Below are 56,486 nucleotides of genomic sequence, written 5' to 3'. Positions count from 1 at the left end.
AACTGTCGGGCAAATTGGCGGCGATTATAAGCCGATAATGCCGGGCCGCGGGCGCCGGGCGCAGCACCTGCCCCGGGGGAACCGCGTAAGCGCCGCCTGACAGGCGTGCTTGCCGCCGGTACAATCCGCGCCTCACGCCCCCCTCTCGTTGCTTCCTCTGCCGGAGTCACCGGCCAGGATTACTGCCATGATTCGCATCACCGAACTGTCCCTGCCCCTCGATCATCCCGCCGATGCGCTGCGCGAGGCCATCGTCAAGCGTCTGAACATCAGTGACGCCGACCTGCTGAACTTCAGCGTGTTCAAGCGCAGCTACGATGCGCGCAAGAAGAACAGCGTCATCCTGTTCATCTACATCCTCGACGTCGAGGTTCGTGACGAGGCGGCAGTCCTGGCGCGCTTTGCCGACGACAACCACGTGCGCCCGGCGCCGGATACCCGCTACTACCCGGTCGGTCAGGCTCCGGCCAATCTGACCGAGCGGCCGCTGGTGGTAGGCTTCGGCCCCTGTGGGCTGTTCGCCGCGCTGCTGCTCGCACAGATGGGCTTCAAGCCCATCGTGCTGGAGCGCGGCAAGGATGTGCGCCGCCGCACCAAGGACACCTGGGCGCTGTGGCGCAAGAAGACCCTGACGCCGGAATCCAACGTGCAATTCGGCGAAGGCGGTGCCGGTCTGTTCTCCGACGGCAAGCTCTACAGCCAGATCAAGGATCCGAAGTTCTACGCCCGCAAGGTGATGCACGAATTCGTCCGCGCCGGCGCGCCGGAAGAGATCATGTACGTCAGCAAGCCGCATATCGGCACCTTCCGCCTTACCGGCGTGGTTGCCGCGATGCGCGAGGAAATCATCGCCCTCGGCGGCGAGGTACGCTTCGAGACCAGGGTCACCGATCTCGTGATCGAGGATGGCCAGCTCGAAGGCGTGGTGCTGGCCAATGGCGAGACACTTCGCAGCCGCCATGTAGTGCTGGCCCTGGGTCACAGCTCCCGCGACACCTTCCGTATGCTGCATCGCCAGGGCGTGCATATCGAAGCCAAGCCGTTTGCCATCGGTTTCCGCATCGAGCATCCGCAGGGCATGATCGACCAGGCCCGTCTGGGCAAGTACGCCGGCCATCCGGAGCTGGGCGCCGCGGACTACAAACTGGTGTACCACGCCAAGAACGGCCGCGCGGTCTACAGCTTCTGCATGTGCCCGGGCGGCACCGTGGTGGCCGCCACGTCGGAGCCGGGACGCGTGGTGACCAACGGCATGAGCCAGTACTCGCGCAACGAGCGCAATGCCAACGCCGGCATCGTCGTCGGCATCAACCCAGAGCAGGATTTCCCCGGCGATGCGCTGGCCGGCGTGGAGCTGCAGGAGCGTCTGGAATCGCGCGCCTACGAGCTGGGCGGCAGCGACTACTGCGCGCCCGGGCAACTGGTGGGCGACTTCATTCGCGGCGTGCCGTCGACCGAGTTCGGCGAGGTCGAGCCGTCCTACAAGCCGGGCGTGCGCCTGGGCGATCTGGCGCCCTCGCTGCCGGAATATGCCATCGAGGCGATCCGCGAAGCGCTGCCGGCCTTTGGCAAGCAGATCCGCGGGTTCGATCGCGCTGACGCGGTGCTCACCGGCATCGAGACCCGCACCTCCTCGCCGGTACGCATCACCCGCGACAGCGAAACACTGCAGAGCCTCAACCTGCGCGGTCTGTATCCGGCCGGCGAAGGCGCGGGTTACGCCGGCGGCATCCTCTCGGCGGGCGTGGACGGCATCAAGGTCGCCGAGGCGCTGGCCAAGGCGATGCTGGCGGATGCGGGACAGACTGACGTGCAGAGCCACTGAGCGCCGCCTTGATGAAATTCGACGACATCAAAAAGCTGCACCAGAAAAAGTACCGGGCCGAGTTCGGTCATTTTCTGGTGGAGGGCGAACATCTGGCGCTGGAGCTGCAGAAAGCCACCCTGCACAACCCGCAGCTTGCACGCAGCGAACTGTATGTGACCAATGCCTACGAGCACTGGCAAAGCCCGTTCAAGACCCATGTGATCAGCGACCGCCAGATGGCGCAGATCGCCGACACCAAGACCCCGCAAGGCATCGTGGCAGTGGTGCCGATGCCAGCGACAGGCGCGTCGATCGCTGCACCCGTCGCGGGCGAACGCGCCATCTACCTGCATGAAATCCAGGACCCGGGCAACCTCGGCACCATCCTGCGCACGCTGGCCTGGTTCGGCAATTTCCGCTGCCTGCTCAGCCCCGGCAGCGTCGACCCGTACAACCCCAAGGTCGTGCGCTCGAGCATGGGCGCCATCTTCCATGCGCCGATGGAACTGGATGTGACGCTGGATTCGTTGCGCACGCGCTTTGCCCGCATCGCCTGTCTGGATATGCAGGGTGAGCCTGTGCAATCGACGGCTTTCACAACCTTCGAATGCTACCTGTTCGGCAATGAAGCCCGCGGCGTGCCCCGCGATCAGCTGAATGCACTCGACGCCCGGCCATTCACCATCCCCGGTTGCGGCGCCATCGAGTCGCTGAATCTGGCCGCCACGGTCAACATGTGTGCGTACGAACTCAGCCGATAGCTCATCGAAGGTTGAATGCCTGTGCCACCGAAGCGCCTTCACGCCTCTCGCACCGAAACGGCGGTGTCGTTCGAGCCCGCGAGTCATCACGGATGGAGTCCGGGCAGCGGAATAATTCCGCCCGTTTGCACGAGTTAACAGTTTTGCGCTTGCTCCGGCGCCAATCGATGACAGTCGCACACGCCCAACGCATCATGCCCGCTCGACGCCGTGCCGCAGGGCCCACGCATGCAACCGACCCTTTCTGACTCATTGCTGGACTACGCCGGGCAGAGCTCGCCCGGGCGCAGGCGCAACCATAATGAAGATGCGCTGCTCTGTGCGCCGGAGCTGGGGCTTTGGGCGATCGCCGACGGCATGGGCGGGCACCAATGCGGAGAGATCGCGAGCAGCCTGGCATTGTCGGCATTGCACAAAGCGGTTGAAGACGGCGAGCCGCTGCAGGCTGCGGTCCAGCAGGCCAACCAGGCGGTACTGGAAGAAGCCGTAGACGATGGCATGGGTACCACGCTGGTGGCTGCGCAGTTCAATGGCGCGGATTTCGAGCTCACCTGGGTCGGTGACAGCCGAGCCTATCTGGTCAGCGCAAACGGTATCGACCAGCTGACCCGCGACCACAGTTGGGTGCAGATGATGATCGACGCGGGCGAGCTGAAACCCGCCGAAGCCGAGGGCCACGCCTGGCGCAACATCATCCTGCGCTGCCTGGGCCGCGAGGCGCCGCTGGAGCTGGGCATCGCCGCAGGCAGCCTGAAGCCCGATGAGCTGCTTCTGCTGTGCAGCGATGGCCTGACCAACGAGTTGACCGACGCGCAGATCCACGCCACCTGCACCTTCGCAGACACGCTGGAAAACCTGGTCGAACAGCTGATCGACCAGGCGAACGCCCATGGTGGCCGCGACAACATCAGCTGCATCGTGATCGGCCGAAACAGCCCGCCGCCCGCTGCCGAGTCCCGCGGGCGCCGCTTCATCAACATGCTGCTCAAACCCCTCAAGTCGTAAGTACGCGCGAGTTTCTATGACGCATCGGATGCTGGAAATACCGGGCTATCGCCTGCACAAGCGACTCGGAAAAGGCGGGATGGCCGAAGTCTACCTGGCCACGCAGCTGTCCCTGGATCGCGAGGTAGCCGTCAAGGTACTGCTGCGCACCGAGGACGCCGCGTTTACCGAACGCTTCATCCAGGAAGGCCATATTGTCGCCTCGCTGCGTCATCCGGCCATCATCACCATCCACGACATCGGCCAGATCGCCGATGGCCGGCATTACCTGGCCATGGAGTACATCGGTGGTGGCGATCTGGCGCAGCACCGCGGCATCGTTTTCTCACCGTCCCGGGCGCTGGACATCATCCGCCAGCTGGCCGGTGGCCTGGCAGTGGTGCACGACGGCGGACTGGTTCATCGCGACGTGAAGCCGGCCAATATCCTCTTCCGCGACGATGGCAGCGTCGTGCTCACCGATTTCGGCGTGGCCAAGTCGGTCGAACTGGACAACGAACTCACGCATTTCGGCATTGCCGTCGGCAGCCCGGCTTACAGCAGCCCGGAACAGGCCCAGTGCCAACCGCTGGACGCACGCAGCGACATCTACAGCCTCGGGGTGATCCTCGCCGAGATGCTCACCGGGACCAATCCGTTCCGCGCCAGCAGCTATCCGCAAACCGTGCTCAACCACCTGCAGATGCCCATACCGTTGCTGCCGCCAGCGCTGGCACCCTATCAGCCGCTGCTCGACCGCATGCTGGCCAAGCAGCCGGCCGAGCGCTTCGCCAGCTGTCGCGAACTGCTGGCCGCCATCGACACCCTCACCGAGCCGGACATGGACCAGACGCGCATCGCGCCGGCACTGCTCATGGAACCCCAAGCACAGCCCCGACGCCGGCGACAGCGTCGTGCTGTTGGCCGCTGGGCGACGGTGGCTGCGGTGCTTGCGTTGGCAATAGGCGCACTGGGCGTGGGCGGCTATCAATGGTTTCAGTACAGCCAGATCAGTGGGTTCCTCACCCGCGCCGAGTCGCGCCTGGGCGAAGGACAGCTGACCGCACCGGCGTACGACAATGCCGACTACTACTTCCGCCAGGCCCTGCGCCTGGACGCGGACAATGCAGATGCCCTCGATGGCTTGCGCCGTGTCCTCGATGCCCGCATCGCCCAGGCCCTGAAACTGGCGGCGCAGCGACTGGCCGATGATCAACTGCTGGAACCGGCCGAGGACAGCGCCGTGCATTACTACCAGCAGGTGCTTGGCTGGCTGCCGGAGCATCAGGTGGCGCGCGACGGATTGGCCCGGGTCAGCGAACGCTATGTCGAGCTCGCCGAAGCGGCATATGGCAGACGCGAATACGCATTGGCTCTGGAATACATTGAGCAGGGACTGGAAGCCTCACCGGCGTACGCACCGCTGCTGGCGCTGCACGACGCGCATGCCCAGCGTGTCGCCAAGGCAAGAGCACCGCGACCGGTGCCGCGTACCGCTGCCAGTAGCTCGCGCACCCCACCCGCCACCACGCAGACCTCGCAGGCGCCGGCCAATCCGGTCAAGCGCCTGTGGAATCGGATATTCAACTGATGATCACGCCCGATCGCCTGGCTCATGCCTGCGATCGCTCCCGCTCAAGGTAACGCAGACATGCTCAGGATCCACTTCGCAGACAATCGTCAGAGCCCCGTCTGGCTTGCCGACGAACGCTTCACCCTCGGTTCGGACCGCGCCAACAGGCTGGTGATAAGCGATGCCGGCGTGGCGCCCTTTCACGCCGAGCTGATACTGGAAAACCGCTTCTACTACCTGACCGACCTCGGCACGCCAGGCGGCACCTACGTCAATGACGAAAAGATCGGCGAGCGCTATCAGATCCGCTCCGGGGACCGTGTGCGACTCGGGGCGCTGGAGCTGGAGATCGTCGATCCGGCCAAGGTCGGCGCCAAGGTGGCGGCAGCGCCCCGCTGGTTGCTGCAGGTGGTCAAGGGCGAAAACCAGGGCCACAAGTACCACATCACCGGCTCGATGACCTTTGGCCGCTCGGTGAAATGCGAGCTCTGCTTCAGCGATGCGGAGCTGTCCCGCCGCCACGCGGAGTTCTATCTCAAGGGCGATGTGCTGGAAGTGAAGGACCTGGCCTCAGCCAACGGTTTGCTGGTCAACCGTGAAAAGGTCACCACGGCCGTTCTGCAGCCGGGCGATCAGATTCAGCTGGGCAACACCACGCTATTGGTTATCGGCCCCAAGGTGAGTGCGCCGGAAATCGTCGACGAAGACGCCACCGTGTTCGTCCGCGCGGCGGACCTGCCCGTCCCCTCCCAGCCGAAGCCGGCACGACCACGTCCGGCGACGCCCAATCCGCTGCACGCCGCGGCAATGGCTCCGGCAGAAGCGGCAGCGCGCACGGAGAATCCCGGCAGATCCGGCTCGCGCCTGGGCTGGCTGCTCGGCGCGCTGGCGCTGGCAGTTGTCGCCGGAATTGTCGCGCAGCGGTTGGTCTAGCGGCTGCCAGCCTGTTTACACGGGAGGGGCTTTCGCCTCATTTCAGGACTCGACGGGAGCGTTTTTGCGGCACTCCCGCTCGGGCAGCCCGCAAGGCTTTCGCTCCTTCCACAATCAGCAGCGCTATCGCCGTCCAGATCGCCACATAGGTCAGCCATTGATTCGAAGCGATGCTCTCGCCGAGCAGCAGCGCCACGACGACCAGCAGCACCGGTTCGACATAGCTGAGCAGGCCGAACAGTGCGAGATCCAGATGTTTGCTGGCGACGATCATCAGCGCCAGGGCCAGGGCACTGAGCGCACCCAGGCCGATGATCAGAAGCAGCAGCGCCGGGCTCGCCGCGAGCTGTTGCAGGGTCTCTCGGTCGGAGAAGGCAAACAGCGCGGCGACCGGCAGGCTGATGATCAGGTCGACCCAGAGCCCGCCGAGACTGGCGGTGCCAATCCAGCGGCGCAGGACGAAGTAGCAGGGATAACCGAGGGCAACGGCGAGTACCGGCCATGACAGTGACGAAGCCAGCAGCAGCTGGTTGCCGACACCCACAGCCGCCAGCAAACAGGCCAGGCGTTGCAATCGACTGATCGCCTCGCCGAAGACCAGGCGGCCGGTGAGTACCAGCGTCAGCGGCAGCAGGAAGTAGCCGAGCGAGACGTCCAGGCCGTGACCGTTGATCGGCGCCCACATGAACAGCCACAGCTGCAGACCGACCAGCGCCGAGGACAGCGGCAGCGCGAGCCACAGTCGCGCCTCTGCCGGTACGCGCACGAGGATCTCGCGGACCTCACCCCAGCGGCCGATGGCGAGCAGCAGCAACGCCAGGCAAGGCGCAGTCAGCAGAATGCGCCAGCCGTATATCTGCTGACCGCTCAACGGTTCGAGCAGTGAGGTGTAGTAGTACAGCGTGGCGAAGAGCGTCGATGCGGCGAGCGAGCCGGCGACGCCCGCCAGCCTGTTGCGAGTTTCCATGGGCTTCCTGCGATTGACGATTCGTGCCAGCCCCGACCTCAGGGCTCGACCTGGCTCCACTGCTTGATCAGGCGCTTGTCCGATACCGCCATCCTGGTGCCGAGCTGCTGCGCCCAGAGCGAGACGCGATACTCCTCGAGCATCCAGCGATACAGCGCCAGCTCGGCATCGCGCTTGCCTTCCTGCAGGTGCTTGTTCAGGCGCGTCTGGTACTGCTCCCAGTAGCCGGCCAGCTCGCCGGACCAGACCCGATCACGCTGCAGCTGCGCGCCGATCTTTTCGAAGCGTTGCTCGATGGCCTTGAGGTAGCGCGGATATTCCTTCAGCCACTCGGCAGGTGTTTCGCGAACAAAGCCCGGATAGACCAGATTGCCCAGCTGCGCCTTGATATCGTTGAGCGCCACCGCCTGGGCCAGATCGATCTTGCCCTTGAAGCGCTTCTGCAGGCCGTGCCAGTGCTTGAGGATTTCCAGTGTCAGACGTGCCAGGCGCTCGGCATGCGCAGTCCAGTCGCCGCGCTTGCGCTCGGCGAGTGACGCCAGCGCGGCGCCATCACGCGGCAGCTGGGCTTCGCCGTCGAGGATGCAGCTGTCGAGGCTGGCCAGCAGGATGTCCTCGACCAGCCCATCGATCTTGCCCATGTCGCGGTAGAGCAGGCCCAGCTCGGTAAGGCCCGGCAGCTTGTTGCGCAGGTACTTGGCCGGCTCCGCCAGCTGTTGCAGCAACAGGCGCTGCAGCGCGCGGCGGTGTTGCCACTCGGCCTCGGCCTGGGTCGGGAAACGTCCTTCCTTGACCACTCCTGCCTCTTCCACCAGCGCCGGGTAGACGGTCATCGACAGCCCGGCCATCTTCGCCTGGGCCTTTTCTGCGACCTGGGCAAAACCCTTGGCTTCGACCGGCTTCTGTTCGGCCTTCTGCTGCGGCGGCGCCAGGGCGGCCTGGCTGGCCTCGGCGAAGCGTGCGGTCAGCTCGGCCAGGTCGCGGCCTTCACCAAGAAACTTGCCGCGGGCATCGACCACCTCGATGTTCATCTTCAGGTGGCTCTCCAGCCCGGCTGCCGCTTCGGCCCACGCATCATCCGATACGCGCGCGCCGGTCATGCGCAGCAGCTCGCGGCCCAGCGCCTCGGGCAGCGAGCCTTCACCAAAAGCGATCCTGGCCAGCGCAGCGCCAACGAAATCCGGCACCGGCACGAAGTTCTTGCGCAGCGCCTTGGGCAGGTTGCGCACCAGGGCCACCGCCTTGGTTTCCAGCAAGCCGGGCACCAGCCAGTCGAGCCGCTCGCTGCGCAATTGCGGCAACAGCGGCGCCGGTACGCGCAGGGTCACGCCGTCGCGCGGATGGTTGGGTTCGAAATGGTATTCCAGCGGCAGCTGCAGCTCGCCGATGCGCAGGTAATCCGGGTACTGCGCGGCGGTGACCTCGCTGGCCTCGCGGGCGAGCACGTCTTCCTCGCGCATGATCAGCAGCTGCGGGTTCTTCGCACTTTCGCGCTTGTACCAGTTCTCGAAGCTGGCGGTCTGGTAGATGTCCGCCGGTAGCCGCGCATCGTAGTAGTCGAACAGGGTTTCCTCGTCGGCGAGGATGTCGCGGCGCCGCGCCTTGGCTTCCAGTTCGTCGAGACGTTCGAGCAGCTCGCGATTGGCGCTGAGCGCGCGGGCGCGGCTGTTGATCTCGCCGCGCACCAGCCCTTCGCGGATGAACAGCTCGCGGGCAGCGGGCGGGTCGATGGGGCCGTAATGCACCGGCCGGCGGCCGACGACGATCATGCCGTACAGCGTTACCTGCTCGTAGGCCACAACCTGGCCGCGCTTCTTCTCCCAGTGCGGCTCGAAGTGGTTCTTCTTGATCAGATGCCCGGCCAGCGGCTCGATCCAGTCCGGCTCGATCTTGGCGACCATGCGCGCGAACAGCTTGGTGGTTTCCACCAGTTCCGCGGCCATCAGCCAGTTGGGCTTCTTGCGGCCGATGCTGCTTCCGGGATGCACCCAGAAGCGCCGCTGGCGGGCGCCGAGGAAGTCGCCCTCCTCGGTCTTGTTGCCGATCTGGCTGAGCAGGCCGGCGAGGATGGCCTTGTGCACCGAGGCGTAGCTCTTGGCCTTCTGCGCGGCCTCGCTGGCTTCGGCCTGCTGGCGGAGGATGACGTTGACCTTGGTGTCCTTGGTCGGTGCGGGTTGGGTGCTGGCCCCCGCCGAAAGCGCGGAAGAGGCTTCGCCGCCTTCCACCCTACGTGCCTTATCGGCGTGCGGTGGTTGGCCGGAGCCATCCGCCGACCTGCCCGAACCAAGCTTGAGCTCCCGGGCGATGAGCGTCAGCTGGCGATGGGCGTCGCGCCACTCACGCAGACGCAGGTAGTTGAGGAAGTTCTTCCGGCACCAGCTGCGCAGAGGGTTGGAGCCCAGCTCCTGGCGCTTCTCCTCGAAACCGCGCCAGAGATTGATCAGCGCGGCAAAGTCCGAATCCGGATCTTTCCACTGCGCATGGGCCTGGTCGGCTGCCTGCTGGCGGTCGGCCGGACGCTCGCGCACATCCTGCACCGAGAGTGCGCTGGCCACGATCAGGACTTCGGCGAGGCTGCCCTGCTGTGCAGCTTCGAGGAGCATGCGACCAAGCCGAGGGTCGATCGGCAGGCGCGCCAACTGGCGCCCCATTGGGGTCAGCTGGTTTTCGCGGTTGACCGCCGAGAGCTCCTGCAACAGGTTGAAGCCGTCGCTGATGGCCTTGCCATCCGGCGGCTCGATAAAGGGGAAATCCTGGATGTCGCCCAGGCGCAGATGCAGCATCTGCAGGATCACCGCGGCCAGGTTGGTGCGCAGGATTTCCGGATCGGTGAATTCGGGCCGGCCGAGGAAGTCTTCCTCGCTGTACAGCCGAATGCAGATACCCGGTTCGACCCGTCCGCAACGGCCCTTGCGCTGGTTGGCGCTGGCCTGGGACACCGCCTCGATCGGCAGGCGCTGAACCTTGGCGCGGTAGCTGTAGCGGCTGATGCGCGCGGTGCCGGAATCGATCACGTAGCGGATGCCGGGCACGGTCAGCGACGTCTCGGCGACGTTGGTGGCCAGCACGATCTTGCGCCCTGGTCGCGGCTGGAAGATTTTCTGTTGCTCGGCCGGCGTCAGCCGCGCATACAGCGGCAGCACCTCGGTGAACTTCAGATTGGCCTTGCGCAGCACCTCGGCGGCGTCGCGAATCTCGCGCTCGCCGGGCAGGAACACCAGCACGTCGCCGGGGCGCTTGCCCACGCTCTGCTCGTGGGCCGTAATTTCGTCCAGCGCGGCGAGGATGCCCTGGTCGACGGTCAGATCATCCTCGACCCGATTGCCATCCTCGTCGATCTCGGCCGCCAGTGGCCGATACCAGGTCTCCACCGGGTACGTACGCCCGGACACCTCGACGATGGGCGCACCGTCGAAGTGCTCGGAAAATCGCTGCAGGTCGATGGTCGCCGAAGTGATGATGACCTTCAGGTCCGGCCGGCGCGGCAGCAGAGTCTTGAGGAAGCCGAGCAGGAAATCGATGTTCAGCGAACGCTCGTGGGCCTCGTCGACGATGATGGTGTCGTAACGCTCGAGGAAGCGATCGTGCTGCGTCTCGGCCAGCAGGATGCCGTCGGTCATCAGCTTGATCAGCGAGCTGTCCTTGCTCTGATCCTCGAAGCGCACCTGATAACCCACCAGTTCGCCCAGGGGCGTGCCGATTTCTTCGGCCACCCGAGTCGCGACGCTGCGTGCCGCCAGCCGGCGCGGCTGGGTATGGCCGATCAGCCCGTGTACGCCACGGCCGATTTCCAGGCAGATCTTCGGCAGCTGGGTGGTCTTGCCCGAGCCGGTCTCACCGGCGATCACCAGCACCTGATGCTTTTCCAGCGCGGCCTTGATCTCGTCGCGCTTGGCCGCGATCGGCAGGCTGTCGTCGTAGCGAATGCTCGGCACGCTCTGCCGGCGCGCCTCGACCTTGGCTACGGACGCCTGAAAACGCTCCAGCCATTGGGTCAGCTTGGCCTCGTCCGGTTGCTTTCTCAGCTCATGCAGCTGCCGGCGCAGGCGATGGCGATCAGCGAACAGGGCCTGGTCGAGATTCTTCAGCAGGGTATCGATAGCGGGCGTTGCGTCGGTCATGGACAGCCGTGGGGCAATTCGAGAAGGGCGCGATTGTCGCAGATTTGCCCGGCCGGCCGAAGGGAAAGGGATGTTTGGAGGGACCGCGCCGGCTGGCCGGCGCGGTATTCAGGCGATCAACGGATCCAATGACCCCAGCGCGACTTCTCCTGCACTTGCTGGATGCGCATGGTGCCGATGCTCTGCTCGGCCGCTGCGGCGATCTCGTCATCGATCATCTTGGTCGACAGCGAAAGCCAGCTGGTCGCGAACGCCAGCGCATCGCCATGCAGCTCCAGGGCTTCGGTGGAGATGTTGCCCAGGTTGTCGCACGGCGTGTGATAGCACTGATCGAACGACTCCCCGGCGATGCCGCCATAACGCTGCGCCTGCTCCTCGGTCTTGATGTCCTCGGCCCCGGTGAACAGTCCGCCGAAGGCGATGCCGTCTTCGAAGAACTGCGCGTAGTCGGAGCGGAAGTCGATCTCGGTGCCTTCCGACGGCGCATTGCGCAGCTGGAAGTAGGTGCGCAACAGGCGTTCAATGGCGGCCGAGCCGGGTGGACCCTGCAGGCCGAAGTCGGAGCCGTCGCCGTCATAGATGAAGTTGGCGTAGTTCGGCGAACCGATCATGTCGACGTTCAGGTAGGCCTTGATGCGCCGCTTCTGCTCATCCGGCAATTGCGTGACGTAGTAGGTCGAGCCGACCAGCCCGGACTCCTCGGCGCCCCACCAGGCAAAGCGCACCTTGTTTTCCGGCCGCGCCTTGCTCATCAGCAGTGCCATTTCCAGCAGCGCGGCGCTGCCCGAGCCGTTGTCGTTGATGCCGGCACCCTCGAATACCGAATCCAGGTGCGCGCCGACCATGATCACGTTGCTCGGATCGCCGCGGCGGGTTTCGGCCAGCAGGTTGTAGGTCTCGGTCTGCTCGCGCACCACATCGACGTTCATGCTCAGCTGCAGGCCCGCGGTCTGCGACCAGGCCACGCCGTTGTCGTAGGTCGAGAACATCACCGGGATGCCGCCGCTATAGTCCTCGCCCAAGGTCGCGACCAGCAGCCCCTTGCGGTCCTCGGTGTCGCCCTGATTGAAGATGATTGCCCCCGCCGCACCGGCCGCCGCGGCATTGGTCGCCTTCTGCCCGAACGGGCAGGTGCCACGCTGCATCAGCGCGATGGCCCCGGCCGGGAACCCGGCGAAGTCCTCCGGTTCGCAACCGCTGGTAGATGTGTTGCCGGCACCGAGCGCCAGGTCAACCGGCACCACCGGTGCGGTGACGTTGCCAGGGTCGGTCTGATCGGCATAGGAGAAATCCTCTTCCCAAACGTACTGCACCGGCTGTGGCGCCACGGCGCTCAGCGTGCCGGGGCTGACCGGATAGAAGGCGAGGAAGGGAAAGGCCTGCACCTCGACCCGATAGCCAGCCCGCTGCAGGCGGCTGCGGACATAGTCGATCGAGGCCTGATAGCCAGGCTGGCCGGACGCACGATTGCCGTCATTCATCGTGGCGATATCCTGCAGCGCCTCCAGATGCTTCATGACGTTGCTCGCCTGCATGCAGCGCGGCAGACCGACCGGCGTGCCGACCAGCAGCGGCGAACGGCAAAGCGCGGCGTTCGGCTTGTCCGGCGACCAGAAGTCATTGAATTGAGCGGTGTCTACCTGCGGCGCCGCGAAAGCGACACTACCGGTAAGTAATGCGAGAGAAGCAACTACCCGAACAGCATTGTTTTTCTTGTGCATGGGTAACTCATCCTTGCAACGGATTGATGGGCAGGCCGCCTGTGGCTTGCGCCATCGTCCCCTACAGCATTAAGCGGACGCGGCCATAGGGAGCTAGACCGAGCGGTTGCCGCCTCGGTTCTTAGACAACCGCCCGCCGGTAGCACCGTTGATCGGGAGAAGGGAACTTCATGCGAGGCGCTTCATTGGTGCGCCGCGGAACGGCGCTGCGAATGGGCCGTTCGGCAACGGCGGCAGGCATTGCACCTGCCGCCCGGCTGGATCAGATCCGGAACTGACCCACCAGCTTCTGCAGGCGCTCAGTCAAGCCATTGAGCTCGCGCGACGTCTGCGCGCCCTGCGCGGCATCGCTCGCCACACCATCCACGGCATCGGCGATGTGATGCACGCTGCGGTTGATCTCCTCGGCCACGGCGGTCTGCTCTTCGGCTGCGNGCGAAACCCTGCCAGGCAGGGTTTCGCCAAGCCGCAGGCTAGAGCGGTTGATCAGATGCGGAACTGACCGACCAGACGCTGCAGCTGCTCGGCCAGGCCGTTCAGCTCCCGGGCCGTCTGCGCACCCTGGGCGGCATCGCTGGCCACACCATCCACCGCATCGGCGATGTGATGCACGCTGCGGTTGATCTCCTCGGCCACCGCGGTCTGCTCTTCGGCGGCGGCGGCGATCTGCGCGTTCATCGAGTTGATGGTGCCGATCAGCGCGGAGATGGCATCCAGCGATTCGCCAGCCTGGTTGGCGTGATTCCGCGTGCTCTCGCCCTTCTCGCCGGCGCGCAGCATGGTACCGACCGTGTGCGAAGTCGCATTCTGCAGCCGATCGATCATGCCCTGGATTTCCCCGGTGCTCTGCTGCGTGCGACTGGCCAGGGCTCGAACTTCATCGGCAACCACGGCGAAACCACGGCCGGCCTCACCGGCACGCGCCGCCTCGATGGCCGCGTTGAGCGCCAGCAGGTTGGTCTGTTCGGCAATCGCGCGGATCACGTCGAGCACGCCGACGATGCCTTTCACGTCCTGCTGCAGGCCTTCCAGCGATTCACCGCTACCACGCAGCTCGCCCACCAGTTCATGGATCTGACGGATGCTCTGGTCCACCACCTGCTTGGCGGCAACGCCCTGCTGGTCGGTCTCCCGCGCCGCCTCGGCCGCGCGCTGGGCGCTCATCGCCACTTCATGCGCCGCAGCGGACATCTCGTTGATGGCCGTGGCGACCTGATCGGTCTCGCTGCGCTGATCGGCCATGGCCTGCTCGGAACGCTGCGCCTGGCTGGCTACCGCGCTGACCAGTCCGCTGAGCTGGGTCGTCGTGCCAGCTACCTGACGCACGAGAGCGTGAATCTTCTCGACGAAGCGGTTGAAGGAGGTCGACAGTTCGCCTAGCTCATCGCGGCTGGTGATCGGCAGCCGATGCGTCAGGTCACCGTCGCCCTGGGCCATGTCGTCAAGGTTCTGCTTGATCTGCAGCAGCGGACGCAGGATGGCGTTGCTCATCAGGACCGCGAGGCCAGCCATCAGAATCAGCAGCAGCAATGCCGAGCCAAGCATGATCAGCGTGAGGCTGTCGATGCGCGCCTGGAAGACCGCGCGGGCCTCGACAACGTCGCGCTCGACGTCATCCAGATTCAGCGACGTGCCGAACACCAGGTTCCACTTCGGCAGGTATTCCGCGTAGCCGACCTTGGGCACCAGCGCATTGCTGCCGGGAACGGCAAAGCTGTAGTCGACATAGTGGCTCGAATCCTGACCGGCCTTGACCAGCTCGCGAATGGCAAAGACGCCATTGGGGTCACGGTAATCCGCGAAGCTCTCGCCGATGCGCTCACGCGTAGCGCCCTGGAACACGCGCCGCGACTGGCCATCGTAGCCCCAGAAATAGCCTTCGCTGCCATAGCTCAGGCGCTCGAAGATGGCTACCGCCTGGCTTCGCGCCTGCATGTCACCTTCGGCGGAGCGTTCATAGATCGGCCCGATGGCGTTCTTCGCCAGTTCGACGTAGTGCTTGAGTTCGGCACGGCGATCGCGGATCAGGCTCGCCCGGGTCTGTGCCTCCTGCTGGTCAGCCAGATCCTGCAGCTGCACTACCGAAACGCCACTGAGCACTACCGCCAGCAACAGAATCGGGCCAAGCGCAAGCAAAAGCAGCTTCGCCCGCAGGCGTAAGGACGACAACATCAGGTAATTCCCCATAAAAAACACGGTTAAGTAGTGCCATTGTGCCACCGACTACAGAACCAGGAGAACGCGACCAAATGCCAATTAAGGGAATTGCCAACGCTGCCGATCAATGCCGTTCGCATAAATGAAAAACCCCGCCGAGGCGGGGTTCTTTTTGCGCAGCGGGGCTTACTTCTTATGCCCCAGCTTGCGCAGTTCCTCGTCACGCAGCTCACGGCGCAGGATCTTGCCGACATTGGTGGTCGGCAGGCTGTCGCGGAACTCCACGGCTTTCGGCCGCTTGTAACCGGTCAGGTTGTCATGCATGTGCTGCATGACCTGCTCCCTGGTCAGGCTCTCCCCCGGCTTGACCACCACGAACAGCTTGATCGCCTCACCCGACTTCTCGTCCGGCACGCCGATGGCAGCGCACTGCAGCACACCCGGCAGACTGGCGAGCACGTCTTCCAGCTCGTTGGGATACACGTTGAAGCCGGACACCAGGATCATGTCCTTCTTGCGGTCGACGATGCGGATATAGCCGTCTTCCTGGATCACGCCGATGTCGCCGGTCTTGAACCAGCCCTGCGCATCGATCACTTCGTCCGTGGCCTCCGGGCGCTGCCAGTAGCCCTTCATGACCTGCGGGCCCTTGATGCACAGCTCGCCGATCTCGCCCTGCGCCAGGTCCTGGCCGTCATCGTTGATGACCTTGAACTGTGTAGAGGGAACCGGGATGCCGATGGAGCCGAGCTGGATATGCTCGATCGGGTTGACCGATGCCACCGGACTGGTTTCGGTCAGGCCGTAGCCTTCGCAGATCGGGCAACCAGTGACCTGTTTCCAGCGTTCGGCCGTGGCCAGCTGCAGCGCCATGCCGCCCGACAGGGTGACCTTGAGCGCGGAGAAATCGAGCTTGCGGAAGTCTTCGCTGTTGCACAGCGCCACGAACAGCGTGTTGAGGCCGACGAAGCCGCTGAAGCGGTACTTGCCGAGGTCCTTGATCATCGCCGGCAGATCGCGCGGGTTGGAGATCAGGATGTTGTGGTTGCCGCTGAGCATCATCGCCATGCAGTGAAAGGTGAAGGCGTAGATGTGATAGAGCGGCAATGGCGCGATCAGCACTTCGCTGCCGTCATTGAGGTTCGAGCCCATCAGCGCCTTGCACTGCAGCATGTTGGCGACGATGTTGCGGTGCGTCAGCATGGCGCCCTTGGCGACGCCGGTGGTGCCGCCGGTGTACTGCAGCACGGCCACGTCTTCGCTCTTCGGCGACGCTTCGCGCACCGCCTTGCCGCGGCCGAGCGCCAGCGCATCGTTGAGCTTGACGGCTTTCGGCAGGCTGTAGGCCGGCACCATCTTCTTCACGTGCTTGACCACTGCGTTGACCAGCATGCGCTTGAGCGGCGGCAGCATGTCGGCGACTTCGGTGATGACCACGTGCTTGATGCCGGTCTTGGGCAACACTTCCTCGGCCAGATGCGCCATGTTGGCCAGGCACACCAGCGCCTTGGCGCCGGCGTCGTTGAACTGGTGCTCCATCTCCCGCGCGGTGTACAGCGGGTTGGTGTTGACCACGACGAGGCCGGCACGCATGGCGCCGAACACGACGATGGGATACTGGATCAGGTTGGGTAGCTGCACGGCGATGCGGTCGCCGGGCTGAAGATCGGTGTTCTGCTGCAGGTAGGCGGCGAAGTCGCCGGACAGCTTGTACAGCTCACCATAGGTCAGGGTCTTGCCGAGATTGCTGAACGCCGGCTTGTCCGCGAAGCGCTCGCATGACTGTTTGAGCACAGCCTGGATGTTCTGGTATTCGTCAGGGTTGATCTCGCTGGAGACCCCAACAGGATATTTATCCTTCCAGAAGTTATCGGTCATGAACCCCACTCCTAAGCAACAGCTTTATCACTGCGCGATGGCAGCTGTTTTGTTGTGATTTGTTAACTTTTGTACCGCGTATCGGGCAAAAAGCGTTCCCGAGGTTAGCAGCTTTGCATTGGAGCGAATAGAGCCCGAGACGGGCCCATTCGACATAAAGTGACCGGAACAAATATCCCGGTCACTTTGATGGGACTGCCTGAAGCCATTCCAGGCGAGCCCTCAGGCCATATCGCGCAGCTCACGCCGCAATATCTTGCCCACCGGGGTCATCGGCAATGAGTCGCGGAACACGTAGTGCCGCGGCATCTTGTAGCCGGTGAAATTCTCCCGGCAGTAAGCCTGCAGTTCGTCCTGGTTGAGGGACGGATCGCTGGGCACGACGAACAGCTTGACCGCCTCGCCGGATTTCTCGTCCGCCACGCCGATCGCGGCGCAGGCGGCGACCTTTGGATGGGCCATCACCACGTCCTCGATCTCGTTGGGGTAGACGTTGAAACCGGAGACGATGATCAGGTCCTTCTTGCGGTCGACGATACTGACGAACCCGTCCTCGTCAACGACTGCGATGTCGCCGGTCTTAAGCCAGCCCTCCTCGTCCAGCACCTCGGCCGTCGCGTCGGGCCGCTGCCAGTAGCCCTTCATCACTTGCGGGCCCTTGACGCACAGCTCGCCGCGCTCGCCGAGCGGCAAGGCGTTGCCCTCGTCATCGATAACCTTGACTGTGGTACCGGGCACCGGCAGCCCCACCGTGCCGAGGCGCGAATGTTCGCCATGGGGATTGGCGCAAACCACCGGCGACGTCTCGGTCAAGCCATAGCCCTCGACAACCGTGCAGCCGGTCAGACTCTTCCAGCGCTCGGCGACCGCCGAAACCAGAGCAGTACCGCCCGAGTTGGTGCCCTTGAGCCGGGAGAAGTCGATCTTCTTGAACTGCGGGTGAGCCATCAGCGCGACAAACAGCGTGTTGAGGCCGAGGAACGCGGAGAACTGCCAACGCTGCAGTTCCTTGACGAAACCGTTGATGTCCCGCGGGTTGGTGATCAGCACGTTGTGGTTGCCGGTCACCGTCATGCACATGCAGTTAACCGTGAAGGCATAGATGTGATACAGCGGCAGCGGCGCGATCATCACTTCCTGACCTTCACGGATGACCGGGTGGCCCTGGTCGTCCAGCTGCTGCATGTTGGCCCGCACCTGCTGCATGTTCGCCACCAGGTTGCCGTGGGTCAGCATCGCGCCCTTGGCCACGCCGGTCGTGCCGCCGGTGTACTGCAGCACGGCGACGTGGTCGAGCTCCAGCGCCGCAGGCTTGTGGCTGTGGCGCCCCCCGTCACGCAGCACGTCCTTGAAGGAAACGGCCTGCGGCAGGCTGTAATCCGGCACCATCTTCTTCAGGTGCTTGACCGCCGCGTTGACCAGCACACCTTTGAGCGGCGGCAACATGTCGCCGATTCGCACTTCGATCAGGTGCTCGATAGCGGTATCGGGCAGCACCTCCTGCACGTGATGGCCGAAGGTATTGAGATACACCAGCGCCCGAGCGCCGGAATCCTGGAACTGGTGGCGCATCTCCCGCGCGGTGTACAGCGGGTTGGTATTGACCACGATGAGACCGGCGCGCAATGCACCGAAGACCGCGATGGGATACTGCAGCAGGTTGGGCATCTGAATGGCGATACGGTCGCCGGGTTGCAGATCGGTATGGTGCTGCAGCCAGGCGGTAAAAGCGGCGGAGTGGCGCTCCAGATCGGAGTAGCTGAGGGTGACACCCATGTTGCTGAATGCAGGGCGGTCCGCGTGGGTCTTGCAGGCACGCTCGAACACTTCGACGACCGAGCGATAAGCACCTAGATCAATGTCGTTGGGCACGCCAGCGGGGCGTTTGTCATTCCAGAATTCAGGCTGCATTGTTATTGGCCTCGTTACCTGAGAGTGTCTGGCCCGCGCGCAGCGGGCTCTGGCGAACTTAGCAGGTCGACGTCGCGACGCAACAGCCCGAGCTGCACAAATCACTGATGTGAATCTTTCGTCACGGCGCCGACCGCGACCGGGCTCGGGACAACGCTGAAACATGCCTCTAGAATGCTGCCCCAGCGCGCGGACACCGGCTGTAGCGATCGCGCGACACGCTTCGATCCATCGGGCGCAGCATCTGGCGCGCCGACCAGTCTGAGGACACTGCATGAGCACTATCAGCAACACGCCCTACGCCGAACTTGAAGTTGGCCAGCAGGCGAGCTTCGAAAAACACGTAGAGGAAAGGGACATCCAGCTGTTCGCGGCCATGTCGGGCGACCGCAACCCCGTGCACCTGGATGCCGAGTTCGCCGCCGGCACGCTGTTCAAGGAGCGCATCGCCCACGGCATGTTCAGCGGCGCACTGATCAGCGCGGCCGTGGCTTGCACCATGCCGGGCCCGGGCACCATCTATCTCGGCCAGACCATGAAATTCACCCGCCCGGTGAAGATCGGCGACACCCTGACCGTGCGCCTGGAAATTCTCGAGAAGCTGCCGAAGAACCGCGTGCGCATCGCCACCCGCGTGTTCAACCAGAACGATGAACAGGTGGTCGATGGCGAAGCGGAAGTGCTCGCGCCACGCAAGCAGGAAACCGTCGAGCTGAAGGAACTGCCGCCGATCACCATCGGCTGAGCATTCCTCCCCCGCCCCGCGAGGGAGGCAACCGAGGGCGCCTGATTGGCGCCCTCCGCATTTCCAGCCATCCCTCTGCCCGGCAAGGGGGACAAGCAGAACGCCATTACGGCCTTGGCCTACGCCCCGAGCAGCCCCCAGCGGAAGGATGCGTATCGGATACACCGCGCCGACCATCGAGCGAGCAGTACAAGAACAACAACAACGGGACCCTCACCCATGCTCACTCGCTCGATCGCTTATCGGCGCCTGGCGGCGCTTGCCCTTGCCGGCTTCTCGCTGGCCATGCAATCCGCTTCGGCTACCCCGCTCGACCCTGGCCCCGATGAGGCCCTGCTTTACTACCAGCGCGCCGATGGCGACTACAACGGCTGGGGACCACATCTGTGGAACACCGCCGGCTGCAACGGCAGTGCGACCGAAACCAGCTGGACGCAACCGCTCGCGGCGGCGGAGACCGACCCGGAGCATGGCGCGCTCTACCGCATCCCACTCAGCGCCGACGCCAGCTGCCTGAACCTGATCATGCACAAGGGCGACGAGAAGGATCTGGGCGGTGGCGATCTGACCTGGCGCTTCGACGAACTGGGCCGTCGTGTCTTCTCGATCAGCGGCAACCCACAGCTTTCCAGCACGCCGCTAAGCGGCAGCGCGGTGGCGATCAAGGGCGCGCGGGCGCATTGGCTCGATCCGTTTACGCTCGCGCTGGTGGGCGGCGCACCGGGAGCCAGCCGTGTCGAGCTGCGCCATGCCCGCGATGCCAGCGTCCGCATCGACAGCGAGGCGCGTACCGTCAGCGGTGGGCAGGCCCTGGCGATGCAGCCGGCCAGCCTGCGCAATGGCCTCAGGCGACAGCACCCGCATCTGGCCGATGCCCCGGCGTACCGGATCAAGGCCGGCGCACAGGTCCTGCGCCACGCCGTGATGAGCCAGCTGGTGGTGGTCGCCTATGATGCGGACGACCGGGTTATCGATGCCACCGAAGTGCAGACCGCCGGCATCCTCGACACGCTGTTCGCCTACAACGGTGAGCTGGGTGCAACGCTCGATGGCAGAGGTGTGTCCTTCAAGCTCTGGGCACCGACCGCACAGCGGGTCCGCCTGCATGTGTTCGATGCGTCCAAACGGCTGCTACCCGGCTATCCCAAGCCTATGCGGGAGCGGCTCGGCGTCTGGAGCCTGGAAGGCCCGCGCTCGCTGGATCGGCAGTATTACCAGTACGAAGTCACCGCCTACCGACCCAGCACCGGCAGGATCGAGACGACGCTGGTCAGCGATCCCTACGCGCTGAGCCTGTCACGCAACAGCCAGTACGCCCAGGTGGTCGACCTGAATGCCGATGATCTCAAGCCCGCTGGCTGGGATGGGGTGCGTCCGCCACGCCCGGAGCGCCCTGAAGCGAACGTGATCTACGAAACCCATCTGCGCGATTTCAGCGCCAGCGACGCCAGCCTGCCGGCCGCGCTGCGCGGCACCTACACAGCGTTTACCCGACCTGACAGCAATGGCATGCGGCACCTGCGCGACCTGCAGAAGGCCGGGCTCACCCACGTGCAGCTGCTGCCGGTGTTCGACATCGCGACCATCGACGAAGACCCCGCCCGGCGAATCAACCTCGACGATCCCTTCGCCAAGCTGTGCGACCTGTCAAACCAGGCCCGTCAGCGCTGGGCGCAGTTCTGCAGCGCAGCGAGCATCCGTCAGGTGCTGGAGGGCTTCGACCCGGCCAGCGGCCAGGCGCAATCGCTATACAACGACCTGCGCGGGCTGGATGATTTCAACTGGGGTTACGACCCCTTCCACTTCACCGCGCCCGAGGGCAGCTACGCCAGCGATGCCGAAGGCGTGCAGCGCATCATCGAGTTCCGGCAGATGGTTCAGGCGCTCGCCGACAACGGCCTGGCCACGGTGATGGACGTGGTCTACAACCACACCAACGCCTCGGGCCTGGCCGACAAATCGGTTCTGGACAAGGTCGTGCCCGGTTACTACCACCGCCGCAACCCCACCACCGGCGCGGTCGAAACCTCGACCTGCTGCGAGAACACCGCCAGCGAGCACCGCATGATGGCCAAGCTGATGATCGACTCGCTGAAGGTCTGGGCCCGCGACTACAAGATCGCCGGCTTTCGCTTCGATCTCATGGGTCACCACATGCGCGAGCAGATCCTCGATGCGTATCGCGCGGTCCGCCGCATCGATCGCGAGACCTATTTCTACGGTGAAGGCTGGGAATTCGGCGAGGTCGCCGGCAATGCGCGCGGCATCAATGCCAACCAGCTGAACATGGCCGGTACCGGTGTCGGCACGTTCAACGACCGGCAGCGTGATGCGGTACGCGGCGGCAGCCCCTTCGATGGCGGCGACAGCATTCGTCGCAACCAGGGCTTCGCCAACGGCCTCTATCTGCGGCCCAATGAGCTGAGCGCCGCCGGGGCTCAGGAAAAAGCGCAACTGCTGCACGCCGCCGACCTGATCCGCGTCGGCATCGCCGGCGGGCTGCGCGATTTCCAGTTCGTCACCGCCGACGGCAGCACGCGCAAGGGCAGCGAGATCGACTACAACGGCCAGCCCGCCGGCTATACGCTGGACCCGCAGGAAACCGTCAACTACGTCTCCAAGCACGACAACCAGACGCTGTGGGACAACAACCAGTACAAGTTCGCCAGCAGCCTGTCGGTTGCCGACCGGGTCCGCCTGCACCTGGTGGCGCTGTCGGTGCCGCTGTTCAGCCAGGGCGTGCCGTTCATCCATCTCGGCTCCGACTTCCTGCGTTCAAAGTCCATGCAGCGCGACAGCTACGACTCGGGGGACTGGTTCAACGCGGTGGATTTCAGCTACCAGGACAACAACTGGAACAAGGGCTTGCCACGCGCGGACAAGGACGGCGACAACTGGCCGCTGATTCGCAGGATCATCGTCGACCCACAGGCCAAACCCGGCACCACCGACATCGTCGCGGCGAAACGACGTTTTCTCGAGCTGCTGAAGATTCGCAGCGATAGCCAGCTGTTCCAGCTCGACAGCGCCCGCGAGGTCCAGCAGCGCCTGCGGTTCCACAACACCGGGCCTGAGCAGCTGCCTGGGGTGATCGCCTTCAGCCTGGCGGATAACCCGCGCGAGGGACGCGACCTGGACCGCCGCTACAGCGCTTTGATGGTGGTGATCAATGCATCGGACAAGCGGGTTCGCCTGCCGGGCGCCGACGGTTATCGGTTGCATCCCGTGCTCAGAGACTCGGTCGATCCGATCAACCGCCAGGCAACGGTAAGCAAGGGGGCGTTCGAGGTCCCGGCATTCACGACGACGGTGTTCGTCCAGCCCCAGGCCCACCGGTAAATCGCGCGCAAAAAAAAGGCGACCATAGGGTCGCCTAAATGCCTTGCGTGCTCTTTGAATCTGGAGAACTCAGCGCTTCTTGTGCGCGTCCTTCCAGATGAAATATCCGAAGCCTCCGAGGAAGGCGACCATCAGGCCGACCGTGACCACCCCTGCGAGCACCACATTATCGACAAACATGAGACCTACCTCCGAAACCTGATTCGCTATTCGATGGGTTCAAGTTAAACCCGCTGCCTCGCAGAAAAATTGACCCGGATCAATGGCCGCAAAATGGCGACCACAGCCGCGCGGAACGACTGATCCAGGTCAAGAAAACAGGGGCTTTCGAGGCGAAAAGCGGCGGGACAGGCACAAAAGAACGGTTAGAGCCGAGCGGCTAATAGCGAATCGATCTGTGCAATATTGAAGGGGGAACGCGATCAACGCTTCTTCGGAGAGCGTTTGCCCTTTTTCTTCGCCCTTCCCAGCGGCAGGACTTGCTCAAAGGTCTTGCGCATCTCCTCGAGGCGCTTGTCATTGAGGTCGTGAATGCGCTTGGCACGCTCTGCACTGAAGTCGATCAACTTCTCGTCGCTGCTCATTTGCTCGGCCTCGTCTCGATCAGGCGAAAGGTCAGGTTGAGGCGCGGCTGCAGCACCTTGCTGGTCCGCGCGATCTGGTGCTGCCAGTGATGCTGCGTCGCGCCCCCCATGACCAGCAGCGAGCCATGGGCCAGTACGAGTGAATGCTGGATCCGCCCGCTGCCCTTGCGTCGCAGGTCGAAGCGCCGCTCGGCGCCCAGACTCAGCGATGCCACGACAGGATTGCGGCCCAGCTCGACTTCGTCGTCACTGTGCCAGCCCATGGCATCGCCGCCGTCGCGATACAGGTTGAGCAACACGCCGTTAAAGCGCTGGCCGGTCTTCTTCTGCAGACGCTGACGGATGTCGTGCAACAGCGGCGTCCAGGCCAGCGGCTCATGCCGCAGGCCGGAATAGCGGTACCCTGCGTCTGCGTCGCCGTACCAGGCGACCATGCGTGGTACTGCAACCTGGCGGCCGTAGATTCGAATTTCCGGCTGCGACCAGGGCGTGGCGCTGATGAGTTCCTGCAGCCAGGCATCGGCAGTTTCGCTGTCGACCCACCCCGGATGGTAGTCCAGTGCGGCGTCGGGCAAGTCGATCGATGAAGCGTGGCCCGGGTCGTTCTTGAACACCTCAGACCTCGACATCGACCCAGAGCCCTTGGCGCGGCAGGTCTTCCAGCTCGGCCTGATCCTGCTCATCGGTCTCGCCGGTGGCCAGCTCCTCCGGCGTGTAACCCCGACGCTGACGCCGCCGCTGCTCGTCGCGCAGCATCTGCTCGCTCTCCTGCGGGTGGCGGCGATCGAGGTTGATAGCACTTTCGCTGGAGCTCGGCTGCACGGGCGCCACCGGTGCAATCTCCGGGCGCGGCTTGACCACGTCCTGCTGGGCGTTGACCGGAAATACGCCTGATGGGATGGGTGGCAGCATGCTCGTTACCCCTCTTTACCGATGAATCGGCGTGGCACCGGCCAACTTTAACAGGACCGCTACACTTCATGCGTCACGCAGTCGCCATCGGCCGTCGCTCTGATGGCGACGTTCCGTTACCATAGCCGGCTTTTTCACAGCGGGAGGCAGCATGGCGCAGCAGTATCTACCGGGGCAACGCTGGATCAGCGACAGCGAGGCAGAACTCGGCCTCGGAACCATCCTGACCCAGGATGGACGGATGCTCACCGTGCTCTACCCGGCGACCGGCGAAACGCGCCAGTACGCGACACGCAGCGCCCCACTGACGCGGGTGCGCTTCGTGCCCGGTGACGAGATCACCCATTTCGAAGGCTGGAAGATGACCGTGCGCGAGGTCGACGACGTCGACGGCCTGCTGGTCTACCACGGCCTGACCGCACAGAACGAAGCCCGCACCCTGCCGGAAACCCAGCTGTCGAACTTCATCCAGTTCCGCCTGGCCAGCGACCGTCTCTTCGCCGGCCAGATCGACCCGCTGGCCTGGTTCAGCCTGCGCTACCACACCCTGCAGCACCAGAGTGCCCAGCTGCAGTCCTCGCTGTGGGGCCTCGGCGGCGTGCGTGCGCAGCCCATCGCGCACCAGCTGCACATCGCCAAGGAAGTCGCCGACCGCATCGCCCCGCGCGTGCTGCTGGCCGACGAGGTCGGTCTGGGCAAGACCATCGAAGCCGGCCTGATCATCCATCGCCAGCTGCTCTCCGGCCGCGCCAGCCGGGTGCTGATCCTGGTTCCGGAAAACCTCCAGCACCAGTGGCTGGTGGAAATGCGTCGCCGCTTCAATCTGGAAGTCGCCCTGTTCGATGCCGAGCGTTTCATCGAGAGCGATGCGAGCAACCCGTTCGAAGACACGCAGCTGGCACTGGTATCGCTGGAGTGGCTGAAGGAAGACGAGCGCGCCCAGGATGCCGCCTTCGCCGCCGGCTGGGACCTGCTGGTAGTGGACGAAGCACACCACCTGGTCTGGCACCCCGAAGGCGCCAGCGCCGAATACAGACTGGTCGAACAGCTGGCCGAGGTGATTCCCGGCGTGCTGCTGCTGACCGCCACCCCGGAACAGCTGGGCCTGGACAGCCACTTCGCCCGTCTGCGCCTGCTCGACCCGAATCGCTTTCACGACCTCGACGCCTTCCGCGCCGAAAGCTCCAGCTACCAGCCGGTGGCCGAAGCCGTGCAGGAACTGCTCGACGAGGGTCGTCTCTCGCAGCAGGCTCATCAGACCATCCATGACTTCCTCGGCGCCGAAGGCGAGGCCCTGCTCGCCGCCGCCACCGATGGCGACATCGAGGCCAGCAGCCGCCTGATTCGCGAGCTGCTCGACCGCCACGGCACCGGCCGCCTGCTGTTCCGCAATACGCGCGCCGCCGTGCAGGGCTTTCCCGAGCGCCAGCTGCACCCCTATCCGCTGCCCTGCCCGGCCGAATACCTCGAGCTGCCGCTGGGCGAGCATGCCGAGCTGTACCCGGAAGTGGCCTTTCAGAGCCAGCAGGACGACGGCGAGGCGAGCAGCCGCTGGTGGCAGTTCGATCCGCGCGTGGAATGGCTGATCGACACGCTGAAAATGCTGAAGAAGTACAAGGTGCTGGTGATCTGCGCCCATGCCGAGACCGCCCTGGACCTGGAAGACGCGCTGCGCGTGCGTTCCGGCATTCCGGCCACGGTGTTCCACGAGGGCATGAGCATCCTCGAGCGCGACCGCGCCGCAGCCTACTTCGCCGACGAGGAATTCGGCGCGCAGGTACTGATCTGCTCCGAGATCGGCAGTGAAGGCCGCAACTTCCAGTTCAGCCACCATCTGGTGCTGTTCGATCTGCCGGCGCACCCGGACCTTCTCGAGCAGCGCATCGGCCGCCTCGACCGAATCGGCCAGCAGCACACCATCCAGCTGCACGTGCCGTACCTGGAAACCAGTCCGCAGGAACGCCTGTTCCAGTGGTATCACCAGGCCCTGAACGCCTTCCTCAACACCTGTCCGACCGGCAACGCACTGCAGCATCGCTTCGGTCCGCGGCTGCTGGCGCAGCTGGAAGAAGGCGACGACGAGGCCTATCAACTGCTGATCGACGAAGCCCGCACGGAGCGCGAGCGCCTGGAAGCAGAGTTGCACAGCGGCCGTGACCGTCTGCTGGAGCTCAATTCCGGCGGCGGTGAGCAGGGCAAGGCGCTGGTCGACGCCATCGAGGAGCAGGACGACCAGTTCGCGCTGCCGATCTATATGGAGCAGTTGTTCGATGCGTTCGGCATCGACAGTGAAGACCACTCGGAAAACGCCCTGGTGCTGCGCCCCAGCGAAAAGATGCTGGATGCCAGCTTCCCGCTGGGCGACGACGAAGCCGTGACCATCACCTACGACCGCGAACAGGCGCTGGCCCGCGAGGACATGCAGTTTCTCACCTGGGAACACCCCATGGTGCAGGGCGGCATGGACCTGGTGCTGTCCGGTTCCATGGGCAACACCGCGGTCGCGCTGATCAAGAACAAGGCGCTCAAGCCAGGCACCGTCCTGCTCGAGCTGCTGTTCGTCAGTGAGGTGGTCGCGCCGCGTGCCCTGCAGCTGAGCCGCTTCCTGCCGCCGCTGGCGCTGCGCTGCCTGCTCGACGGCAATGGCAACGACCTGGCCTCGAAGGTGGCGTTCGATACGCTCAACGATCAGCTGGAAAGCGTGCCGCGCGCCAGCGCCAACAAGTTCGTCCAGGCCCAGCGCGACGTGCTGGCCACGCAGATCGCCGCCGCCGAGGCCAAGATCAAGCCGCGCCATGTCGAACGTGTTGCCGAAGCTCAGCGCAAGCTCAAGGCTGGTCTGGACGAAGAGCTCGCCCGACTGGTGGCACTGCAGGCAGTCAACCCGAGCGTGCGTGACAGCGAGATCGAAGCGCTGCGCCAGCAACGCGAGGACGGTCTGGCGGCACTGGACAAGGCTGCACTGCGCCTGGAAGCGATTCGGGTGCTAGTGGCCGGTTGAATTGGCAGCCTGACTGAGGATGGGCCGAGCCCATCCTGCGGGGTTTGGCTGGAGCGCCAGCGGGCAGACCGCGGCGCTTGCGGCCGGAGCGAATCGAACTGCCGCTTCAGCCACGGCGCCCATGACGAAACAAAGGCCGCCTACCCCTGCTCTTTTCGCGCGATACCCCAGTAGGCGCCAATTCGGCCAACCAGCGCCTTCGGCGGCTCGGCGTACAATCTGCGACCCAGGCGCAATGCACGCTGCTGCAATTGCGCGCGCCGCTGCTCGATGCAGCGCTGCAGCACGTCGCGGGTTTCTGGCAGACCGAACAGCTCCGGCTCGTCCTGCATCAGCTGCATCATCACCGCCAGATCGTGATCGTCACCCAGTGCATCGGCTACCTGCTTGAGCTGCTCGGCGCGGCTTTCCAACGCCTCCGGCCAGCACGGCGACAGCAGCTGGCAGTGGTACCAGTGGTCCTTCACCCGCTTGCGCCATTCATGCAGTAGCTCGTCGGAGCCATCCTTCTGCGCCCGCGCCAGATCCCGCACGCCGTCGGCGTAGGTTCGACGGATGCCGTCGGCCAGCAGCCCGAAGCCCTTGCCAGGGAGCTTCCAATGCTGCACGTCCTGGGTCAGCGCGCGCAGCTCGCCCAGCACTTGCGCCACGTCCGACTCGAAACCGGTATGCACCTCCCCCTCCGGCGCGGCGCGCTGCTGCAATTGCAGGCGGATCTGGCGGAACGCATCGCCAACGAACAGCGACTGGTCGGTGCGTGCCAGGGCATCCCAGCTTTCCAGCATGGCCGCCGCATCACGCGACTCCGCCAGGCTGCGCCCCATGTCGCGCAGCCGGCGATTGTCGAGCTTGAATCGCGCACCGAGAGGCTCGCGCACCAAGCGCAACAGCGCACGCAACTCCTTGAAGCGCTTGCGCGCCTGGTGCACCCCTTCCGCACGCTCGGCTGGCTCGACGCAAAGCGCCTGGCTCGCCTTCTCGATGCGTTGCAGGGCGACCTTGCGCACCTCCTTGGCGACGTTGCGTGCAGGGCGTATGCGATAGGCCATCGGATTCTCCTCGATAAAGACGCTCCGGTTGAGCACCAGTACTGGGACCCGTACGCCAAGCCCGGCGTTGACACGCGAGTGTGAAGTTTATGTGTCAGCGCGTGACGTCGGTTCCCGACTCAACCGTAGCGCTTGCGCGCCTCGATGGCCAATCCGCTGCCGATACTGCCGAAGCGATTGCCTTCGACATGCCGTGCACGGGGCAACAGCCCGGCAACGCTGTCGCGCAGTGCTGGAATGGCGCTGGAGCCACCGGTGAAGAACACCGTGTCGACCTCATCGTGGCGCACGCCGGCATCGGCCAGCAGCTGATTGATGCTGCCACCGATACGGTCAAGCAGCGCGGCGATGGCGCTTTCGAAACCCTGACGGGTCAGCTCGGCCTGCAAGTGCGGTTCAATGCGCTGAAAATCGATGGCGAAGCGCTCGGCCTCGGTCAGCTCGATCTTGCCCTGCTCCACCTGCATGGCCAGCCAGTGACCGGCACGCTGTTCGATCAGACGAAACAAACGATCGATGCCGGTGGGGTCGACGATGTCATAGCGCATGCTCTGCAGCGCCCGTAGCGAGGCCGGCGCATAGACCGCATTGATGGTGTGCCAGGTGGCCAGGTTGAGGTGCGTGCTGGTGGGCATCGGCGCATCGCTCTTCATCCGGCTGCCATAGCCGAACAGCGGCATCACCCCGCTCAGGCTGAGCTGCTTGTCGAAATCGGTTCCGCCGATATGCAGGCCGCCAGTAGCCAGAATGTCCGCCTGGCGATCATCGACGTGCCTGCGCTCGGGCGACAGGCGCACCAGCGAGAAGTCGGAGGTACCGCCGCCGATATCGACGATCAGCACGCGCTCTTCGCGTTCGATACGCGACTCGTAGTCGAAGGCTGCGGCGATCGGCTCGTACTGGAAGGACACGTCCTTGAAGCCGATCTTGCGTGCGGCGGCGGCCAGGGTGTCCGATGCCTCGCGGTCGGCCTGCGGGTCGTCATCGACAAAGAATACCGGCCGTCCCAGCACGACCTCCTCGAATGGCCGACCCGCAGCGGTTTCGGCGCGCTGTTTGAGGGTGCCGAGGAACAGACCGAGGATTTCCTTGAACGGCATCGCGCTGCCAAGCACCGTGGTTTCGCTTTTCAGCAGCTTGGAGCCGAGCAGGCTCTTGAGCGAGCGCATCAGGCGCCCCTCGTAGCCTTCGAGGTATTCGCTCAACGCCTGTCGACCATAGACCGGCCGGCGCTCCTCGAGGTTGAAGAACACCACCGATGGCAAGGTCGGCTGCTCGCCCTCGAGCGCGATCAGCGGGTCCATGTCCGGCCGCCACCAACCAACCGTGGAGTTGGAAGTACCGAAGTCGATGCCGCAAGCGCGGGCAGGTAGGACGTTGGGCATGGGCTTTTTCCGCGGGTACTGAAAAACGGCCGCGCAGTGTAAAGGAGGTGGCCTTCGGTTGCAGGCCTATCGTCGGCCGCGTCACGCCAGGCAAAAAAATGCCCGGCCATCGCTGGTCCGGGCACAAACCCCATAACGCAACGTATCAGGCGGGCACTGCCTCCGCGCCAGGCGCATCCGCCGCCATTCCGGCAGTCATGCGCTTGGCATCGGCGCAGAAGGTCCGCGACGCCTGGAAGAGGAACAGCATGGTCAGCAGCAGCGACGCCGGTATCAGGTACATCGCCCCATGCAGCCCCTCGGCACGGAAGGCCTCGGCCATTTCGCTGGCACCGGCGGCGAGCATTGCCGCCTCGGCGAAATGATCCGAGAGCAGCCCCACTACCACCGTGCCCATGCCGCCACCGAGCAGGTAGAGCCCGGCGAAGAACAGCGCCATGGCCGTAGCCCGCAGACGCGGCTCGACCACGTCCTGAATCGCCGTGTAGACGCAGGTGTAGAAGTTGTAGGAAAACAGCCAGCCGACGCTGAACACCGCGACGAACATGCCGACCTCGATGCGCCCGGCCAGCAGCGCATAGCCAGTCGCAACGGTGGCGATCAGCATGCTTACCGCCGCGAAGATCAGGCGCCCGCGGGCGAAACGCTGGTGGATACGGTCGGCGACCCAGCCGCCCAGGGTCAGCCCGAACAGGCCGGTCAAGCCGACGATCACGCCGGTGGCAACCGATGCCTGTACCAGCGAGACACCGTGATAGCGCATCAGCAGTGGCACCATGAAGGCGTTGCAGGCATAGGTCGCGAAGTTGAATGCCAACCCGGCCAGCACCAGCCACCAGAAGGTGCGAATCGACAGCACCTTGCGCATCGGCTGCTTCACGGGCTCCTGGGAAACCTTGACGGTTTCGGCGGCGCCGCGCTTGGGCTCCTTGATCAGGAAGATGAACAGTGCCAGCACCAGTCCGGGCACCGCAGCGATGAAGAACGGAGCACGCCAGCTGTCGAACGCCTCGACCATGGAGCCGATGGTGAAGAACGCCAGCAACAGGCCCAACGGCAGGCCAAGCATGAAGATGCCCATGGCCCGGGAACGCTTGTGCGCCGGAAACAGGTCGCCGATCAGCGAGTTGGCGGCGGGTGCATAACTGGCCTCGCCGATGCCTATCCCCATGCGCACCAGCAGGAAACTCCAGAAGTTCCAGGCCAACCCGTTGACCGCCGTCAGGCCGCTCCAGGCAGTCAGCCCCCACCCCATGATCTTGCGTCGTGAACCGAGATCGGCCATGCGCCCCAGGGGCAGACCGGCAATGGCATAGACGATGGTGAAGGCGGTGCCGATCAGGCCGAGCTGGAAGTCGTTGAGGCTCCACTCCAGGCGGATCGGCTCGGCGATGATGGCCGGTATGGTGCGGTCGAAGAAGTTGAACAGGTTCGCCAGAAACAGCAGAAACAGCACGCGCCAGGCGTTGGATGCTTGGGTGGAAGGCTGCATGACGTCGGTCTCGATTGTTCTTATATTTCCGGCCGCAGACCAGCCGGGACTCGACGATGACTCTAGAGTCTGTGTCTGCTCCTGTCTCCGAACATCACCTTCGCTTATGCCGCGCGATGGCTCAGCGCCCGCGCCATTCGGCCAGCCAGCCCAGGCTGGCATCGGTGCCCCGCTCGTCCGGCTTGTACTCGGCACTCAGCCAGCCCTGGTAGCCGCTGTCCTGCAAGGCCTGCAACGCTGCGCCGAAGTTCAGCTCACCGCTGCCAGGCGCGCCGCGGCCCGGGCAGTCGGCGAACTGCACGTGACCGATGCGCTCACCCAGCTGGGCGATGCAGCCGGGCAGGTCCAGCTGCTGGCGAGCCATATGGTAGAAATCCAGCTGCGCCATGCAGTTGGGGTGATCGACCCGCTCCAGCAGCGCCCCCAGATCCGCCGCGCTGTTGATCAGAAAGCCCGGCATGTCGAGCGGATTGATCGCTTCGCAGAGCACGCGAATGCCGAGCATGTCGAAGGCGTCGGCGGTCTTCCACAGGTTGTGCTCGAGCGTCTCCAGCGCCAGCTCTCGATCGACGCCCTCGGCGAGGCGCCCCGGCAGCACATTGACGCTCGCCGGGCGAACCATCAGCGCGTAGGTCAGCGCCTCCTGCAGTGCAGCGTCGAAGGCCTCCTGCCGATCCGGCACTGCCGCCAGACCAGGACCGCCCTGCAGCAGATCGCCGGCGGGCAGATTGATCAGCACCAGCGGCATGCCGGCACGCTCGAGCTGCTCCTTCAGGCGAATGGCTGGGACTTCATAAGGAAACTGGATCTCCACGCCATCGAAACCGGCAGTGCGGGCGGCAAGAATGCGTTCGGTGAGCGGCAGCTCGGTGAACAGCAGCGACAGGTTGGCGGCGATCTTCATTGGTCGCCCTCCCGGTACATCTGCACCAGCGTGGCGGGATCACGCTCCAGATTGCCCTGGCTGCCATGCAGGCGCATCAGCTGCGCCGCCAACCCGCTCAAGGGCGTTGCCGAACCCTGCTCGCGGGACAGTTTCACCGCAGTGTCCAGATCCTTGAGCAAGGTGCGCACATGCCATTTCACCGGTTCGAACTCGCTCGCAGCCATCTGCGGCGCAAGGATCTGCAGCGGCTTGGAGTCGGCGAAGCCTCCAGCCAGAGCCGGGGCCAGCAGACTGGCATCGACCCCGGCACGTTCGGCCAGGGCCACCACCTCGGCGATCACCAGCGCATTGCAGGCGACAATCATCTGGTTGCAGACCTTGGTCACCTGGCCGGCGCCGACCTCGCCCATATGGGTAAGACGCTGCCCCAGGTTCATCAGCACCGGGCGCACCCGTTCGACATCCTCGACGCGGCCCCCAGCCATGATCACCAGCGTGCCAGCCTCCGCTCCTGCGGTCCCCCCGGACACCGGCGCATCCACCCAGCGCATGCCACTGCGAAATTCCAGCTCGGCGGCCATGTCGCGGGTTGCCGTCGGCTCCAGGCTGGAGTGATCGACCAGCACTTTGCCAGCCTTGCCACCTTCGGCGATGCCGCCCTTGCCGAAAAGCACTTCGCGCACAGCGGCGGTGTCGGCCAGGCAAAGCAGGACGATGTCCGCCTCCGCACAGAGCTCGGCGGGCGTCGCTACCGCCCTGGCCCCCAGCTCGACCAGCGGCTGGCACTTCTCGGGCGAGCGATTCCACACCACCAGACGATACCCCGCGGCGAGCAGACGCCGGCACATTGGCAGGCCCATCAGGCCGATACCGGCAAAGGCGAGAGTTGGCAGGTCGGACATGGGGCGACTCCTTGGCAAACGAGGCGCTGATTCTAGCGCCGCAGCGACATCGGCAGCCATGCACTGTGCTGCTGACAAGCCGAGGGCTGACGGCCAAGTGCAACTTGATGCCACAATGTCACAACGCCATATCCAGCAAATTGCCCGACCCACCGGAACGATCCGCCTTTGAGCGCCTCTGAAGGAGGCCTCGAGGCATCACCTCGCGCAGACCATCCGCTCAACGCTCGCCCGTCTCGACAACGCGCGTGCATCAGAAGACATCGCAGGAAACACGCAATGGATTTACTTCAGATCATCGTCCTGGCCATCGTGCAGGGCCTTACCGAGTTCTTGCCGGTATCGAGCTCGGCTCATCTGATCCTCTTCCCGCACCTCGCGGGCTGGGAAGACCAGGGATTGGCATTCGATGTGGCCGTACACCTCGGCACCTTGTTCGCCGTGGTCTGGTACTTCCGCCAGGAAGTGTTCGGCATGACCCGCGACTGGTTCGCTTCGCTGGCGAAGCGCGAACGCGTGGGCGACAGCCGGCTGGCGTGGGCCGTGATCCTCGGCACGATTCCGGCTGGCATCGCCGGGCTGCTGTTCAAGGGCTTCATCGAAGAGCAGATGCGCTCGCCGCTGGTCATCGCCTGGGCGACCATCGGCTTCGGCCTGTTGCTGTGGTGGTCGGATGTGGTCAGTCGGAAAACGCCGCAGCCACGCGACGAGCACAGCCTCAGCTGGAAAGACATCCTGTTGATCGGCTGCGCTCAGGCGCTGGCGCTGATCCCCGGGACCTCGCGCTCGGGCGTCACCATGACCGCCGGCTTGCTATTGGGCCTGTCACGCTCAGGTGCAGCGCGCTTCTCCTTCCTCCTGTCGATCCCGATCATCGTGCTCGCCAGCGCCTTGAGCACGCTCGATCTGGCGGAAGGCGGCGTCGCCGTGGACTGGACGGCGATGGGCCTTGGAGTGGTGCTGTCGGCGGTGAGCGCCTACCTGTGCATCCATTTCTTCCTGAAGCTGCTGGAGCGGGTCGGCATGCTGCCGTTCGTGATCTACCGACTGGTGCTTGGTGTGGTGCTGCTGGTGCTCTTCAGCGGCGCCTGAATGATCACGCCGCGGATCGCGCTGGGCGCGTACCGCGGCGTTGGCCGGATCGTCTTGCGGCGCTCTAGCCCTGTGGCAGATCGATCAGCAGCGGGCCGAGCACGAAGGCCGCCAGACGCGCCTCGGTGAACATCTTTTCGCCGAACGACACGCCAGGATCCTCCTTGGACTCGACCGGCTGCTCCCGAATTCTGGCCACCTCTCTGAAGGAGTGGCCATCCGCCCAGACCATGGTCGACTGACGCTGCTTATCGCACTTCACATTCGTTTCCTTCACCCTGCGGGGTGGCACATTGCTAATATTCGGCCACTACAGAACCCTTAGGTGTGGCGGCCGAAAAAAGTTCGCCGTGTTACAGGATATTTCGCGAGCGGTGCCGCCGCGTAGATCGACGGTTTGAAGTCGTTCAGCTTTTCGCTTGGCTCCGGGTGGCTGCCAGGCTCTATAATCCGCGCGCTTTTTCCGCTATTGAACCGGAGAACCCTCAATGCTGAAGCGCTCCCTGGCAGCCGTTGCCGGCTTTGCCCTGTCCCTGTCTATTGCCACCACCCACGCCGCTGAAGCCCTGCGGGTTTCTGCCATTCCCGACGAAGCCCCGACCGAGCTGATTCGCAAGTTCAAGCCGCTGGGCGAATACCTGGAACAGCAACTGGGCATGCCGGTGAAGTTCACCCCGGTATCGGACTATGCCGCTGTCGTCGAATCCCTCGCCTCCGACCGCCTCGATCTCGCCTGGCTAGGTGGTTTCACCTTCGTCCAGACCCGCCTGAAGACCGGCGATGCGATCCCGCTTGTACAGCGCGAGCAGGACGAGCAGTTCACCAGCAAGTTCATCACTGCCGATCCTGAGGTGAAATCACTGGCCGACCTCAAGGGCAAGACCTTCGCATTCGGCTCGGTGTCCTCCACCTCCGGCAGCCTGATGCCGCGTTACTTCATGCTCAAGGACGGCATCGAGCCGGAGAAATTCTTCAAGCGCATCGCCTATTCCGGCGCCCATGACGCCACCGCCGCCTGGGTCGAAGCCGGCAAGGCCGACGCCGGCGTGCTCAATGCCTCGGTGTGGGACAAGCTGGTCGCGGCTGGCAAGGTCGACACCGCCAAGGTCCGCGTGATCTCCACCACTCCGCCCTACTACGACTACAACTGGACGGTGCGTGGCAATCTCGACCCGGCGCTGGTCGAGAAGATCAAGGCAGCGTTCCTCGCCCTCGACCCGGCCAACCCTGAGCACAAGGCGATCCTTGACCTGCAGGCCGCCAGCCGCTTCATCGAAACCAAGCCGGAGAACTACGCCGGCATCGAAGAAGCCGCACGGGCTGCCGGACTGCTGAAGTGACGTTGCGCGTTTCACGCACATGAGCACCTTGAAGGCGCCGCCAAGGCCAGACTGCGCCGCCGAACCCGAGCCAATGGTGAAGCTGGCCGGCGTGGGGCACACCCACGCCGGCGGCCAGGTTGCGTTGCGCGGAATCGATCTGCAGATCGCCCGAGGTGAACGGGTTGCGATCATCGGGCCATCCGGGGCGGGCAAGACCACGCTGTTGCGCCTTCTGGCCACCTCGCTCAAGCCCGACCAGGGTGAACTCGAACTGCTCGGCAAGCAGCCCTGGACGCTTGCCGCCACCGCCCGGCAACGACTGCGTACGCGGATCGGCCTGATTCACCAGGCGCCGCCGCTCCCCCCAAGGCAGCGCGTGGTCACTGCCGTGCTGGCCGGTCGGCTCGGTCAGTGGTCGCTGTTCAAGAGCCTGTTCAGCCTGATCTTTCCGCTGGAACGTCAGGGCGCAGTCGATGCGCTCGGCCGTCTCGATCTTGCCGACAAGCTGTACATGCGCTGCGACCAGCTGTCGGGCGGTCAGCTACAACGGGTCGGAATCGCCCGGGTGCTGTATCAGGCCCCGGATCTCATTCTCGCCGATGAACCGGTGTCGGCCATGGACCCGGTACTCGCCAGCCACACGCTGGGCGTGCTCGGCCGCGAGGCCCAGCGCCGCAATGCGACACTGCTGGCCAGCCTGCACGCGGTCGAGTTGGCACTGGAACACTTCCCGCGCATCATCGGCGTACGTGACGGTTGCGTCCTGTTCGATAAACCCGCCACTGCCATCGGTCACGACGAGCTGACCGCGCTGTACGCCAACGAGCAGCTCGAGCATGCGCCGTCGTCACCCGCTGCGCCCCCTCCGCAGCTGAACATCCCGCGATGCTGAACCCCGCGCTCGCCCGCCACGACCCCGCTACCGCTTCACGCCTGATGCTGACATTGCTGGCGCTGGCGTTGCTGTGGCCCGGGCTGAAACTGAGCGAGCTGGACCTTGGTGTGCTGTTCGACGGCAGCAATGCCGACACGATGGGCACCTTTGTCTCGGCGTTCTGGCCGCCTGAGCACAGCGGCGAGTTTCTCGGGCTGCTCTGGCATGCCACGCTGGAAACCCTGGCCATCGCCACCGCCGGCATGGCCCTGGCATTGGGTGTCGCTCTCCCCTGCGCGCTGCTTGCGACCCGCGCAATGTCCCTGTCCGCGCTCAGCCGCGGCGGCCGTCCGGCCTGGTGGGCACAGGCCTTGCGCTGGCCGGTACGCGGATTGCTGATCGTTCTGCGCAGCATCCCGGAAATCGTCTGGGCCCTGTTGTTCGTTCGCGCAGTGGGGCTGGGCCCGACCGCCGGCGTGCTGGCCATCGCCATCACCTACGCCGGCATGCTCGGCAAGGTCTACGCGGAAATCTTCGAGTCGGTCGACCCGCTGCCCGCCCGTGCGCTGCTGGGTACCGGTGCTTCGCGGCTGCAGGCGTTCCTCTACGGGGTACTGCCGCAAGCCACGGGCGAGATGCTGTCGTACAGCGTTTACCGTTGGGAGTGCGCGATCCGCGCTTCGGTGGTGATGGGCTTCGTCGGCGCCGGCGGGCTGGGCCAGCAGATGGACCTGTCGATGCGCATGTTCGCTGGCGGCGAAGTGGCCAGCATGCTGCTGACATTCCTGGCGCTGGTGCTGCTTGCCGATCTGCTGAGCCGAATGCTGCGCTGGAGATTCGCATGAGGCTGCTGTCGCGCCTGCTCATCCCGCTGGGCCTGCTCGGCGCCGTGATGGCGGCGTTCGCCTTCCTGCAGCTGGAAAGCGCCGCTCTGCTCAGCCGCGACGGTCTGACCCAGATGGGCGCCTACGCGTCGGGCTTCATGACCCCGGATCTGTCGGCCGGTCATCTGCAGGCGATCGCTCGCGGCACGCTGGAAACCTTGGCCATGTCGGCCATCGGCACCCTGCTTGCGGCAATTCTGGGCTTGCTGCTGGCACTACCGGCCGCAGGGCGGTTCGGTCTGCTGCCGCAAGCGGCATCGCGCCTGCTGCTCAATGCACTGCGGGCGATACCGGAACTGGTATGGGCGGCGCTGATGGTGCTGGCCGCCGGGCTCGGGCCAAATGCCGGGACGCTGGCGCTGGCGCTGCACACCGCAGGCGTGCTGGGCCGCCTGTTCGCCGAAGCGCTGGAAAATACCCCACCGCAGCCCGGCGATGCGTTGCGACTGGCCGGTAGCGGCCGCATCGCGGCGTTCTGTTACGGCACCCTGCCCTCGCTCTGGCCGCAACTGGTGGCCTACACCCTCTATCGCTGGGAAAACAATATCCGCATGGCCAGCGTGCTCGGTTTCGTCGGTGCCGGCGGGCTGGGTCAGATGCTATATATGAGCCTCAGCCTCTTCCAGGAGGCCCAGGCCTCGACGGTCATCCTCGCCATGCTGCTGATGGTGCTGGCAGTGGACAGTCTCAGCGCGTGGGCGCGGCAGCGCTGGGTACGCAGCTGATCGAAGCTCATTGCGCAAAACGCCCCGTTTCAGTGCACCACAGGCTGCTGTTCACGCTCCTGCACCAACACCCAGGGGGCGACCACCACAGCCCACAGGTCGGGGGCACGCTCCAGCCAGTCCTGCGCCTGCTCGGCAGGCATCTTCGCCAGCTGCCCGCCGGTCAGCCAGGCGGCCACCTTGGTCTGATCGTCCTCGGCTACCGCAACCGCCACCTCGACCAGATCGGCATCCCCCGCCACCTGTAGCAGCGCACCACGAGCGAAGAATGGCTGCAGTTCCTGCCAGGTTATCGCTGCAGTTTCGCCCAGCAGCTTGGCATAAAGAGTGCTTGCGTCGTCGGCCATGGGACTCACCAGATACGAAAAGGGCGCAATGATACCCGCGCCCCGATTCCCATCAAACGGTTGAATCTGCCGGCTGTGCAAACGAAGGAGACACTTCTACACTGTGCCGGTACAGTTGCCGGAGCGTTTCGGGATGTTCGCCTCTTAACGGCGCTCCGGCCCGCAGGATTCAAACAATAACGATGCAAGTGGAGCACTTATGAAGACCAACCAGCGTCTTTCGAAAATTTTCCTGGCAATGGCACTGACCGGCGCAGCCAGCTACAGCCTGGCCGCCGATACGATCCGCATCGGATTGGCAGGGCCGGTAACCGGGCCGGTGGCGCAGTACGGGGACATGCAGTTCATCGGGGCCGAAATGGCCATCGAGCAGATCAACAAGGCCGGCGGGGTGAACGGCGCGCAACTGAAGGGCGTCCGCTACGACGACGCCTGCGATCCGAAACAGGCCGTGGCGGTTGCCAACAAGATCGTCAACGACAACGTCAAGTTCGTGGTCGGCCACCTCTGCTCCAGCTCCACTCAGCCAGCGTCCGACATCTACGAGGACGAAGGCATCCTGATGATCACCGCGGCGTCCACCAGCCCGGACATCACCTCCCGCGGTTATGAACTGATCTTCCGCACCATCGGCCTCGACAGCCTGCAGGGCCCGACTGCCGGCAACTTCATCGCCGACCACGTCAAACCGAAGAACGTTGCTGTCATCCATGACAAGCAGCAGTACGGCGAAGGCATCGCCACTGCGGTCAAGCAGACCCTGGAAGGCAAGAACATCAAGGTCGGCCTGTTCGAAGGCATCAATGCCGGCGACAAGGACTTCTCCTCGCTGATCGCCAAACTCAAGCGCGAAGGCGTGGACTTCGTCTACTACGGCGGCTATCACCCGGAACTGGGCCTGCTGCTGCGTCAGTCCAAGGAAAAAGGCCTGAACGTGCGCTTCATGGGCCCGGAAGGCGTCGGCAACTCGGAAATCTCCGCCATCGCCGGCCCGGCCTCCGAAGGCATGTACGTGACGCTGCCGAAATCCTTCGACCAGGACCCGCGCAACAAGGAACTGGTTGACGGCTTCAAGGCCAAGAAACAGGACCCGAGCGGCCCGTTCGTGTTCCCGGCCTACGCTGCGGTGCAGGTCATCGCCGAAGGCATCGAAAAAGCTGGCAGCACCGACACCGACAAGGTCGCCGAAGCGCTGCGCAGCAATACCTTCGACACCCCGACCGGCATGCTCTCGTTCGACGAGAAGGGTGATCTGAAGGACTTCAATTTTGTCGTCTACGAATGGCACCAGGACGGCACCAAGACCGAAGCCAAGTAATTTCCATCAGCCTGACGAAGCCCACACTCGCTTGTGGGCTTTGTTTTAGCAGGCGGCCCCGCCACAAGCATCGGGCCGCCTTGCCGTACCTGTAATCCGACGAGCGGTCTGAACAGCAGGCCCGCCTCGAACCGGTGCCGTGTGTGATCCGCAAGGCACCGTACCGCAGTGGCACCGCGCCAGGAGGGGCGGTGTGTTCGAAGTGGGCAGCGCAGCCGGAGCGGAATGGAATTGCAGGGACTTCGGGAGAGCAGTGATGCCTGAGCTTTACCACTACCTACAACAGCTGATCAACGGGCTTACCGTTGGCAGCACCTACGCGCTGATCGCCATCGGTTACACGATGGTCTACGGCATCATCGGCATGATCAACTTCGCCCACGGCGAGGTGTACATGATCGGTTCGTATGTCACCTTCATCGCGATCGTCGGCCTGTCCATGATGGGCCTGGATGCCTTGCCTATCCTGATGATCGGCGCGTTCGCTGCCGCCATGATCGTCACCAGCGCCTACGGTTACAGTATCGAACGGGTCGCCTACCGCCCGCTTCGCGGCAGTAACCGGCTGATTCCGCTGATTTCTGCGATCGGCATGTCGATCTTCCTGCAGAACGTCGTGCTGCTGGCGCAGGACTCCAAGGACAAGGCGATCCCCAACCTGATGCCGGGCAACCTGGTCATCGGCGAGAGCGCCATGAACGGCGTGGTGATCTCCTACATGCAGATCCTGATCTTCGTGGTGACCTTCGTCGCGATGTACGGCCTGACCCTGTTCATCTCGCGGTCACGTCTGGGCCGCGCCTGCCGCGCCTGCGCCGAAGACCTGAAGATGGCCAACCTGCTGGGCATCAACACCAACAGCATCATCGCCCTGACCTTTGTCATCGGCGCTGCGCTGGCCGCCGTCGCGGCAGTACTGATCAGCATGCAGTACGGGGTGATCAACCCGCATATTGGCTTCCTCGCCGGTATCAAGGCATTCACCGCGGCAGTGCTAGGCGGCATCGGCAGTATCCCGGGAGCCATGCTCGGCGGGCTGGTACTTGGCGTCGCGGAAGCCTTCGGTGCGGACATCTTCGGTGACCAGTACAAGGACGTGGTGGCGTTCAGCCTGCTGATCCTCGTGCTGCTGTTCCGCCCCACCGGCATCCTCGGTCGTCCGGAGGTGGAAAAGGTATGAGGGGCAATCTCCGTACAGCCTTCTTCAGCGCCCTGCTGGTCATCGCCGTGGCGGTGCCGGTGTTCGGCCTGAAGCTCACCACCGTCGGCATCCGCGTCGAAGTGCATGGCGCCGATATCGGTACCTTCTGGATCATTGCCGCCTGCGCGGTTGCCATGTTCGTCTGGCAGCTGTTCCGCACGCACCTGGCCGCTGGCTGGGCCGCGAGCCCCAGCTTGCCAACCGTGCCTGCCGGCGCCGGCAACTTCCTCACGCTGCCCTCGACCCAACGCTGGATCATCCTGGCGCTGGTACTGGTTGCGCTGGCCTGGCCGTTCTACGGTTCGCGTGGCGCCGTGGACATCGCCACGCTGATCCTGATCTACGTGATGCTCGGCCTCGGCCTGAACATCGTGGTCGGTCTGGCCGGCCTGCTCGACCTGGGCTACGTCGGCTTCTACGCCGTGGGTGCCTACACCTATGCACTGCTCTCGCACTACTACGGTGTGGGTTTCTGGACCGCCTTGCCCATTGCCGGCGCGATGGCGGCGCTGTTCGGCTTCCTGCTGGGCTTCCCGGTGTTGCGCTTGCGCGGTGATTACCTGGCCATCGTGACCCTCGGGTTCGGCGAGATCATTCGCATCCTGCTGCGCAACATGACCAGCGTGACCGGCGGCCCGAACGGCATCAGCGGGATCGACAAACCGACCCTGTTCGGCCTGTCCTTCGACCGCCGTGCCGCCGAAGGCATGCAGACGTTCCACGAGTACTTCGGCGTGGCCTACAACTCGGTGAACAAGGTGATCTTCCTCTACCTCATCGCCCTGCTGCTGGTGCTGCTGACCCTGTTCGTGATCAACCGGCTGCTGCGCATGCCGATCGGCCGCGCCTGGGAAGCCCTGCGCGAAGACGAGATCGCCTGCCGCGCGCTGGGCATGAACCCGACGGTGATCAAGCTTTCCGCGTTCACCCTCGGCGCGACCTTCGCCGGCTTCGCCGGCAGCTTCTTCGCCGCGCGTCAGGGACTGGTATCGCCGGAATCCTTCACCTTTATCGAGTCGGCGATCATCCTCGCCATCGTGGTGCTCGGTGGCATGGGCTCGCAGCTTGGGGTGATCCTGGCGGCAATCGTGATGATCCTGCTGCCCGAGCTGATGCGTGAGTTCAGTGAATACCGCATGTTGATGTTCGGCGCCCTGATGGTGCTGATGATGATCTGGCGCCCGCAAGGTCTGCTGCCGATGCAGCGCCCACACCTGGAGCTGAAGCAATGAGCCGCCCGATTCTAGAAGTACGCGGCCTGATGATGCGCTTTGGCGGCCTGCTGGCCGTCAACGAGGTGGGGCTGACGGTACATGACAAACAAGTGGTCTCGATGATCGGCCCCAACGGCGCCGGCAAGACCACGGTATTCAACTGCCTGACCGGTTTCTACCAGCCGACCGCCGGAGAAATCCTCCTCGACGGTACGCCGATCCATGGCCTGCCGGGCCACAAGATCGCTCGCCAGGGCGTGGTACGCACCTTCCAGAATGTCCGCCTGTTCAAGGACATGACGGCGGTGGAAAACCTGCTGGTGGCACAGCATCGCCATCTGAACACCAACTTCCTCGCCGGTCTCCTGAAGACCCCGGGGTTTCGCAAGAGCGAGCGCGCGGCGATGGACTTTGCTGCGCACTGGCTGGAGCAGGTGAATCTGACCGATGTGGCCAACCGCCCGGCTGGAACCCTCGCCTACGGCCAGCAGCGCCGCCTGGAGATCGCCCGCTGCATGATGACGCGTCCGCGCATCCTCATGCTCGACGAGCCGGCGGCGGGCCTCAACCCTAAGGAAACCGAGGATCTCAAGGCGCTGATCGCCATGCTGCGTGACGAACATGGGGTCACGGTGCTGCTGATCGAACACGACATGAAGCTGGTCATGAGCATTTCCGACCACATCTACGTGATCAACCAGGGCACGCCGCTGGCCGATGGTTCGCCCGAACAGGTGCGCAACAATCCGGACGTGATCAAAGCCTACCTGGGGGAGGCGTAAGCATGCTGACTTTCGAAAACGTCTCGACCTTCTACGGCAAGATCCAGGCCTTGCATGACATCAACGTGCAAGTGGAACAAGGCGAGATCGTCACCCTGATCGGCGCCAACGGTGCGGGTAAATCGACGTTGCTGATGACCCTCTGCGGCTCGCCGCAGGCGGCCAGCGGCAGCATTCGCTTCCAGGGTGAAGAGCTGGTCGGCCTGCAGACCTGCGACATCATGCGCAAGGCCATCGCCGTGGTGCCCGAAGGACGGCGGATCTTTGCTCGTCTGACGGTGGAAGAGAACCTGTCCATGGGCGGTTTCTTTACTGGCAAGACGGACTTCCAGGAGCAACTGGACAAGGTGCTCGGCCTGTTCCCGCGGCTCAAGGAGCGCTACCAGCAACGCGGTGGCACCATGTCCGGCGGCGAGCAGCAGATGCTCGCCATCGCGCGCGCACTGATGAGCAAACCCAAGCTGCTGCTGCTCGACGAGCCGTCGCTCGGTCTGGCGCCGATCATCATCCAGCAGATCTTCGAGATCATCGAGCAGCTGCGTGAGGATGGCGTGACGGTCTTTCTGGTCGAGCAGAACGCCAACCAGGCGCTCAAGCTGGCCGATCGTGGCTACGTGCTGGAGAACGGTCACATCGTCATGCAGGGCAGCGGTCAGGATCTGCTGACCGATCCGAAGGTCCGTGACGCTTATCTGGGAGGCTGAACCAGGTCCTGCGTCTGCACCGAGCCCCGCCTCCTGGCGGGGCTTTTTATTTTCCCGCCGACGTGCGTAGCCAGCCGTCCGCAGGCTCCCGGCGAACCCCTGCCCCGCCCCGGCAGTCGAAGAACCCGCTATGCTTTTCCCTCCGCTTACTCACGCCGTATTGCCCCGTCAAGGAGACCTCACGATGCGCCACTGCCTGTTCGGCCTGCTCATGGCTGCCAGTGTCACTGCGAATGCCGAGATTCAGACGCAGGAAATCCCCTACACCGCTGCCGACGGCACCGAGATGATCGGCTACTACGCCTACGACGACGCCATCGAAGGCAAACGCCCGGGCATTATCGTGGTGCACGAGTGGTGGGGCCTGAACGACTATGCCAAGCAGCGCGCTCGCGACCTCGCCGAGCTGGGCTACAGCGCTCTGGCCATCGACATGTATGGCGAAGGCAAGAACACCGAGCATCCAAAAGATGCCATGAGCTTCATGCAAGCCGCCCTGAAGGACGCGGACGCCGCAAAGGGTCGCTTCAACGCCGGCCTCGACCTGCTCAAGGAACAGGCACAGACCGATACCGCCAGACTCGGCGCGGTAGGCTACTGCTTCGGCGGCAAGGTCGTGCTGGATATGGCGCGCCAGGGCGTACCGCTGGACGGTGTGGTCAGCTTCCACGGCGCGCTGGCCACCGAAACCCGCGCCGCTCCCGGCAGCGTCAAGGCGCGCGTGCTGGTCGAGCATGGCAGCGAGGACAGCATGATCAGCACCGACGACATCGCCGCGTTGAACGTCGAGATGGTCAAGGCCGGTGCCGACTACCAGTTCGTCAGCCTGCCCGGTGCCAAGCACGGTTTCACCAATCCGGGCGCCGACGCTCATCAGAAGAACGGCCTCGACGTCGCCTATCAGAAAGCTGCGGACGAACGCTCCTGGCGTGATATGCAGCGCTTCTTCGAAGACACTTTTGGCAAACCTGCAACCGCCCAGGCGCAATAACCAACCGGCTGCTCGTCCGTGATTCGTCCCGGCGGCACGCCTGCCGCCGGGGCGCGTGCTAGCATTGCGCGCATATTCATCGTCGATCACGAGTCATGGCCGAACACGATTTCCGCTACACCCTGCTCAACCCCGCTCACACCCTTACCGAATGCCGTGCACTGGCGCCTGGCCGCTACCAGGTCACCGGCAATGGCGGCTCGATCCGCAGCGGCGATGTACTGATCGTCACGCTCAAGGGCAGCCGCGATTTATCGCAGCGCCTCACCGTCGAAAAGGTACGCCACCTCATCAATCCACCGGGGCAGTGGATGGCCGTGGCAAGCGGACCGGTATTCCGAGAGCTTGAAATCCTCAACTGGCAGGTCGCTTGCGACAGCTGCGGCAAGCAGCTGGACTTCGAATTTGCGGTAGACGCCAAGCTGGGCGAAACGGCCCGCAAGCCCGCCGCGCAGGCCCGTATCACCGAATTGGGTTGGTCTGGCGCAGATGGCCAACACCTCTGCCCTAGCTGTCAGAAGGAGAAACAGGCATGACTTTGCGTATGTTGCCCTTGGTCGTAGCCATCGGCCTGGCCGGTTGTGCAACGGAGCCATTGGAGCTTCAGCGAGACGTCACCTACATCGCCGAGTGGATCGGTGACGAGCCGGTGGTTGGTCGCACTGCAGTGTCGCTCACGCTCAGTGAAGGACGCGCCTACGGCAATGCCGGCTGCAATCACTGGTTCGGCAGCTACGAGCAGAACGGTCAGCAGATCCGTTTCAGCAATCTGGGCAGCACACGCAAGCTCTGCCCGGAAGAGATCATGGAGCAGGAGCACGCATTCCTTGATCTGCTCAACCGGGTCGAGCGCTGGGATGTTTCCAATATCGACCAGCTGCGACTTTGGCCCGCCGAAGGCAGCGCGCTACGGCTCTGGCCCGAACAGGAGTAGTTGCGCCAAATGTGCGCAAGCAACAGACACTACGCACAGCTATCAGGCGGCCGCTGAGCGCACGCTGCACGCCTGCAGCCCCTGCGTTCAGCCGTCAGGGCTGTCAGGCTACAAGCAAACCCTTGTTTTCCGGGGCACCTCCGTTTGCAGCGTCTCCGCGCAGCTCCTTTTTAACGAAACTGGCATATCCAGTGCATAGACTGGATCAACCAGTTTCGGGGACCCTGGTACAGGCAGGCCAGGGATTCCCCTCTTTTATCCGCAACCAAACGCAGCCGCTTCCGCAGAGCGGCTGCGTACCCGCTACCAACGGCGACGCCGACATAGACGTCAGAACAGCCGCAACTGCTCGAAACCGCCACGCAAATCGACCAGCCGCACGCCGACGCCGATCAACCGAACCGGTCTGGCGCCGCGGGAGAAAGCAATGGCAAGCAGGTCCGAATAGTCATCAAGCTCGAGCCCGGCGCCAGCCTGCTCCAGCGTGGTCTGGGTGAAGTCGTGGAATTTCAGCTTCACGAACGGCTTGCCGGGCCGATAGCTACTGTCGAGCCGGGCCATGCGAGTAGCAAGCTGTTGAAGCAGCTCAGGTAGCCGCTCCAGGCAAGCGGCGAGGTCGGGCAGATCACGATCATAGGTCTGCTCGACACTGACCGATTGCCGGCGACTCTCGACCTGCACCGGGCGCTCGTCAATGCCCCGCGCCAGCCCCCATAGCCGCTCGCCGAAGGCACCAAACTCGCGAACCAACGCCAGCCTGCCCCACTCTCGCAGGTCGTTACAGGTGTGAATGCCCAGCCGCGCGAGTTTCTCCGCCGTGACGCGTCCCACTCCGTGCAGGCGCTTGACCTCAAGCTCCTGCACGAATTCGTCGACCTGAGCCGGCGTAATGACAAACAGGCCGTCGGGCTTGTTCCATTCACTGGCGATCTTGGCGAGAAACTTGTTCGGCGCGACGCCCGCCGAGACCGTAATCCGCAGCTGCTGCCAGACTCGCCGACGGATGTCCTCGGCGATACGCGTGGCGCTGCCGGAGAAATGTTCGCAGGCCGTCACATCCAGGTAGGCCTCATCCAGCGACAGCGGCTCGATCAGCTCGGTATAGGTGCGAAAGATGTTCTGAATCTCGCGCGACGCTTCCCGATAAGCCTCCATTCGCGGACGCAGAATCAGCAGATCCGGGCATAGCTTCAACGCGTGCCCGGAGGCCATGGCCGAACGCACTCCATATGCGCGCGCTTCGTAATTGCACGTAGCGATCACACCGCGCCGATCCGCGGCACCACCCACCGCAATAGGTCGCCGAGCCAGGCTTGGGTCGTCGCGCATCTCGATTGCGGCATAGAAACAATCGCAATCGATATGGATGATCTTGCGCAGGTTGGGCTGACTCACGAAAAACAGTGCACCGGACAGGAGTGAACGAATCTTCAGCGCGACGGGTCGGTTATTCAGATGGTAAGTCCTTTACCGCCCCGATAGTCGGAGGTTCAGATGAAAATCTTGTATGCAGGCGCAATCGTCCTAAGCGGTCTTTTTTCCGCAGCAGCGATGGCTGATCAGGACCAGATGAATACCCAGCCGCAAGGCACCAATATCCAGCAGGAAAAGACCGGCGACGATCAAGTACGCGAGAACAATGCTGGCGACAAGCAAAGAATGAAGGAAGAAGTGCAGGACGACTGGCGCGAGGACGCCGAAAAACGCCGCGAGAGCGACGTAATGAAACCCGAGCAGCGCGGCTAGTCCACTCCCAGCCAGTTACAGCTCCAGCGGGTACGGCTGCAACAGCGCCTTGCCGTAGCCCTCGACGAACTCCGGCGGCATGCGCTTGGGTTTCCCGCTGGAGAGCTCGATACAGACGAAGGTGGTCTGCGCCCGCAACAGGGTGGCACCATCGGCAGGTCTGATCAGCTGAAAATTACGTTTCATCTTCAGCCGCTGATCCGACTCGGATATCCAGGTTCCGAGCTGCAACGCGTCACGCTCATAGGCCGCGGCCAGATAATCGATCTCGTGCCGTAGCACCGCCATGGCGCGATCAAGACGATGGTAGTCCTCGATGCCAAGCCCGAGACTTTGCGAGTGCTGCCAGGCACAGCGCTCGAGCCAGGTCACGTAGACCGCATTGTTGGCATGCCCGAGTTCGTCGATGTGCTCGGCCTGTACCTGCAGATCGATGATGAATGCTTGTGGCTGGTCCCAACTCATTCGTCAGATGCCTCGATAGCTGATTGCGATGGGCCTATGAAAGCGCAGCAACCTCGGCGAGTCACGCAGGTTGCCGTACGCGATGACACGACATTCAGAAAGCAGCCGCTCTGCCTGTTTTTCCACCGCACAAAACAAAAAGGGCCATCTCATGAAAGATGACCCCTTGAAGCCCAAAACGGGCAATAAAATGGCGTCCCCTAGGGGACTCGAACCCCTGTTACCGCCGTGAAAGGGCGGTGTCCTAGGCCACTAGACGAAGGGGACGAAACCTTCGCAAACCTGCCGATGAACTGCTTATCGACAAGCCGTGATTGGTGGAGCTAGACGGGATCGAACCGTCGACCTCTTGCATGCCATGCAAGCGCTCTCCCAGCTGAGCTATAGCCCCGGATTTATCGTCTCTCGACGCGCGATGCAGGCATCACTGAATAATGGCGTCCCCTAGGGGACTCGAACCCCTGTTACCGCCGTGAAAGGGCGGTGTCCTAGGCCACTAGACGAAGGGGACGCAAACCCTTCAAGCGCAACCTGTATTGCTTACGCTGCAAATACAAGCTGGTGGCAAATTCTGCTCTTCGTGATTGGTGGAGCTAGACGGGATCGAACCGTCGACCTCTTGCATGCCATGCAAGCGCTCTCCCAGCTGAGCTATAGCCCCGGATTTATCGTCTCTCGACGCGCGATGCAGGCATCACTGAATAATGGCGTCCCCTAGGGGACTCGAACCCCTGTTACCGCCGTGAAAGGGCGGTGTCCTAGGCCACTAGACGAAGGGGACGCAAACCCTTCAAGCGCAACCTGTATTGCTTACGCTGCAAATACAAGCTGGTGGCAAATTCTGCTCTTCGAGATTGGTGGAGCTAGACGGGATCGAACCGTCGACCTCTTGCATGCCATGCAAGCGCTCTCCCAGCTGAGCTATAGCCCCATCTCGAGGACGGGGCGCATATTAGGGGCGCCCCCAGGTAGTGTCAACAACAAATTTCGACCGAGCCGCAGATTTTTTGGCATTAGGAACAACTACTTACCGTCCATCGGAGGGACGAGCCAGCAGGGCCGTCCCTCCTCGAAGCGGTCAGGCGATAGATACCAGCAGCTTTTCCCACTCCTTGGCTTCTTTCTTCGAGGCCCCACCGAGCAGCTCGAGCGCATTGCGCAGGCGGAAACGCGTTAGATCCGGACCAAGGATTTCCATGGCATCCAGCACCGACACGGAGCTGGCCTGCCCGGTGATGGCAGCGAACATCAGCGGCATCACATCACGCAGCTTGAAACCAAGGTGTTCGGCTACCTGGGTGATGCACGCGGTGATCCGGTCCTTTTCCCACTGGCGCAGGGCCTCGAGCTTCCACAGAATCAGCTGCATCACCTGGCGCACCTGAGCGGCATCCAGTTTCTTGTGCACAAACAGCGCCGGATCGAGCGGCAATGGGCCGGAGAAGAAGAAGCCCGCCAGCGGCGCGATCTGGCTGAAGGTTTCCACTCGCTGCTGCACGTGCGGCGCGATCTGCATCATGTACTGCGGGTTGAACGCCCACTTCTGCACTTCTGCAGCGAACTGTTCGACCGGCAGCTCGCGCAACCACTGGCCGTTGAGCCAGGAGAGCTTCTCCAGATCGAAGATCGGCCCGCCGAGCGATACACGATTGATGTCGAAGTGCTCGATCATCTCGTTCAGCGTGAACTTCTCGCGCTCGTCCGGCATCGACCAGCCCATGCGGCCGAGATAGTTGAGCATCGCCTGCGGCAGGAAGCCCATGCGCTCGTAGAAGGTCACCGAGGTTGGGTTCTTGCGCTTGGACAGCTTGCTCTTGTCCGGATTGCGCAGCAATGGCATGTAGCACAGCTGCGGCTGCTCCCAGCCGAAGTATTCGTAGAGTTTGATCAGCTTGGGTGCCGACGGCAGCCACTCTTCGCCACGCAGTACATGGGTGATGCCCATCAGGTGGTCGTCGACCACGTTGGCGAGGAAGTAGGTCGGCAGGCCGTCAGCCTTCATCAGCACCTGCATGTCCATGCGGTCCCAGCCGATCTCGACGGTGCCGCGCAGCATGTCCTGCACCTGGCACACGCCTTCGCTCGGCACCTTCATGCGGATCACATGGGATTCGCCTGCAGCGATGCGACGCTGTGCTTCAGCCGGGTCGAGGTGCATGCAATGGCCGTCATAACGCGGTGTTTCCTTGTTGGCCATCTGCTCGGCGCGCACCTGATCCAGGCGTTCGCTGCTGCAGAAGCACGGGAATGCGTGCCCCTTGGCAACCAGCTCGTCCGAGTACTTCCTGTAGATCTCGCCGCGCTCGCTCTGCCGGTACGGGCCATGCGGGCCGCCAACGTCCGGACCTTCGTCCCATTCGATGCCCAGCCAGCGCAGCGCATCATAGATCTGCTGCTCGGACTCACGGGTCGAGCGCACCTGATCGGTATCCTCGATGCGCAGGATGAACTGGCCGCCGTGCTGTCGTGCGAAGCACAGGTTGAACAGCGCGATGTAGGCAGTACCGACGTGGGGATCGCCGGTCGGAGATGGCGCGATGCGGGTGCGAACCGTGGTCATGAATGCTCTCGGACGGTAGGACATACGGAAAGGGGACGAATGTTAGCAGGCGCTGCGCAGCCGGCTCCAGCCGAACACCGGGAAGCAGAGCGAGAGCGTCTCGAAGGAGATGCTCCGAGGCAGGCCGAAACGGTCGATCCGCCAGTAGTGACTAGACCTGCAACAAGCGCTCGCGCAGCTTGTGAATCTCGTCGCGCGCCTCGGCGGCCGCCTCGAACTCCAGATCGCGCGCCAGACTCAGCATCTTCTCTTCCAGCTGACGAATCCGTTTGGTGATCTCGCTCGGCGAACGCAGTTCGTTCTCGTAACGCGCACTCTCCTGCGCCGCTTTCGCCTCGCCACGCCGCTTCTTGCTGCGCGAGCCGGGCACGGTTGCGCCTTCGAGAATGTCCTGCACGTCCTTCTTCACGCCCCTGGGCACGATGCCGTTGGCCTCGTTGAAGGCAATCTGCTTGTTGCGCCGCCGCTCGGTTTCATCCATGGCGCGCTGCATCGAGCCGGTGACGTTGTCGGCGTAGAGAATGGCGCGGCCATTGAGGTTGCGTGCCGCGCGGCCGATGGTCTGGATCAGCGAACGTTCCGAGCGCAGGAAGCCTTCCTTGTCCGCATCGAGAATCGCCACCAGCGACACCTCAGGCATATCCAACCCCTCGCGCAACAGGTTGATGCCCACCAACACGTCGAACGTGCCCAGACGCAAATCACGAATGATCTCGACCCGCTCCACGGTATCGATGTCCGAGTGCAGATAACGCACCCGCACGTCGTGGTCGCTGAGGTAGTCGGTAAGGTCCTCGGCCATGCGCTTGGTCAGCGTGGTGACCAGCACCCGCTCCTCCTTGACCACGCATTTACGGATCTCCGACAGCAGATCGTCAACCTGGGTCAGCGCCGGCCGCACTTCGATCTGCGGATCGACCAGACCGGTCGGGCGCACGACCTGCTCCACCACGCGGCCGGCATGTTCGGCCTCGTAAGGCCCGGGCGTCGCGGAGACGAAGATGGTCTGCGGGCAGATCGCTTCCCATTCGTCGAAGCGCATCGGCCGGTTGTCCAGCGCCGATGGCAGACGGAAGCCGTACTCCACCAGGGTTTCCTTGCGCGAGCGGTCGCCCTTGTACATCGCGCCGACCTGCGGCACCGAAACGTGGGATTCATCGATCACCAGCAGTGCATCGGCCGGCAGGTAGTCGAACAGCGTCGGCGGCGGCTCGCCCGGATCACGCCCGGACAGGTAGCGCGAGTAGTTTTCGATGCCATTGCAGTAGCCAAGCTCCATGATCATCTCAAGATCGAAACGGGTGCGCTGCTCCAGACGCTGTGCCTCCACCAGCTTGTTCTGGCTACGCAGGTAGTCGAGTCGCTCGCGCAACTCAGCCTTTATCCCCTCGATGGCATCGAGCAGGGTTTCCCGCGGGGTCACGTAGTGGCTTTTGGGGTAGAAGGTAAAGCGCGGCAGCTTGCGGATTACCTCACCGGTCAGCGGATCGAAGGCAGAAAGGCTTTCAACCTCGTCGTCGAACAGCTCGATACGCACCGCTTCGAGATCTGATTCGGCGGGGTATATGTCGATCACATCGCCGCGTACACGGAAGGTCGCGCGGGCGAAGTCCATGTCGTTGCGGGTGTACTGCAGGCCGGTCAGGCGGCGCAGCAGCTCGCGCTGATCGAGACGGTCGCCGCGATCCACATGGAGCACCATCTTCAGGTATGTCTCTGGACTACCCAGACCGTAGATGCAGGAGACGGTGGTGACGATGATCGCATCCGGGCGCTCCAGCAATGCCTTGGTCGCGGACAGGCGCATCTGCTCGATGTGATCGTTGATCGATGCGTCCTTCTCGATGAAGGTGTCCGACGACGGCACATAGGCTTCCGGCTGGTAGTAGTCGTAGTAGGAAACGAAATACTCCACCGCGTTGTTCGGGAAGAATGCCTTGAACTCGCCATAGAGCTGCGCGGCCAGCGTCTTGTTCGGCGCAAGCACCAGCGTGGGCCGCTGCACATGGGCAATGACGTTGGCGATGCTGAAGGTCTTGCCCGAGCCGGTGACGCCCAGCAGCGTCTGGTGCGACAGCCCCGCCTCGATACCTTCGATCATCTGCCGAATGGCCTCCGGCTGATCGCCGGCCGGCTTGAAACGGGTGACCAGTTCGAACTTGGACATTTCGCCTCTCTAAGTAACGTGTGCGAGCTTCAAAGCCGGACCTTCCGTAGCATCCAGCGAGGGTTTAGCGCGACGGCGGGCAGGCTTCGGATCAGGCGTCCGCCGTGAGCTCGCGCAGCCGGAAAACCGTCCATCTTTCCACTGCGCAAAACGCACCGAAAGTGATCAGAAAACCTCGGTAGCATATCGCAGGCAACAGGCATGACCGCTATACTACCGCCCCGTTTGCGCATCACCCTGCGCGCCGACGCGAGGGTGGTGAATCTAGTCACTCTTCTCTTTCGAGCCCCCTCACCATGAGTTTGTTCTCTGCTGTCGAAATGGCGCCGCGTGATCCTATTCTCGGCCTCAATGAAGCCTTTAACGCCGACACGCGGCCGAACAAGGTCAACCTCGGTGTCGGTGTCTATTACAACGAAGAAGGCCGCATCCCCCTGCTGCGCGCCGTAATCGAGGCGGAGCATGCCCGCATCGCTGCCAACGCCCCGCGTGGCTACCTCCCGATCGAAGGCATCGCCGCCTACGATGCAGCGGTACAAAAACTCCTGTTCGGCAACGATTCTCCGCTGATCGCCGAAGGCCGGGTCGTGACTACCCAGGCGCTTGGCGGCACCGGGGCACTCAAGGTCGGCGCGGACTTCCTCAAGCGGCTGCTGCCCGATGCCGTGGTTGCCATCAGCAACCCTAGCTGGGAAAACCATCGCGCACTGTTCGAGTCCGCCGGCTTCCCGGTACAGAACTACAGCTATTACGACGCAAGCAACCATGGCATCGATCGTGCCGGTCTGCTGCAGGATCTGAAGAACCTGCCGCCCCGCTCCATCGTCGTGCTGCACGCCTGCTGCCACAACCCGACCGGTGTCGATCTGAACCTGGACGATTGGAAGCAGATCCTCGATGTGCTGCGCGCGCAGGATCACGTCCCGTTCATCGATATCGCCTACCAGGGCTTCGGCGACAGCATTGAGGAAGACGCCGCCGCCGTGCGCCTGTTCGCCGAGTCGGGCATGACCTTCTTCGTCTCCAGCTCGTTTTCCAAGTCGTTCTCGCTGTACGGTGAGCGTGTCGGCGCACTGTCGATGGTTACCCAGAGCCGTGAGGAGTCCGCGCGGGTACTTTCGCAGGTCAAGCGCGTCATCCGCACCAACTACTCGAACCCGCCAACCCATGGCGCCACCATTGTCGCCTCGGTACTCAACAGCCCGGAACTGCGCGCCATGTGGGAAGCCGAGCTGGGTGAGATGCGCAGCCGTATCCGCGAGCTGCGCCTGAGCATGGTCGAACAGCTGGCAGCCAAGGGAGCGAAGACCGATTTCAGTTTCGTGGCCGCTCAGCGTGGCATGTTCTCCTATTCCGGCCTCACCGCGGAGCAGGTTGAGCGCCTTCGTGCCGAATTCGGCGTCTACGCCATCAGCACCGGTCGAATCTGCGCCGCCGCACTGAACCGCAACAACATCGGCCACGTCACTGACGCCATCGTTCAGGTGCTCTGATCCGATCCACTCCGGGGCTGCTTCAGGCCCCGGCAGCGGGTGTCGCGCTGCCGCTGCAAAGGGTTGACTTCTCTTTTGCAAACAGTAGGATACGCACCGTTGTTCCGCGATAGCTCAGTCGGTAGAGCAAATGACTGTTAATCATTGGGTCCCTGGTTCGAGTCCAGGTCGCGGAGCCAAATTTCAAAGCCTCGGTTAATACCGGGGCTTTTTTATTGGCCTCATTGGCCTCATTGGCCTCATTGGCCTCTGGACTCTCACCGGGGACTGCGTCCCCGGTTATTCGCTTCGCTCACGCGAGGCTTCGCTGAACTGCGCCCGACAGGCCAGCGCCTACTCAGGCACCGGCTCGCCCGTCCGCTGGCGCCACCAGGCTTGCACCAGCATCCAGCCACACCAACCGGACAGGACGCCCAACACATTCGCGACCATGTCCCAACGCGAAGCCGTTCGGTGCGGCAGCATGCCCTGCGCCATTTCGATCCCCAATGCCGCCACAAGCGTCAGGCCAACGCCCCAGAATATCGGCAGACGCGGAAAGGCGAGTCGCAACGTAAAGACAAGCGCCGCGAACCCCATCATGTGATGAACCTTGTCCTGCTGATTGAAAAGCTGCGGCACCGGGTCAGGCTTGAGACCGGCGAAGAGAACGACCGCCAGCACGATCAGAAAGGGCAACATTCGCAAATAGGGCATACGGTGGGGGCTCTCGTTCGATGATTGGTCGAGGGCAGACTCCGGCCTCGACGCGTGCTCTGACCGGCAGATCGCGATAAAGATCGATCAGATCCTTTACTGGATATCTCCACCACCAACAAAAATGCCCGCATCGTTCGATGCGGGCATTCGCAGAAGCGCTGTTGCGGCGGTTGAGGCTCAGGCCTCGGTCTTGCCCACTGCGGACTTGATCAGCGTCTGCAGCTCACCCTTCTCGAACATCTCGAGGATGATGTCACTACCACCGACCAGTTCACCGTTCACCCACAGCTGTGGGAAGGTCGGCCAGTTGGCGTAGGTCGGCAGGTTGGCGCGAATCTCGGGGTTCTGCAGGATGTCGACGTAAGCGAACTTCTCACCACAACCCATTACCGCCTGAGTCGCGCGAGCGGAAAAGCCGCACTGCGGAGCATTGGGCGAGCCCTTCATGTACAGCAACACCGGGTTGTTGGCGATCTGTTCTTTGATGGTTTCGATGATATCCATGGAGTACCTCGGCTAGACACGGTTGCCGCGCATTGTAACGGAAAACGTTAGCGAAAGCCGAGCGGAGGACTCGGCTTTATCATGTCGCAGGGGCCGTCAATACTGCGATTCAGCCCGTTATGGCTGGCATAGACCGGATTTGCGCCTGCGCTTGCTTTCTGGATAAGATCGCGCCTTTCCCGTTTCGTCGCTCCCCGTGCGACCCCCAGTCGTCGGTCCCCTTTTTCTGTCGAAAAGCAATGGATCGCGCTGCGGCAATAAAGGTAGTTGATATGAGCGCAAGGCACTTTCTCTCACTGATGGACTGCACGCCCCAGGAGCTGAACAGCCTGGTCCGCCGCGGCATCGAGTTGAAGGATCTGCGCAAGCGCGGCGTCCTGTTCGAACCCTTGAAGAACCGCGTGCTGGGCATGATCTTCGAGAAGGCTTCGACCCGCACCCGACTGTCCTTCGAAGCCGGCATGATCCAGCTCGGCGGGCAGGCGATCTTCCTCTCCCCGCGCGATACCCAGCTGGGTCGGGGTGAGCCGATCAGCGATTCGGCCATCGTCATGTCGCGCATGCTCGATGCAGTGATGATCCGCACCTTCGCGCATTCGACCCTGACCGACTTTGCCGCCAATTCCAGCGTGCCGGTGATCAACGGCCTGTCCGATGACCTGCACCCGTGCCAGTTGATGGCCGACATGCAGACCTTCCACGAACACCGCGGCAGCATCGCCGGCAAGACGGTGGCCTGGATCGGCGACGGCAACAACATGTGCAATACCTATATAGAAGCGGCCATCCAGTTCGACTTCCTGCTCAAGGTCGCCTGCCCGGAGGGCTACGAGCCCGACGCCGAGCTGATGGCGCGCGCCGGTGATCGCGTGCAGATACTGCGCGACCCGCGCGAAGCGACTGCAGGCGCTCATCTGATCAGCACCGACGTCTGGGCCTCCATGGGCCAGGAAGACGAAGCCGCCGCGCGCCTGGCGACGTTCCGCCCCTATCAGGTGGACCGCGCCCTGCTCGACTGCGCCGCCGCGGACGTGCTGTTCATGCACTGCCTGCCAGCCCACCGCGGCGAGGAAATCAGCCACGACCTGCTCGACGACCCCCGCTCTGTAGCCTGGGACCAGGCCGAAAACCGCCTGCACGTACAGAAGGCGCTGCTCGAGTTCCTCGTCGAGCCGGCTTACCACCACGCATGAAGAACGAACCGCCGCTGCTGCAACTGCGCGATCTGGCCTGCGGCTACGGCGAGCAGAGCATCGTCCAGCACCTCAACCTGCACCTGAACCGCGGCGACATCGGCTGCCTGCTGGGCCCCTCCGGCTGTGGCAAGACCACTACCTTGCGGGCTATCGCCGGGTT

General features: G+C 63.7%; 48 protein-coding genes, 7 tRNA genes and 2 pseudogenes (1 of these 57 running past the window's edge). 26 read left to right on the top strand and 31 right to left on the bottom strand.

Features of this window, described 5'->3' with window-relative positions; translation table 11 throughout:
• Positions 1–187 precede the first annotated feature (187 nt).
• The 5 genes from EA798_RS05405 to EA798_RS05385 all read left to right on the top strand — a co-directional run bounded on the left by EA798_RS05405 (position 188) and on the right by EA798_RS05385 (position 6,058).
• Complete coding sequence (locus EA798_RS05405) at positions 188–1,825, top strand: NAD(P)/FAD-dependent oxidoreductase (protein ID WP_122098307.1); 1,638 nt, start codon at positions 188–190, stop codon at positions 1,823–1,825.
• A gap of 11 nt (positions 1,826–1,836) precedes the next feature.
• A complete protein-coding gene (locus tag EA798_RS05400) occupies positions 1,837–2,568 on the top strand; it encodes a TrmH family RNA methyltransferase (protein WP_122098306.1) in 732 nt (243 codons plus the stop codon).
• Positions 2,569–2,796: 228 nt separating this feature from the next.
• A complete protein-coding gene (locus tag EA798_RS05395) occupies positions 2,797–3,573 on the top strand; it encodes a PP2C family protein-serine/threonine phosphatase (protein WP_122098305.1) in 777 nt (258 codons plus the stop codon).
• A 16-nt stretch (positions 3,574–3,589) separates the two neighbouring features.
• Entirely contained in the window at positions 3,590–5,143 is a 1,554-nt protein-coding gene (locus EA798_RS05390; RefSeq protein WP_122098304.1) for a serine/threonine-protein kinase, read from the top strand.
• A 60-nt stretch (positions 5,144–5,203) separates the two neighbouring features.
• Positions 5,204–6,058: an FHA domain-containing protein gene (locus EA798_RS05385; protein WP_122098303.1), complete on the top strand. Its 855-nt coding sequence runs from the start codon at positions 5,204–5,206 to the stop codon at positions 6,056–6,058.
• 37 nt (positions 6,059–6,095) lie between these two features.
• On the opposite strand, the gene rarD is transcribed toward EA798_RS05385, so the two are convergent.
• The 8 genes and pseudogenes from rarD to fadD2 all read right to left on the bottom strand — a co-directional run bounded on the left by rarD (position 6,096) and on the right by fadD2 (position 18,813).
• On the bottom strand, positions 6,096–7,025 hold the full coding sequence (gene rarD / locus EA798_RS05380) for an EamA family transporter RarD (protein WP_122098302.1): 930 nt from the start codon (positions 7,023–7,025) through the stop codon (positions 6,096–6,098).
• 38 nt (positions 7,026–7,063) lie between these two features.
• Positions 7,064–11,146, bottom strand: coding sequence for an ATP-dependent RNA helicase HrpA (gene hrpA / locus EA798_RS05375; RefSeq protein WP_122098301.1), 4,083 nt, complete (start codon positions 11,144–11,146; stop codon positions 7,064–7,066).
• A gap of 116 nt (positions 11,147–11,262) precedes the next feature.
• Positions 11,263–12,867 (bottom strand): M28 family metallopeptidase, encoded by a 1,605-nt coding sequence (locus tag EA798_RS05370; protein WP_106157999.1) that lies wholly within the window; start codon positions 12,865–12,867, stop codon positions 11,263–11,265.
• 262 nt (positions 12,868–13,129) lie between these two features.
• Positions 13,130–13,303: pseudogene (locus tag EA798_RS05365) on the bottom strand (hypothetical protein); the annotation flags it as partial.
• Between the two features lie 50 nt (positions 13,304–13,353).
• Positions 13,354–14,412, bottom strand: coding sequence for a methyl-accepting chemotaxis protein (locus EA798_RS21065; RefSeq protein WP_446686629.1), 1,059 nt, complete (start codon positions 14,410–14,412; stop codon positions 13,354–13,356).
• Between the two features lie 105 nt (positions 14,413–14,517).
• A pseudogene (locus EA798_RS21060) lies at positions 14,518–15,039 on the bottom strand (cache domain-containing protein); the annotation flags it as partial.
• 171 nt (positions 15,040–15,210) lie between these two features.
• Entirely contained in the window at positions 15,211–16,902 is a 1,692-nt protein-coding gene (fadD1, locus tag EA798_RS05355; RefSeq protein ID WP_122098299.1) for a long-chain-fatty-acid--CoA ligase FadD1, read from the bottom strand.
• A 222-nt stretch (positions 16,903–17,124) separates the two neighbouring features.
• Complete coding sequence (gene fadD2 / locus EA798_RS05350) at positions 17,125–18,813, bottom strand: long-chain-fatty-acid--CoA ligase FadD2 (RefSeq protein ID WP_122098298.1); 1,689 nt, start codon at positions 18,811–18,813, stop codon at positions 17,125–17,127.
• A gap of 274 nt (positions 18,814–19,087) precedes the next feature.
• On the opposite strand from fadD2, the gene EA798_RS05345 reads away from it, so the two are divergent.
• Together EA798_RS05345 and pulA are read left to right on the top strand one after the other, a co-directional pair.
• Entirely contained in the window at positions 19,088–19,558 is a 471-nt protein-coding gene (locus EA798_RS05345) for a MaoC family dehydratase (protein ID WP_106157994.1), read from the top strand.
• Between the two features lie 219 nt (positions 19,559–19,777).
• Positions 19,778–22,897 carry a pullulanase-type alpha-1,6-glucosidase gene (gene pulA / locus EA798_RS05340; RefSeq protein WP_122098297.1) on the top strand — a complete coding sequence of 1,040 codons (3,120 nt, stop codon included), beginning with the start codon at positions 19,778–19,780 and terminating at the stop codon, positions 22,895–22,897.
• Positions 22,898–22,966: 69 nt separating this feature from the next.
• Here pulA and ccoM read toward each other — a convergent pair whose 3' ends face one another.
• The 4 genes from ccoM to EA798_RS05330 form a co-directional block, all read right to left on the bottom strand.
• Entirely contained in the window at positions 22,967–23,077 is a 111-nt protein-coding gene (ccoM, locus tag EA798_RS20800) for a cytochrome c oxidase subunit CcoM (RefSeq protein WP_011914065.1), read from the bottom strand.
• A gap of 242 nt (positions 23,078–23,319) precedes the next feature.
• Positions 23,320–23,481, bottom strand: a complete 162-nt coding sequence (locus EA798_RS20610) for a hypothetical protein (RefSeq protein ID WP_167462896.1) — start codon at positions 23,479–23,481, stop codon at positions 23,320–23,322.
• On the bottom strand, positions 23,478–24,110 hold the full coding sequence (locus tag EA798_RS05335; protein ID WP_122098296.1) for an alpha-ketoglutarate-dependent dioxygenase AlkB family protein: 633 nt from the start codon (positions 24,108–24,110) through the stop codon (positions 23,478–23,480). Before EA798_RS05335 ends, EA798_RS20610 begins: the two co-directional genes overlap by 4 nt.
• Complete coding sequence (locus EA798_RS05330) at positions 24,097–24,393, bottom strand: aspartate-semialdehyde dehydrogenase (RefSeq protein WP_106157991.1); 297 nt, start codon at positions 24,391–24,393, stop codon at positions 24,097–24,099. Before EA798_RS05330 ends, EA798_RS05335 begins: the two co-directional genes overlap by 14 nt.
• 151 nt (positions 24,394–24,544) lie before the next feature.
• Here EA798_RS05330 and rapA point away from each other — a divergent pair, with 151 nt between their 5' ends.
• Entirely contained in the window at positions 24,545–27,394 is a 2,850-nt protein-coding gene (rapA, locus tag EA798_RS05325) for an RNA polymerase-associated protein RapA (RefSeq protein ID WP_106157990.1), read from the top strand.
• 140 nt (positions 27,395–27,534) lie between these two features.
• Here the strand turns inward: rapA and EA798_RS05320 are convergent, their stop codons facing one another.
• From EA798_RS05320 to EA798_RS05300, 5 genes are all read right to left on the bottom strand, one after another.
• The gene (locus EA798_RS05320; RefSeq protein WP_122098295.1) at positions 27,535–28,443 is read right to left on the bottom strand and encodes a CHAD domain-containing protein; all 909 of its coding nucleotides are present in this window, start codon (positions 28,441–28,443) and stop codon (positions 27,535–27,537) included.
• Positions 28,444–28,562: 119 nt separating this feature from the next.
• A complete protein-coding gene (locus EA798_RS05315; protein WP_122098294.1) occupies positions 28,563–29,828 on the bottom strand; it encodes an Hsp70 family protein in 1,266 nt (421 codons plus the stop codon).
• Between the two features lie 145 nt (positions 29,829–29,973).
• Positions 29,974–31,320 (bottom strand): spinster family MFS transporter, encoded by a 1,347-nt coding sequence (locus EA798_RS05310; protein WP_106157987.1) that lies wholly within the window; start codon positions 31,318–31,320, stop codon positions 29,974–29,976.
• Positions 31,321–31,441: 121 nt separating this feature from the next.
• Positions 31,442–32,224: a hydroxypyruvate isomerase family protein gene (locus tag EA798_RS05305; protein WP_122098293.1), complete on the bottom strand. Its 783-nt coding sequence runs from the start codon at positions 32,222–32,224 to the stop codon at positions 31,442–31,444.
• Positions 32,221–33,108, bottom strand: coding sequence for an NAD(P)-dependent oxidoreductase (locus EA798_RS05300; protein ID WP_122098292.1), 888 nt, complete (start codon positions 33,106–33,108; stop codon positions 32,221–32,223). Before EA798_RS05300 ends, EA798_RS05305 begins: the two co-directional genes overlap by 4 nt.
• Positions 33,109–33,387: 279 nt before the next feature.
• Here EA798_RS05300 and EA798_RS05295 point away from each other — a divergent pair, with 279 nt between their 5' ends.
• On the top strand, positions 33,388–34,200 hold the full coding sequence (locus EA798_RS05295; RefSeq protein WP_106157984.1) for an undecaprenyl-diphosphate phosphatase: 813 nt from the start codon (positions 33,388–33,390) through the stop codon (positions 34,198–34,200).
• A gap of 64 nt (positions 34,201–34,264) precedes the next feature.
• Here EA798_RS05295 and EA798_RS05290 read toward each other — a convergent pair whose 3' ends face one another.
• Complete coding sequence (locus EA798_RS05290; RefSeq protein ID WP_122098291.1) at positions 34,265–34,462, bottom strand: hypothetical protein; 198 nt, start codon at positions 34,460–34,462, stop codon at positions 34,265–34,267.
• Positions 34,463–34,688: 226 nt separating this feature from the next.
• Between EA798_RS05290 and EA798_RS05285 the strand changes: the two genes are divergently transcribed.
• The 4 genes from EA798_RS05285 to phnE are packed head-to-tail and all read left to right on the top strand — an operon-like array spanning position 34,689 to position 38,005.
• Positions 34,689–35,540: a putative selenate ABC transporter substrate-binding protein gene (locus EA798_RS05285; protein WP_122098290.1), complete on the top strand. Its 852-nt coding sequence runs from the start codon at positions 34,689–34,691 to the stop codon at positions 35,538–35,540.
• Positions 35,541–35,559: 19 nt separating this feature from the next.
• Positions 35,560–36,414 (top strand): phosphonate ABC transporter ATP-binding protein, encoded by an 855-nt coding sequence (locus EA798_RS05280; protein ID WP_208643709.1) that lies wholly within the window; start codon positions 35,560–35,562, stop codon positions 36,412–36,414.
• Positions 36,408–37,241 carry a PhnE/PtxC family ABC transporter permease gene (locus tag EA798_RS05275; protein WP_122098288.1) on the top strand — a complete coding sequence of 278 codons (834 nt, stop codon included), beginning with the start codon at positions 36,408–36,410 and terminating at the stop codon, positions 37,239–37,241. The genes EA798_RS05280 and EA798_RS05275 overlap by 7 nt, the downstream gene beginning before the upstream one ends.
• On the top strand, positions 37,238–38,005 hold the full coding sequence (gene phnE, locus EA798_RS05270) for a phosphonate ABC transporter, permease protein PhnE (RefSeq protein WP_106157979.1): 768 nt from the start codon (positions 37,238–37,240) through the stop codon (positions 38,003–38,005). The genes EA798_RS05275 and phnE overlap by 4 nt, the downstream gene beginning before the upstream one ends.
• Positions 38,006–38,034: 29 nt before the next feature.
• Here the strand turns inward: phnE and EA798_RS05265 are convergent, their stop codons facing one another.
• Entirely contained in the window at positions 38,035–38,352 is a 318-nt protein-coding gene (locus tag EA798_RS05265) for a DUF2288 domain-containing protein (RefSeq protein ID WP_122098287.1), read from the bottom strand.
• A 199-nt stretch (positions 38,353–38,551) separates the two neighbouring features.
• Here EA798_RS05265 and EA798_RS05260 point away from each other — a divergent pair, with 199 nt between their 5' ends.
• From EA798_RS05260 to EA798_RS05225, 8 genes are all read left to right on the top strand, one after another.
• Complete coding sequence (locus EA798_RS05260) at positions 38,552–39,670, top strand: branched-chain amino acid ABC transporter substrate-binding protein (RefSeq protein ID WP_122098286.1); 1,119 nt, start codon at positions 38,552–38,554, stop codon at positions 39,668–39,670.
• A gap of 256 nt (positions 39,671–39,926) precedes the next feature.
• Positions 39,927–40,850 carry a high-affinity branched-chain amino acid ABC transporter permease LivH gene (gene livH / locus EA798_RS05255; RefSeq protein ID WP_106157976.1) on the top strand — a complete coding sequence of 308 codons (924 nt, stop codon included), beginning with the start codon at positions 39,927–39,929 and terminating at the stop codon, positions 40,848–40,850.
• Positions 40,847–42,103, top strand: coding sequence for a high-affinity branched-chain amino acid ABC transporter permease LivM (locus tag EA798_RS05250; protein WP_122098285.1), 1,257 nt, complete (start codon positions 40,847–40,849; stop codon positions 42,101–42,103). Before livH ends, EA798_RS05250 begins: the two co-directional genes overlap by 4 nt.
• A complete protein-coding gene (gene livG / locus EA798_RS05245) occupies positions 42,100–42,867 on the top strand; it encodes a high-affinity branched-chain amino acid ABC transporter ATP-binding protein LivG (RefSeq protein ID WP_014821209.1) in 768 nt (255 codons plus the stop codon). The genes EA798_RS05250 and livG overlap by 4 nt, the downstream gene beginning before the upstream one ends.
• A gap of 2 nt (positions 42,868–42,869) precedes the next feature.
• Positions 42,870–43,571, top strand: coding sequence for an ABC transporter ATP-binding protein (locus tag EA798_RS05240; RefSeq protein WP_106157974.1), 702 nt, complete (start codon positions 42,870–42,872; stop codon positions 43,569–43,571).
• 184 nt (positions 43,572–43,755) lie between these two features.
• Entirely contained in the window at positions 43,756–44,562 is an 807-nt protein-coding gene (locus tag EA798_RS05235; RefSeq protein ID WP_122098284.1) for a dienelactone hydrolase family protein, read from the top strand.
• Between the two features lie 95 nt (positions 44,563–44,657).
• Entirely contained in the window at positions 44,658–45,098 is a 441-nt protein-coding gene (locus tag EA798_RS05230) for a hypothetical protein (protein WP_122098283.1), read from the top strand.
• Positions 45,095–45,496: an META domain-containing protein gene (locus EA798_RS05225; RefSeq protein WP_122098282.1), complete on the top strand. Its 402-nt coding sequence runs from the start codon at positions 45,095–45,097 to the stop codon at positions 45,494–45,496. Before EA798_RS05230 ends, EA798_RS05225 begins: the two co-directional genes overlap by 4 nt.
• Positions 45,497–45,826: 330 nt before the next feature.
• On the opposite strand, the gene dinB is transcribed toward EA798_RS05225, so the two are convergent.
• Entirely contained in the window at positions 45,827–46,876 is a 1,050-nt protein-coding gene (gene dinB / locus EA798_RS05220; RefSeq protein ID WP_162557752.1) for a DNA polymerase IV, read from the bottom strand.
• A gap of 171 nt (positions 46,877–47,047) precedes the next feature.
• Here dinB and EA798_RS05215 point away from each other — a divergent pair, with 171 nt between their 5' ends.
• Complete coding sequence (locus tag EA798_RS05215) at positions 47,048–47,242, top strand: hypothetical protein (protein WP_244221255.1); 195 nt, start codon at positions 47,048–47,050, stop codon at positions 47,240–47,242.
• 15 nt (positions 47,243–47,257) lie between these two features.
• Here EA798_RS05215 and EA798_RS05210 read toward each other — a convergent pair whose 3' ends face one another.
• The 9 genes from EA798_RS05210 to uvrB all read right to left on the bottom strand — a co-directional run bounded on the left by EA798_RS05210 (position 47,258) and on the right by uvrB (position 52,434).
• The gene (locus tag EA798_RS05210; RefSeq protein ID WP_122098281.1) at positions 47,258–47,707 is read right to left on the bottom strand and encodes an acyl-CoA thioesterase; all 450 of its coding nucleotides are present in this window, start codon (positions 47,705–47,707) and stop codon (positions 47,258–47,260) included.
• Positions 47,708–47,898: 191 nt separating this feature from the next.
• Positions 47,899–47,974: transfer RNA gene (locus EA798_RS05205), tRNA-Glu, on the bottom strand.
• Positions 47,975–48,022: 48 nt separating this feature from the next.
• Positions 48,023–48,098, bottom strand: a tRNA-Ala gene (locus tag EA798_RS05200).
• Positions 48,099–48,142: 44 nt separating this feature from the next.
• Positions 48,143–48,218, bottom strand: a tRNA-Glu gene (locus EA798_RS05195).
• Between the two features lie 74 nt (positions 48,219–48,292).
• Positions 48,293–48,368, bottom strand: a tRNA-Ala gene (locus EA798_RS05190).
• Between the two features lie 44 nt (positions 48,369–48,412).
• Positions 48,413–48,488, bottom strand: a tRNA-Glu gene (locus EA798_RS05185).
• Positions 48,489–48,562: 74 nt separating this feature from the next.
• A tRNA-Ala gene (locus EA798_RS05180) sits at positions 48,563–48,638 on the bottom strand.
• Between the two features lie 147 nt (positions 48,639–48,785).
• Positions 48,786–50,267, bottom strand: a complete 1,482-nt coding sequence (gene gltX, locus EA798_RS05175; RefSeq protein WP_122098280.1) for a glutamate--tRNA ligase — start codon at positions 50,265–50,267, stop codon at positions 48,786–48,788.
• Positions 50,268–50,418: 151 nt separating this feature from the next.
• On the bottom strand, positions 50,419–52,434 hold the full coding sequence (gene uvrB, locus EA798_RS05170; RefSeq protein WP_122098279.1) for an excinuclease ABC subunit UvrB: 2,016 nt from the start codon (positions 52,432–52,434) through the stop codon (positions 50,419–50,421).
• A 296-nt stretch (positions 52,435–52,730) separates the two neighbouring features.
• Between uvrB and EA798_RS05165 the strand changes: the two genes are divergently transcribed.
• A complete protein-coding gene (locus EA798_RS05165) occupies positions 52,731–53,927 on the top strand; it encodes an amino acid aminotransferase (protein ID WP_122098278.1) in 1,197 nt (398 codons plus the stop codon).
• 103 nt (positions 53,928–54,030) lie between these two features.
• A tRNA-Asn gene (locus EA798_RS05160) sits at positions 54,031–54,106 on the top strand.
• Between the two features lie 154 nt (positions 54,107–54,260).
• Here the strand turns inward: EA798_RS05160 and EA798_RS05155 are convergent.
• Both EA798_RS05155 and grxD read right to left on the bottom strand, forming a co-directional pair.
• Positions 54,261–54,623, bottom strand: a complete 363-nt coding sequence (locus EA798_RS05155) for a VanZ family protein (protein ID WP_106157964.1) — start codon at positions 54,621–54,623, stop codon at positions 54,261–54,263.
• Between the two features lie 180 nt (positions 54,624–54,803).
• A complete protein-coding gene (gene grxD, locus EA798_RS05150; RefSeq protein WP_015276168.1) occupies positions 54,804–55,130 on the bottom strand; it encodes a Grx4 family monothiol glutaredoxin in 327 nt (108 codons plus the stop codon).
• A gap of 272 nt (positions 55,131–55,402) precedes the next feature.
• Here grxD and argF point away from each other — a divergent pair, with 272 nt between their 5' ends.
• On the top strand, positions 55,403–56,323 hold the full coding sequence (gene argF, locus EA798_RS05145; protein WP_122098277.1) for an ornithine carbamoyltransferase: 921 nt from the start codon (positions 55,403–55,405) through the stop codon (positions 56,321–56,323).
• On the top strand, positions 56,320–56,486 hold the start of the coding sequence (locus EA798_RS05140; RefSeq protein ID WP_106157962.1) for an ABC transporter ATP-binding protein. It continues 931 nt past the right edge of the window; only the first 167 of its 1,098 coding nucleotides appear in the window; the start codon lies at positions 56,320–56,322; the stop codon falls past the right edge of the window. The genes argF and EA798_RS05140 overlap by 4 nt, the downstream gene beginning before the upstream one ends.

This window comes from Pseudomonas songnenensis (assembly GCF_003696315.1).
Lineage (GTDB): Bacteria > Pseudomonadota > Gammaproteobacteria > Pseudomonadales > Pseudomonadaceae > Stutzerimonas > Stutzerimonas songnenensis.
The sequence above is the reverse complement of the archived record's forward strand: the minus strand, read 5'-3'. Positions and strand labels throughout refer to the sequence as shown.

What these genes read in the sequence shown, in the direction of transcription:
- EA798_RS05315 (WP_122098294.1), bottom strand. Translation starts at nt 29,828, where the DNA reads ATGCCCAACGTCCTACCTGCCCGCGCTTGCGGCATCGACTTCGGTACT.
- EA798_RS05165 (WP_122098278.1), top strand. Translation starts at nt 52,731, where the DNA reads ATGAGTTTGTTCTCTGCTGTCGAAATGGCGCCGCGTGATCCTATTCTC.
- EA798_RS05310 (WP_106157987.1), bottom strand. Translation starts at nt 31,320, where the DNA reads ATGCAGCCTTCCACCCAAGCATCCAACGCCTGGCGCGTGCTGTTTCTG.
- EA798_RS05385 (WP_122098303.1), top strand. Translation starts at nt 5,204, where the DNA reads ATGCTCAGGATCCACTTCGCAGACAATCGTCAGAGCCCCGTCTGGCTT.
- pulA (WP_122098297.1), top strand. Translation starts at nt 19,778, where the DNA reads ATGCTCACTCGCTCGATCGCTTATCGGCGCCTGGCGGCGCTTGCCCTT.
- EA798_RS05405 (WP_122098307.1), top strand. Translation starts at nt 188, where the DNA reads ATGATTCGCATCACCGAACTGTCCCTGCCCCTCGATCATCCCGCCGAT.
- EA798_RS05265 (WP_122098287.1), bottom strand. Translation starts at nt 38,352, where the DNA reads ATGGCCGACGACGCAAGCACTCTTTATGCCAAGCTGCTGGGCGAAACT.
- EA798_RS05320 (WP_122098295.1), bottom strand. Translation starts at nt 28,443, where the DNA reads ATGGCCTATCGCATACGCCCTGCACGCAACGTCGCCAAGGAGGTGCGC.
- EA798_RS05210 (WP_122098281.1), bottom strand. Translation starts at nt 47,707, where the DNA reads ATGAGTTGGGACCAGCCACAAGCATTCATCATCGATCTGCAGGTACAG.
- livG (WP_014821209.1), top strand. Translation starts at nt 42,100, where the DNA reads ATGAGCCGCCCGATTCTAGAAGTACGCGGCCTGATGATGCGCTTTGGC.
- gltX (WP_122098280.1), bottom strand. Translation starts at nt 50,267, where the DNA reads ATGACCACGGTTCGCACCCGCATCGCGCCATCTCCGACCGGCGATCCC.
- EA798_RS05280 (WP_208643709.1), top strand. Translation starts at nt 35,560, where the DNA reads ATGAGCACCTTGAAGGCGCCGCCAAGGCCAGACTGCGCCGCCGAACCC.
- fadD2 (WP_122098298.1), bottom strand. Translation starts at nt 18,813, where the DNA reads ATGCAGCCTGAATTCTGGAATGACAAACGCCCCGCTGGCGTGCCCAAC.
- EA798_RS05345 (WP_106157994.1), top strand. Translation starts at nt 19,088, where the DNA reads ATGAGCACTATCAGCAACACGCCCTACGCCGAACTTGAAGTTGGCCAG.
- EA798_RS05400 (WP_122098306.1), top strand. Translation starts at nt 1,837, where the DNA reads ATGAAATTCGACGACATCAAAAAGCTGCACCAGAAAAAGTACCGGGCC.
- uvrB (WP_122098279.1), bottom strand. Translation starts at nt 52,434, where the DNA reads ATGTCCAAGTTCGAACTGGTCACCCGTTTCAAGCCGGCCGGCGATCAG.
- rapA (WP_106157990.1), top strand. Translation starts at nt 24,545, where the DNA reads ATGGCGCAGCAGTATCTACCGGGGCAACGCTGGATCAGCGACAGCGAG.
- EA798_RS05305 (WP_122098293.1), bottom strand. Translation starts at nt 32,224, where the DNA reads ATGAAGATCGCCGCCAACCTGTCGCTGCTGTTCACCGAGCTGCCGCTC.
- EA798_RS05155 (WP_106157964.1), bottom strand. Translation starts at nt 54,623, where the DNA reads ATGCCCTATTTGCGAATGTTGCCCTTTCTGATCGTGCTGGCGGTCGTT.
- EA798_RS05235 (WP_122098284.1), top strand. Translation starts at nt 43,756, where the DNA reads ATGCGCCACTGCCTGTTCGGCCTGCTCATGGCTGCCAGTGTCACTGCG.
- EA798_RS05275 (WP_122098288.1), top strand. Translation starts at nt 36,408, where the DNA reads ATGCTGAACCCCGCGCTCGCCCGCCACGACCCCGCTACCGCTTCACGC.
- EA798_RS05295 (WP_106157984.1), top strand. Translation starts at nt 33,388, where the DNA reads ATGGATTTACTTCAGATCATCGTCCTGGCCATCGTGCAGGGCCTTACC.
- EA798_RS05250 (WP_122098285.1), top strand. Translation starts at nt 40,847, where the DNA reads ATGAGGGGCAATCTCCGTACAGCCTTCTTCAGCGCCCTGCTGGTCATC.
- EA798_RS05390 (WP_122098304.1), top strand. Translation starts at nt 3,590, where the DNA reads ATGACGCATCGGATGCTGGAAATACCGGGCTATCGCCTGCACAAGCGA.
- EA798_RS05230 (WP_122098283.1), top strand. Translation starts at nt 44,658, where the DNA reads ATGGCCGAACACGATTTCCGCTACACCCTGCTCAACCCCGCTCACACC.
- EA798_RS05395 (WP_122098305.1), top strand. Translation starts at nt 2,797, where the DNA reads ATGCAACCGACCCTTTCTGACTCATTGCTGGACTACGCCGGGCAGAGC.
- EA798_RS21065 (WP_446686629.1), bottom strand. Translation starts at nt 14,412, where the DNA reads ATGCTTGGCTCGGCATTGCTGCTGCTGATTCTGATGGCTGGCCTCGCG.
- EA798_RS05260 (WP_122098286.1), top strand. Translation starts at nt 38,552, where the DNA reads ATGAAGACCAACCAGCGTCTTTCGAAAATTTTCCTGGCAATGGCACTG.
- EA798_RS05240 (WP_106157974.1), top strand. Translation starts at nt 42,870, where the DNA reads ATGCTGACTTTCGAAAACGTCTCGACCTTCTACGGCAAGATCCAGGCC.
- EA798_RS05285 (WP_122098290.1), top strand. Translation starts at nt 34,689, where the DNA reads ATGCTGAAGCGCTCCCTGGCAGCCGTTGCCGGCTTTGCCCTGTCCCTG.
- EA798_RS05300 (WP_122098292.1), bottom strand. Translation starts at nt 33,108, where the DNA reads ATGTCCGACCTGCCAACTCTCGCCTTTGCCGGTATCGGCCTGATGGGC.
- EA798_RS20610 (WP_167462896.1), bottom strand. Translation starts at nt 23,481, where the DNA reads ATGAGCAGCGACGAGAAGTTGATCGACTTCAGTGCAGAGCGTGCCAAG.
- EA798_RS05335 (WP_122098296.1), bottom strand. Translation starts at nt 24,110, where the DNA reads ATGTCGAGGTCTGAGGTGTTCAAGAACGACCCGGGCCACGCTTCATCG.
- argF (WP_122098277.1), top strand. Translation starts at nt 55,403, where the DNA reads ATGAGCGCAAGGCACTTTCTCTCACTGATGGACTGCACGCCCCAGGAG.
- hrpA (WP_122098301.1), bottom strand. Translation starts at nt 11,146, where the DNA reads ATGACCGACGCAACGCCCGCTATCGATACCCTGCTGAAGAATCTCGAC.
- ccoM (WP_011914065.1), bottom strand. Translation starts at nt 23,077, where the DNA reads ATGTTTGTCGATAATGTGGTGCTCGCAGGGGTGGTCACGGTCGGCCTG.
- livH (WP_106157976.1), top strand. Translation starts at nt 39,927, where the DNA reads ATGCCTGAGCTTTACCACTACCTACAACAGCTGATCAACGGGCTTACC.
- rarD (WP_122098302.1), bottom strand. Translation starts at nt 7,025, where the DNA reads ATGGAAACTCGCAACAGGCTGGCGGGCGTCGCCGGCTCGCTCGCCGCA.
- EA798_RS05330 (WP_106157991.1), bottom strand. Translation starts at nt 24,393, where the DNA reads ATGCTGCCACCCATCCCATCAGGCGTATTTCCGGTCAACGCCCAGCAG.
- fadD1 (WP_122098299.1), bottom strand. Translation starts at nt 16,902, where the DNA reads ATGACCGATAACTTCTGGAAGGATAAATATCCTGTTGGGGTCTCCAGC.
- EA798_RS05370 (WP_106157999.1), bottom strand. Translation starts at nt 12,867, where the DNA reads ATGCACAAGAAAAACAATGCTGTTCGGGTAGTTGCTTCTCTCGCATTA.
- grxD (WP_015276168.1), bottom strand. Translation starts at nt 55,130, where the DNA reads ATGGATATCATCGAAACCATCAAAGAACAGATCGCCAACAACCCGGTG.
- EA798_RS05215 (WP_244221255.1), top strand. Translation starts at nt 47,048, where the DNA reads ATGGCTGATCAGGACCAGATGAATACCCAGCCGCAAGGCACCAATATC.
- phnE (WP_106157979.1), top strand. Translation starts at nt 37,238, where the DNA reads ATGAGGCTGCTGTCGCGCCTGCTCATCCCGCTGGGCCTGCTCGGCGCC.
- EA798_RS05225 (WP_122098282.1), top strand. Translation starts at nt 45,095, where the DNA reads ATGACTTTGCGTATGTTGCCCTTGGTCGTAGCCATCGGCCTGGCCGGT.